The 55706-nt window shown below is 69.3% G+C and carries 51 protein-coding genes and 1 pseudogene (1 of these 52 running past the window's edge); 27 read left to right on the forward strand and 25 right to left on the reverse strand.

The window, feature by feature from the left end; translation table 11 throughout:
• Nucleotides 1-205 (forward strand): annotated as a pseudogene (locus U5798_RS32265) (multidrug transporter); the annotation flags it as partial.
• Nucleotides 206-555: 350 nt separating this feature from the next.
• On the opposite strand, the gene U5798_RS32270 reads toward U5798_RS32265, so the two are convergent.
• Nucleotides 556-1932 (reverse strand): nucleobase:cation symporter-2 family protein, encoded by a 1377-nt coding sequence (locus U5798_RS32270; protein ID WP_021159518.1) that lies wholly within the window; start codon nt 1930-1932, stop codon nt 556-558.
• A gap of 439 nt (nt 1933-2371) precedes the next feature.
• Between U5798_RS32270 and U5798_RS32275 the strand changes: the two genes are divergently transcribed.
• The 3 genes from U5798_RS32275 to fghA all read left to right on the forward strand — a co-directional run bounded on the left by U5798_RS32275 (nt 2372) and on the right by fghA (nt 6005).
• Complete coding sequence (locus tag U5798_RS32275; RefSeq protein WP_322084359.1) at nt 2372-3808, forward strand: xylulokinase; 1437 nt, start codon at nt 2372-2374, stop codon at nt 3806-3808.
• A 225-nt stretch (nt 3809-4033) separates the two neighbouring features.
• Complete coding sequence (locus tag U5798_RS32280; protein ID WP_006483756.1) at nt 4034-5140, forward strand: S-(hydroxymethyl)glutathione dehydrogenase/class III alcohol dehydrogenase; 1107 nt, start codon at nt 4034-4036, stop codon at nt 5138-5140.
• Between the two features lie 16 nt (nt 5141-5156).
• On the forward strand, nt 5157-6005 hold the full coding sequence (gene fghA, locus U5798_RS32285) for an S-formylglutathione hydrolase (protein ID WP_322084360.1): 849 nt from the start codon (nt 5157-5159) through the stop codon (nt 6003-6005).
• Nucleotides 6006-6562: 557 nt separating this feature from the next.
• On the opposite strand, the gene U5798_RS32290 is transcribed toward fghA, so the two are convergent.
• From U5798_RS32290 to U5798_RS32305, 4 genes are read right to left on the reverse strand one after another with little or no spacing between them, the layout of a single operon-like run.
• Nucleotides 6563-7345 (reverse strand): metal ABC transporter permease, encoded by a 783-nt coding sequence (locus U5798_RS32290; RefSeq protein ID WP_124456417.1) that lies wholly within the window; start codon nt 7343-7345, stop codon nt 6563-6565.
• Nucleotides 7338-8225, reverse strand: coding sequence for an ABC transporter ATP-binding protein (locus U5798_RS32295; RefSeq protein WP_322084361.1), 888 nt, complete (start codon nt 8223-8225; stop codon nt 7338-7340). Before U5798_RS32295 ends, U5798_RS32290 begins: the two co-directional genes overlap by 8 nt.
• A gap of 17 nt (nt 8226-8242) precedes the next feature.
• Entirely contained in the window at nt 8243-9154 is a 912-nt protein-coding gene (locus tag U5798_RS32300; protein ID WP_322084362.1) for a metal ABC transporter solute-binding protein, read from the reverse strand.
• 46 nt (nt 9155-9200) lie between these two features.
• Nucleotides 9201-9662, reverse strand: a complete 462-nt coding sequence (locus U5798_RS32305; RefSeq protein WP_124456414.1) for a Fur family transcriptional regulator — start codon at nt 9660-9662, stop codon at nt 9201-9203.
• Between the two features lie 329 nt (nt 9663-9991).
• On the opposite strand from U5798_RS32305, the gene U5798_RS32310 reads away from it, so the two are divergent.
• The 8 genes from U5798_RS32310 (at nt 9992) to U5798_RS32345 (ending at nt 18326) form a co-directional block, all read left to right on the forward strand.
• The gene (locus tag U5798_RS32310) at nt 9992-10768 is read left to right on the forward strand and encodes an L-iditol 2-dehydrogenase (protein WP_322084363.1); all 777 of its coding nucleotides are present in this window, start codon (nt 9992-9994) and stop codon (nt 10766-10768) included.
• A 78-nt stretch (nt 10769-10846) separates the two neighbouring features.
• On the forward strand, nt 10847-11803 hold the full coding sequence (locus U5798_RS32315) for a sugar kinase (RefSeq protein ID WP_124456412.1): 957 nt from the start codon (nt 10847-10849) through the stop codon (nt 11801-11803).
• Nucleotides 11791-13158: a D-tagatose-bisphosphate aldolase, class II, non-catalytic subunit gene (locus U5798_RS32320; RefSeq protein WP_322084364.1), complete on the forward strand. Its 1368-nt coding sequence runs from the start codon at nt 11791-11793 to the stop codon at nt 13156-13158. The genes U5798_RS32315 and U5798_RS32320 overlap by 13 nt, the downstream gene beginning before the upstream one ends.
• 71 nt (nt 13159-13229) lie before the next feature.
• Nucleotides 13230-14555 carry a sugar ABC transporter substrate-binding protein gene (locus U5798_RS32325; RefSeq protein WP_322084365.1) on the forward strand — a complete coding sequence of 442 codons (1326 nt, stop codon included), beginning with the start codon at nt 13230-13232 and terminating at the stop codon, nt 14553-14555.
• A 114-nt stretch (nt 14556-14669) separates the two neighbouring features.
• Nucleotides 14670-15623 carry a carbohydrate ABC transporter permease gene (locus tag U5798_RS32330; protein WP_006496497.1) on the forward strand — a complete coding sequence of 318 codons (954 nt, stop codon included), beginning with the start codon at nt 14670-14672 and terminating at the stop codon, nt 15621-15623.
• Nucleotides 15620-16471 carry a carbohydrate ABC transporter permease gene (locus U5798_RS32335; protein WP_322084366.1) on the forward strand — a complete coding sequence of 284 codons (852 nt, stop codon included), beginning with the start codon at nt 15620-15622 and terminating at the stop codon, nt 16469-16471. The genes U5798_RS32330 and U5798_RS32335 overlap by 4 nt, the downstream gene beginning before the upstream one ends.
• Nucleotides 16468-17154, forward strand: coding sequence for an HAD family phosphatase (locus tag U5798_RS32340; protein ID WP_322084367.1), 687 nt, complete (start codon nt 16468-16470; stop codon nt 17152-17154). Before U5798_RS32335 ends, U5798_RS32340 begins: the two co-directional genes overlap by 4 nt.
• A gap of 62 nt (nt 17155-17216) precedes the next feature.
• Entirely contained in the window at nt 17217-18326 is a 1110-nt protein-coding gene (locus U5798_RS32345) for a sn-glycerol-3-phosphate ABC transporter ATP-binding protein UgpC (protein ID WP_322084368.1), read from the forward strand.
• Nucleotides 18327-18351: 25 nt separating this feature from the next.
• Here the strand turns inward: U5798_RS32345 and U5798_RS32350 are convergent, their stop codons facing one another.
• Entirely contained in the window at nt 18352-19236 is an 885-nt protein-coding gene (locus U5798_RS32350; RefSeq protein WP_124456406.1) for a LysR family transcriptional regulator, read from the reverse strand.
• A 113-nt stretch (nt 19237-19349) separates the two neighbouring features.
• On the opposite strand from U5798_RS32350, the gene U5798_RS32355 reads away from it, so the two are divergent.
• Together U5798_RS32355 and U5798_RS32360 are read left to right on the forward strand one after the other, a co-directional pair.
• Nucleotides 19350-20546, forward strand: coding sequence for a serine hydrolase domain-containing protein (locus tag U5798_RS32355; protein WP_322084369.1), 1197 nt, complete (start codon nt 19350-19352; stop codon nt 20544-20546).
• Entirely contained in the window at nt 20543-21766 is a 1224-nt protein-coding gene (locus tag U5798_RS32360; RefSeq protein ID WP_124456404.1) for an MFS transporter, read from the forward strand. Before U5798_RS32355 ends, U5798_RS32360 begins: the two co-directional genes overlap by 4 nt.
• A gap of 22 nt (nt 21767-21788) precedes the next feature.
• Here U5798_RS32360 and U5798_RS32365 read toward each other — a convergent pair whose 3' ends face one another.
• The 4 genes from U5798_RS32365 to U5798_RS32380 all read right to left on the reverse strand — a co-directional run bounded on the left by U5798_RS32365 (nt 21789) and on the right by U5798_RS32380 (nt 26894).
• On the reverse strand, nt 21789-22745 hold the full coding sequence (locus tag U5798_RS32365) for a sugar-binding transcriptional regulator (protein ID WP_415859527.1): 957 nt from the start codon (nt 22743-22745) through the stop codon (nt 21789-21791).
• A gap of 111 nt (nt 22746-22856) precedes the next feature.
• Nucleotides 22857-24338, reverse strand: a complete 1482-nt coding sequence (xylB, locus tag U5798_RS32370; RefSeq protein ID WP_322084371.1) for a xylulokinase — start codon at nt 24336-24338, stop codon at nt 22857-22859.
• An 83-nt stretch (nt 24339-24421) separates the two neighbouring features.
• Complete coding sequence (gene dalD / locus U5798_RS32375; protein ID WP_322084372.1) at nt 24422-25816, reverse strand: D-arabinitol 4-dehydrogenase; 1395 nt, start codon at nt 25814-25816, stop codon at nt 24422-24424.
• Nucleotides 25817-25982: 166 nt separating this feature from the next.
• Nucleotides 25983-26894, reverse strand: a complete 912-nt coding sequence (locus U5798_RS32380; protein ID WP_322084373.1) for a LysR family transcriptional regulator — start codon at nt 26892-26894, stop codon at nt 25983-25985.
• Nucleotides 26895-26993: 99 nt separating this feature from the next.
• Between U5798_RS32380 and mdlC the strand changes: the two genes are divergently transcribed.
• The 4 genes from mdlC (at nt 26994) to U5798_RS32400 (ending at nt 32694) form a co-directional block, all read left to right on the forward strand.
• Complete coding sequence (mdlC, locus tag U5798_RS32385) at nt 26994-28601, forward strand: benzoylformate decarboxylase (protein ID WP_322084374.1); 1608 nt, start codon at nt 26994-26996, stop codon at nt 28599-28601.
• A gap of 29 nt (nt 28602-28630) precedes the next feature.
• Nucleotides 28631-30082, forward strand: coding sequence for an aldehyde dehydrogenase (locus U5798_RS32390; RefSeq protein ID WP_322084375.1), 1452 nt, complete (start codon nt 28631-28633; stop codon nt 30080-30082).
• 14 nt (nt 30083-30096) lie between these two features.
• The gene (locus U5798_RS32395) at nt 30097-31041 is read left to right on the forward strand and encodes a 2-dehydropantoate 2-reductase (RefSeq protein WP_322084376.1); all 945 of its coding nucleotides are present in this window, start codon (nt 30097-30099) and stop codon (nt 31039-31041) included.
• Between the two features lie 255 nt (nt 31042-31296).
• Nucleotides 31297-32694, forward strand: a complete 1398-nt coding sequence (locus U5798_RS32400) for an MFS transporter (RefSeq protein WP_124456397.1) — start codon at nt 31297-31299, stop codon at nt 32692-32694.
• Between the two features lie 20 nt (nt 32695-32714).
• Here U5798_RS32400 and kynA read toward each other — a convergent pair whose 3' ends face one another.
• From kynA to kynB, 3 genes are all read right to left on the reverse strand, one after another.
• On the reverse strand, nt 32715-33650 hold the full coding sequence (kynA, locus tag U5798_RS32405) for a tryptophan 2,3-dioxygenase (RefSeq protein WP_322084395.1): 936 nt from the start codon (nt 33648-33650) through the stop codon (nt 32715-32717).
• 90 nt (nt 33651-33740) lie between these two features.
• Entirely contained in the window at nt 33741-34994 is a 1254-nt protein-coding gene (gene kynU, locus U5798_RS32410) for a kynureninase (protein WP_415859528.1), read from the reverse strand.
• Nucleotides 34995-35021: 27 nt separating this feature from the next.
• Nucleotides 35022-35663 carry an arylformamidase gene (gene kynB / locus U5798_RS32415; RefSeq protein WP_322084377.1) on the reverse strand — a complete coding sequence of 214 codons (642 nt, stop codon included), beginning with the start codon at nt 35661-35663 and terminating at the stop codon, nt 35022-35024.
• Nucleotides 35664-35793: 130 nt separating this feature from the next.
• Between kynB and U5798_RS32420 the strand changes: the two genes are divergently transcribed.
• Nucleotides 35794-36294, forward strand: coding sequence for an Lrp/AsnC family transcriptional regulator (locus tag U5798_RS32420; protein ID WP_006477992.1), 501 nt, complete (start codon nt 35794-35796; stop codon nt 36292-36294).
• On the opposite strand, the gene U5798_RS32425 is transcribed toward U5798_RS32420, so the two are convergent.
• The 3 genes from U5798_RS32425 to U5798_RS32435 form a co-directional block, all read right to left on the reverse strand.
• The gene (locus tag U5798_RS32425; protein WP_124456395.1) at nt 36281-36790 is read right to left on the reverse strand and encodes a flavin reductase family protein; all 510 of its coding nucleotides are present in this window, start codon (nt 36788-36790) and stop codon (nt 36281-36283) included. The genes U5798_RS32420 and U5798_RS32425 overlap by 14 nt on opposite strands.
• Nucleotides 36791-37091: 301 nt before the next feature.
• Nucleotides 37092-37757: a hypothetical protein gene (locus U5798_RS32430; protein WP_124456394.1), complete on the reverse strand. Its 666-nt coding sequence runs from the start codon at nt 37755-37757 to the stop codon at nt 37092-37094.
• Nucleotides 37754-39160, reverse strand: coding sequence for a selenium-binding protein SBP56-related protein (locus tag U5798_RS32435; RefSeq protein ID WP_124456393.1), 1407 nt, complete (start codon nt 39158-39160; stop codon nt 37754-37756). The genes U5798_RS32430 and U5798_RS32435 overlap by 4 nt, the downstream gene beginning before the upstream one ends.
• A 591-nt stretch (nt 39161-39751) precedes the next feature.
• On the opposite strand from U5798_RS32435, the gene msrA reads away from it, so the two are divergent.
• Nucleotides 39752-40312: a peptide-methionine (S)-S-oxide reductase MsrA gene (gene msrA / locus U5798_RS32440; protein ID WP_322084378.1), complete on the forward strand. Its 561-nt coding sequence runs from the start codon at nt 39752-39754 to the stop codon at nt 40310-40312.
• A 44-nt stretch (nt 40313-40356) separates the two neighbouring features.
• On the opposite strand, the gene U5798_RS32445 is transcribed toward msrA, so the two are convergent.
• The 3 genes from U5798_RS32445 to pdxH all read right to left on the reverse strand — a co-directional run bounded on the left by U5798_RS32445 (nt 40357) and on the right by pdxH (nt 43659).
• Nucleotides 40357-41649, reverse strand: coding sequence for a DUF72 domain-containing protein (locus tag U5798_RS32445; protein ID WP_124456391.1), 1293 nt, complete (start codon nt 41647-41649; stop codon nt 40357-40359).
• A gap of 23 nt (nt 41650-41672) precedes the next feature.
• Nucleotides 41673-42893 carry an SAM-dependent methyltransferase gene (locus U5798_RS32450; RefSeq protein ID WP_124456390.1) on the reverse strand — a complete coding sequence of 407 codons (1221 nt, stop codon included), beginning with the start codon at nt 42891-42893 and terminating at the stop codon, nt 41673-41675.
• A 121-nt stretch (nt 42894-43014) separates the two neighbouring features.
• Nucleotides 43015-43659: a pyridoxamine 5'-phosphate oxidase gene (pdxH, locus tag U5798_RS32455; protein WP_124456389.1), complete on the reverse strand. Its 645-nt coding sequence runs from the start codon at nt 43657-43659 to the stop codon at nt 43015-43017.
• 128 nt (nt 43660-43787) lie between these two features.
• On the opposite strand from pdxH, the gene tcdA reads away from it, so the two are divergent.
• Complete coding sequence (gene tcdA / locus U5798_RS32460; protein ID WP_322084379.1) at nt 43788-44645, forward strand: tRNA cyclic N6-threonylcarbamoyladenosine(37) synthase TcdA; 858 nt, start codon at nt 43788-43790, stop codon at nt 44643-44645.
• Nucleotides 44646-44741: 96 nt separating this feature from the next.
• Here tcdA and trxA read toward each other — a convergent pair whose 3' ends face one another.
• On the reverse strand, nt 44742-45590 hold the full coding sequence (gene trxA / locus U5798_RS32465) for a thioredoxin (protein WP_124456387.1): 849 nt from the start codon (nt 45588-45590) through the stop codon (nt 44742-44744).
• A 52-nt stretch (nt 45591-45642) separates the two neighbouring features.
• Nucleotides 45643-46524, reverse strand: coding sequence for a pirin family protein (locus U5798_RS32470; protein ID WP_322084380.1), 882 nt, complete (start codon nt 46522-46524; stop codon nt 45643-45645).
• Nucleotides 46525-46676: 152 nt separating this feature from the next.
• On the opposite strand from U5798_RS32470, the gene U5798_RS32475 reads away from it, so the two are divergent.
• On the forward strand, nt 46677-47555 hold the full coding sequence (locus tag U5798_RS32475; protein WP_185658275.1) for an EamA family transporter: 879 nt from the start codon (nt 46677-46679) through the stop codon (nt 47553-47555).
• Nucleotides 47556-47600: 45 nt separating this feature from the next.
• On the opposite strand, the gene U5798_RS32480 is transcribed toward U5798_RS32475, so the two are convergent.
• Together U5798_RS32480 and tsaE are read right to left on the reverse strand one after the other, a co-directional pair.
• A complete protein-coding gene (locus U5798_RS32480; protein WP_322084381.1) occupies nt 47601-49127 on the reverse strand; it encodes an N-acetylmuramoyl-L-alanine amidase in 1527 nt (508 codons plus the stop codon).
• The gene (tsaE, locus tag U5798_RS32485) at nt 49109-49663 is read right to left on the reverse strand and encodes a tRNA (adenosine(37)-N6)-threonylcarbamoyltransferase complex ATPase subunit type 1 TsaE (RefSeq protein ID WP_124456383.1); all 555 of its coding nucleotides are present in this window, start codon (nt 49661-49663) and stop codon (nt 49109-49111) included. The genes U5798_RS32480 and tsaE overlap by 19 nt, the downstream gene beginning before the upstream one ends.
• 17 nt (nt 49664-49680) lie before the next feature.
• Here tsaE and queG point away from each other — a divergent pair, with 17 nt between their 5' ends.
• The 3 genes from queG (at nt 49681) to xerD (ending at nt 52385) form a co-directional block, all read left to right on the forward strand.
• Nucleotides 49681-50904, forward strand: coding sequence for a tRNA epoxyqueuosine(34) reductase QueG (queG, locus tag U5798_RS32490; protein WP_322084382.1), 1224 nt, complete (start codon nt 49681-49683; stop codon nt 50902-50904).
• Between the two features lie 63 nt (nt 50905-50967).
• Nucleotides 50968-51435 carry a methylated-DNA--[protein]-cysteine S-methyltransferase gene (locus tag U5798_RS32495; RefSeq protein WP_322084383.1) on the forward strand — a complete coding sequence of 156 codons (468 nt, stop codon included), beginning with the start codon at nt 50968-50970 and terminating at the stop codon, nt 51433-51435.
• The gene (gene xerD / locus U5798_RS32500; protein WP_124456380.1) at nt 51435-52385 is read left to right on the forward strand and encodes a site-specific tyrosine recombinase XerD; all 951 of its coding nucleotides are present in this window, start codon (nt 51435-51437) and stop codon (nt 52383-52385) included. The genes U5798_RS32495 and xerD overlap by 1 nt, the downstream gene beginning before the upstream one ends.
• 73 nt (nt 52386-52458) lie before the next feature.
• Here xerD and U5798_RS32505 read toward each other — a convergent pair whose 3' ends face one another.
• Nucleotides 52459-54021: a class I adenylate-forming enzyme family protein gene (locus U5798_RS32505; RefSeq protein ID WP_322084384.1), complete on the reverse strand. Its 1563-nt coding sequence runs from the start codon at nt 54019-54021 to the stop codon at nt 52459-52461.
• 263 nt (nt 54022-54284) lie between these two features.
• Here U5798_RS32505 and ybaK point away from each other — a divergent pair, with 263 nt between their 5' ends.
• Nucleotides 54285-54776, forward strand: a complete 492-nt coding sequence (ybaK, locus tag U5798_RS32510; protein ID WP_124456378.1) for a Cys-tRNA(Pro) deacylase — start codon at nt 54285-54287, stop codon at nt 54774-54776.
• Nucleotides 54777-54892: 116 nt separating this feature from the next.
• Nucleotides 54893-55531 (forward strand): glycerol-3-phosphate 1-O-acyltransferase PlsY, encoded by a 639-nt coding sequence (gene plsY / locus U5798_RS32515; RefSeq protein ID WP_124456377.1) that lies wholly within the window; start codon nt 54893-54895, stop codon nt 55529-55531.
• Between the two features lie 80 nt (nt 55532-55611).
• On the opposite strand, the gene U5798_RS32520 is transcribed toward plsY, so the two are convergent.
• A protein-coding gene (locus U5798_RS32520; RefSeq protein ID WP_322084385.1) for a YajQ family cyclic di-GMP-binding protein crosses the window boundary here: on the reverse strand, nt 55612-55706 show its end. It continues 391 nt past the right edge of the window; 95 of the gene's 486 nt are visible here — the last part of the coding sequence; its start codon lies off the right edge, out of view; its stop codon occupies nt 55612-55614.

The raw sequence follows: 55706 nt of genomic DNA on the forward strand, positions 1-55706 counted from the left end.
CGCGCAGACGGACCTGTATTCGGCGCAGCAGACGCTGATCAGCGCGCGTCTGGCGCGCTGGACGAATCTGGTCGACCTGTATCGCGCGCTGGGCGGCGGCTGGATCCAGCGTGCCGGCGAAACGCCGCGCGCGCCGGATGCGCCGGCCGACTACGACAAGGCAGCTGCTCCGGCGGCGGCGTCGGCAGCGGCGACGAACGGGTAAGCGCAACGCAGGGCAGGCGCGGCTTCGCGCGCTTGTCCTTCGAACCGGCTGTACGCGGAAACGAAAACGCCACGGACGAAGGTCCGTGGCGTTTTTTTGTGCCGTCGAAGCGTGTGGCGCGAAGCGGGTTGGCGTGACGGCGAATGCATCGGACTTTCATGATGCCGATCACACCGGGCGCGTTGGCCTGCGTGGCCCGCGCTGCACATCGTCTCCGATGGCCCGCCTCTAGACGCGAGGAGTGGCCGCCGTGAACACGCCACCTGCTCCGTCGCCCCCAAAGCAAGACGCCACGGCATGCCGTGGCGTCTTGCGTTTACCGCGTTGCGCCGTCGTCGGGCGCGGGGCGATCAGTGGTGCACGTCGGCGGGACGCCCGTCGAAGTCGTGTCCCGCGCGCCGGATCTCGCAGCGCGCATCCTTTTCGCCTTTCACGCCGTTGAACACGATGTTCAGGATCACGGCCGAGGCCGAGGCCAGCAGGATGCCGCTGTGCAGGATCGGCGCGAGCGCCGGCGGCAGCTTCGAGAAGAAGTGCGGCGACACGACCGGCACGAGGCCCATGCCGACGCTCACGGCGACGATGAACAGGTTGTGCGAGTTGTTCACGAAGTCGACCTTCGACAGCACCTTGATGCCGTTCGCGGCGACCATCCCGAACATCACGATGCCTGCGCCGCCGAGCACGAACGGCGGTACCGACGCGACGACCTGCGCCATCTTCGGGAACAGGCCGAGCAGCACGAGGATCACGCCGCCCGTCGCACACACGAACCGGCTCTTCACGCCCGTCACGCCGATCAGGCCGACGTTCTGCGAGAACGACGTATGCGGGAACGAGTTGAAGATGCCGCCGATCAGCGTGCCGAGGCCGTCGACGCGCAGGCCGCGCACCAGGCGCTCCTGGTTGACCGGACGATCGACCATGTCGCCGACCGCGAGGAACATGCCGGTCGATTCGATGAACGTGACGAACATCACCGTGACCATCGTCACGATCGACAGCGGGTCGAAGTGCGGCATGCCGAAGTGGAACGGCATCACGATGCCGACCCACGGTGCATGCGCGACGCCGTCGGTATTCACGCGGCCGATCGCGAATGCGATCGCGAAGCCGGCGACGATGCCGAGCAGTACCGAGATGTTCGCGATGAAGCCGCGGCCGAACTTGTTGATCAGCAGGATCAGCGTCAGCACGAGCAGCGACAGGCCGAGATAGACGGGGCTGCCGTACTCGGGGTTGCCGACGCCGCCGGCCGCCCAGTTGATGCCGACTTCCATCAGCGACAGCCCGATCACCGCGATCACGGTGCCGACGACCACCGGCGGGAAGAACCGCAACAGCTTGCCGATCATCGGCGCGAGCACGATGCCGATGATGCCCGCCGCGATCGTCGATCCGAAGATGTCGAGAATGCCGAGGCCGGGGTTCGTGCCGATCGCGATCATCGGGCCGACTGCCGCGAACGTGCAGCCCATGATGACGGGCAGGCGGATCCCGAAGATCCACAGGCCCAGCGTCTGGATCAGCGTGGCGATTCCGCACGAAAACAGATCGGCGCTGATCAGGAACGCGATCTGGTCTTTCGGCAGCTTGAGCGCCGCGCCGACGATAAGCGGCACGGCGACGGCGCCGGCGTACATGACGAGGACGTGCTGCAGGCCAAGCGTTACCAGCTTGCCGGTCGGCAGCACCTCATCGCACGGATGGACCGTGTTCGATTGCATCTGTCTCACTCCATGATCTTGTTTTCGGGGTGATACGAAGTTATGCGGAATGAATCCACGCAACAAGAGCGCTGGGTACTATTCCGTTCTTTGCTGGTTCGATATGCCAATTCGGCATGGAGCAGGGTGTCGATCATCGGGAAACAGCCGCAGGAGTGAGGTTCCCCGGTTTTATAGCCCTTCAAAATAGCGCCGGCCCCCATGTCAAATATGGGCCGCTTTATGGTGTGTATCGGGCCGCGCGCATAGTGGCAAAAACGGGTGTCGAAAAATCGTGCCGGGTTAACCCGCGAACGGCCGCTTTTGCACGCAAGGTGCAGCCCGGTGAAACCCCGGTTTCGACCGCGCATCCGGCGCATCGAGCGGGCGGTAAAAACCGGGGCGCGTATCGCGATCCCGTTATCATCGGGATCCGTTCACACGAATTCACCAACCCGTCATGCGCCTGCTCGGAATCGACCTCGGCACCGGCTCCGTCAAACTCGTCACGCTCGATGCCGACGGCGTCGAGCGGGCAGTCGCGAGCGAACCTTACGCGCTGTCGTCGCCGCTGCCCGGTTGGGCCGAGATCGCGCCCGATACGTGGTGGCAGGCGCTCGTGCGCGCGGCCGCGCGGCTGCCGGCCGGCGAGCGCGCGCAGGTCGCCGCGATCGGCTTCTCGGGCCAGATGCACGGCGTCGTGCTGATCGACGCGGCCGGCCGGCCGGTGCGGCCCGCGCTGCTGTGGCCCGACGCGCGCGCCGTGCGCGAAGCGGACGCGGCGGTCTGGCCCGATGCACCGAACCCCGTCGCACCGGGCATGGCCGGCCCGCTGCTGCGCTGGCTGGCCGCGCACGAACCCGATGCGCTGCGCGCCGCGCACCGGGCCGTGCAGCCGAAGGACTGGCTGCGCATTGCGCTCGGCGGAGACGTCGCGGCCGATCCGAGCGACGCGTGCGCGACCGCGTTGGCGACGCCCGACGGCGCGTGGGATGTCACCTTGATCGACGCGCTCGGCCTGCCGGCCGACCGCTTCGCGCCGGTGCGTGCATCGACTGCGCGCTGCGGCACGCTCGGCGCGCAGGCGGCCGCCGCGCTCGGGCTGCCTGCCGGCGTGCCGCTCGCGACGGGCGCAGCCGACACTGCTTGCGCGGCGCTCGGCAGCGGGCTGGTTGCCGCGGGCGACGCGCTGCTGACGACCGGCAGCGGCGGCCAGATCGTCGTGCTCGCGGATGCGCTGCCGCCCGCGCGGCGCGGGCTGCATCGCTATCGCACGGCGGCCGGCGGCGGCTACTACACGATGGCCGCGATGCAGAACGTCGGGCTCGCGCTCGAGGCCGTGCGCGGCTGGCTCGGCTATGCGGGATGGGCCGACGCGTATGACGACGCGTTCGCGCAGCCGGCGTCGGAGCGCCTGTGCTTCCTGCCGTACCTGACGGGCGAGCGTTCGCCGTGGATGAACCCCGATGCGCGCGGCGGCTGGCTCGGCCTCGGGCTCGGCGATACGCGCGGCGCGATGATGCGCGCGGCGTTCGAGGGCGTCGCGTTCGCGTTGCGCGCGGGGCTCGACGCGATCCGCGATGCCGATCGCCGCGACCCGGTGACCACGCTGCGCCTCGCGGGCGGCGGCTCGGTCGATCCGCGCTGGCGCCAGCTGCTCGCCGACGCGCTCGGCGCGTCGCTGCACGCGATCGACTGCCCGAATGCCGCGACGCGCGGCGCCGCGCTGCTCGCGGGCGTCGCGATCGGGCACTGGCGGGAAGACGCATTGCGTGCATTGGCGCCGGCCGCGTCGCCGGTCGCGGCACCGCGCGACGACCGCACGCTGGCCGCGCGTCATGCACGCTTCATCGATCTGTACGCGCGCACGGATGCATGGTTCACGACGGGCGTTTAAACTCGAACACTTGTTCTTTTGCGCCAGCGATGACGCATCGTGGCAAGCCGGCGGCCGTTTCCCGCACGCGGCGCGTGGCGGGACCGGCCATCATGGCGAGCACGGAATGCTTTCTTCGTGTCGCGCGCGATGCCGCGCGGCACGGCTTCGACAACTTTGCATGGAACCCGGCGGGCGCCGATGCGCGCGTGCGGGCCGACCTCACAGACACACAGGAGTGACACGATGAAAACGAAAGCCGCGATTGCCTGGAAGGCGGGTGCGCCGCTGACGATCGAGGAAGTCGATCTCGAAGGGCCGCGCGCAGGCGAAGTGCTGATCGAAGTGAAGGCGACGGGCATCTGCCACACCGACTACTACACGCTGTCGGGCGCCGATCCGGAAGGGATCTTCCCGGCGATCCTCGGCCATGAAGGCGCGGGCGTGGTGGTCGACGTCGGCCCCGGCGTCGGGACCGTGCGCAAGGGCGATCACGTGATTCCGCTCTATACGCCGGAATGCCGCGAGTGCAAGTTCTGCCTGTCGCGCAAGACCAACCTGTGCCAGAAGATCCGCGCGACGCAGGGCAAGGGCCTGATGCCCGACGCGACATCGCGCTTCTCGCTCGACGGCAAGCCGCTGTTCCACTACATGGGGACGTCGACGTTCTCGAACTACATCGTCGTGCCGGAAATCGCCGTCGCGAAAGTGCGCGAGGACGCGCCGTTCGACAAGATCTGCTACATCGGCTGCGGCGTGACGACGGGCGTCGGTGCGGTCGTGTACTCGGCGAAGGTCGAGGCCGGTGCGAACGTGGTCGTGTTCGGCCTCGGCGGGATCGGCCTGAACGTGATCCAGGGCGCGAAGATGGTCGGCGCGGACAAGATCATCGGCGTCGACATCAACCCGAAGCGCGTCGAGCTCGCGAAGAAGTTCGGGATGACGCACTTCATCAACCCGAACGAAGTCGAGAACGTCGTCGACCACATCGTGCAGCTGACCGACGGCGGCGCCGACTACTCGTTCGAGTGCGTCGGCAACGTGAAGCTGATGCGCCAGGCGCTGGAATGCACGCACAAGGGCTGGGGCCAGTCGTTCATCATCGGCGTGGCCGCGGCGGGCGAGGAAATCAGCACGCGCCCGTTCCAGCTGGTCACGGGCCGCGAGTGGAAGGGCTCGGCGTTCGGCGGCGCGCGCGGGCGCACCGACGTGCCGAAGATCGTCGACTGGTACATGGAAGGCAAGATCAACATCGACGACCTGATCACGCACACGCTGCCGCTCGAGCGGATCAACGAAGGCTTCGACCTGATGAAGGCCGGCGAGTCGATCCGCTCGGTCGTGCTGTACTGACCGGGAGCGCACCGTCATGCTCGAACTCGTTTCCTCGCATGCGTGCCACGGCGGCGAGCAGCGCTTCTACCGTCACGATTCGACGGCCATCGGCCTGCCGATGAAGTTCTCGGTGTACCTGCCGCCGCAGGCGGCGCACGGCCGCGTGCCGGCGCTGTTTTATCTCGCGGGGCTCGCGTGCACCGACGAGACGTTCGCGATCAAGGGCGGTGCGCAGCAATACGCGGCGCAGCACGGCATCGCGCTCGTGATGCCCGACACGAGCCCGCGCGGCGCGGGCGTGCCGGGTGAAACCGACGCGTGGGATTTCGGCGTCGGCGCGGGCTTCTACGTCGACGCGACCGTGGCGCCGTGGTCCACGCATTACCGGATGGAGTCGTACGTGACGGGCGAGCTGCGCGAGTTGGTCGCGGCCGAGCTGCCGATCGACGGCGCGCGGCTCGGGATCTTCGGCCACTCGATGGGCGGGCACGGCGCGCTGACGCTCGCGCTGCGCCATCCGGGCCTGTACCGGTCGGTGTCGGCGTTCGCGCCGATCGCCGCGCCGACGCGCTGCCCGTGGGGCGAGAAGGCGTTCTCGGGCTACCTCGGCGACGATCGCGACGCGTGGAAGGCGCACGATGCGAGCGAGCTCGTCGCGCGCGCCGATGCGCCGAAGTTCGCGGACGGCATCCTCGTCGACCAGGGGCTGGCCGATCAGTTCCTCGCGAACCAGCTGAATCCCGACGTGTTCGAAGCCGCGTGCGCGAAGGCCGGCCAGCCGCTGACGCTGCGCCGTCATCCGGGCTACGACCACGGCTACTACTTCATCTCGACGTTCATCGCCGATCACATTGCGCATCATGCGCGGGTGCTGGCTCGGTGAGCCGTCCTTGACGCCACGTCGTTGCGCTTCAACGGGCGACGTGGCTGTCATCCTTCGATATGTACCCGGGGGCACACCCGGAAACATCACCTGCCGCCGCAAATTCGTATTCGTTCTATAGGATATCGAATCGATTCGCCGAATAATGATCGACGATTTAATCGTGGTGAAATTTGTTCGAGCGAGGCTTTGACCTGAATGGGCGACAGGGTTTGCAAGGTGTCAAACGTGTCCCCGAGCCGGGGTCTCCTTCGCTTCGTCATTCACGTCGCATGTATCCTCGGATTGCTCGTCGTTGTCACGATCACCGGAAACAAGTACGCGTGGATGCATGAAATCGATCCATCCGCCGCGGTCGACGCGATCAAGGACGAAGCTTGCGACTACATGCTTGTCAGCTACGCATTGCTCATGGTCGTTGCGATCACACAGGCGTGTTGCTCAAGAGAGCCGGGGCCACAGGTGCCAAACCCTGGATCGGGTTCCTGATCCTCGCGGCAACGGTTGTGTGCGCATGGAGAGCGATCTCGTGACGCCATCCGCACGCATGCAACTCGTCATGCCCGCCGCAACAAGCTCGCGCCGTACACGAGCGCCGACAGCGCGGTGATCCAGAAGCTCGTCGGCCAATCAGTGTGATACGCGAGCACGATGCCGGCCCACGCCTCGAACAGCGCGAACAGCGCGGCGAGCAGCACGCCCGTCGACAGCCGCGTCGACACGTTCTGCGCGGCCGCCGCCGGCCCGACCAGCAACGTGAACACGAGCAGCACGCCGACGATCTGCGTGGCCGCGGCCACCGCGAGCGCGCACACCGCGAGGAACAGCATCGACACCGTGCGCAGCGACACGCCCTTCGCTTCGGCCAGTTCCGGCTGCAGCGACGCGAACAGCAGCGGCCGCGCGATCAGTGCGAGCGCGGCGAGGCTCACCGCGCCGATGCCCGCGAGCACCGCGAGCGTGTCGCGGCTCACCGCGAGCACGTTGCCGAACAGCAGCGCGGTGACCTGCGTCGCGAACGACGTATAGAAATGCAGGAACAGCAGGCCGAAGCCGAGCGCACCCGACAGGATCACGCCGATCGCGACGTCGCGGCCCGCGAGCTTTTCGCCGAGCGCGCCCATCCCGATCCCGGCCGCGAGCGTGAAGCCGACCATCCCCCAGATCGGCGAGATGCCGAGCAGCACCGCGCCCGTCGCGCCGGTGAAGCCGACGTGCGACAGCGCGTGACCGGCGAAGGTCTGCCCGCGCAGCACCAGGAAGTAGCCGACGATGCCCGCGAGCACCGCGACGATCCCCGACGCCGCGAAGGCGTTGATCATGAAGTCGTATTCAAACATCGTGCGAATGCCCGGGATGAGCGTGTCCGTGGTGGTGATGGCCGTGGCCGCCGCCGCCGTGCGAGTGACCGTCGTCGTCCTCGTGTTCGTGGTCGTGTTTCTCGATCTCGACGTCGCCGGACATCACGAAGATCTTGCCGTTCACACGCATCACGTCGATCGGCGACCCGTAGAGCCGCGACAGCACCGGCTTCGTGATCACCTCGTCGACGGTACCGAGCGCCGCGACGCCGTTGCCGAGATACAGCACGCGGTCGAGCGCGTTCAGCAGCGGATTCAGTTCGTGCGCGGAGAACAGCACGGTGATGCCGAGCTCGCGCTGCACGTTGCGCACGAGTTCGACGACGCCGCGCTGGTGGTTCGGGTCGAGGCTGATCAGCGGCTCGTCGAGCAGCAGCAGCTTCGGATTGCCGAGCAGGCACTGCGCGAGCAGCAGGCGCTGGCGTTCGCCGCCCGACAGCTCGGATAGCGGCCGGCGCGCGAGCGTCCGGCCGCCGACGAGATCGAGCACGCGGTCGACGTCGCGGCGCGTGGCCGCGTTCGTGTGCGGCAAGCCCCAGCGGTGGCCGTCGGCGGCCATCGCGACGAAGTCGTAGCCGCGCATCCGGCGGTTCGCGAGGCCGCTCCTGATCTGCGGCATGTAGCCGATCGACGGGTTGCCGCGCACGACCGGCACGCCGCCGACGGACAGCGTGCCGGCCGACACGGGCACGAGGCCGAGCACCGCGCGCATCAGCGTCGTCTTGCCCGCGCCGTTCGGCCCGAGCACGCCGACGAATTCGCCGGGTTCGATCGAGAAGCTGACATCGCGCAGGATCGTGCGCCCGCCCAGTTCGAGCGTGACGCGATCGACGGCGAGTGCGTGGGGAGTGACGGTCATGTCGTTACGGTTAGCTATTACTTGCCGGCTGAAAGCGCGTTGCCGAGCGCGTCGAGCTGGCCGGCCATCCATTGCTGGAAGGTCTTGCCGGCCGGCTGCGTCTCGGTGACGCTGACGGTCGGCACGCCGCCGTCGCGTGCGATCTTCAGCATGCGCTTGGTCATCGGTTCTTCGGCCTGGCTGTTGTAGATCAGTACGTGCACCTGCTTCTTGCGCAGGTCGTTCTCGAACGCGGCGACATCCTGCGCGCTGGCTTCGGTGTTGTTCATCGTCGCGAGCTGGAAGCGCTGGTTGCGCATGTCGAGGCCGATCGCATCGGACATATAGCCGAACACGGGCTCGGTGGCCGTCACGGGCACGCCCTTGTACTTCGCGCGCAGCGCGGCGACCTTGTCGTCGACGGGCTTCAGCGACGCAACGAACTTCTGCAGGTTCGCATCGTAGTCGGCCCTGTTCGCCGGGTCGGCGCGGCCGAACTCGGTCGCGATCGCGCGCGCGGCCGCCGGCATCGTCGCAGGGTCGTACCACAGGTGCGGGTTGTCGCCGGCCTTCTTGCCGACCAGGTCGGCGACGACGATCGTCGCGCGCTTCGCCTGTTTCGATGCGCCGAGCAGCTTGCCCATCCACGGATCGTAGTCGGCGCCGTTGTAGATCACGACCTGCGCGCGCTGGAGCGCGCGGGCCGTCTTCGGGCTCGCTTCGAACAGGTGCGGATCCTGGTCGGGATTGCTGAGGATGCTCGTGACCGCGACATGGCGGCCGCCGATCTGCGACGCGACGTCGCCGTAGAAATTCTCGGCGGCGACGACGTTGACGGTCGCGGCCTGCGCAACCACGGGCGCGGCGAACGACAGCGCGGCGACGGCGGTGGCCAGCCAGCGGACAGGCGACAGGGCGCGCCGCGGCGCGCGCTTCAGGGCAATGGACATGGAACTCCTCGTTGGAAGGGGCGGCGCGTGGCCGCGCGATACGGCGTCAGCGCTGGGCGGGCTTGCGCTTGCAGTGCCCGCACAGGCCGCTCAGCTCGACGACCTGGTGGTGGACTTCGAAACCGTGTGCGGGCTCGCTCGCGGACAGCTGCTTCGCGAGGTCGCCGCCGGGAATCTCGACGGTGTCGCCGCACGAATCGCAGATCAGGAACTGACCTTCGTGCGGCACGCCGATCTCGCAGCACGCGAGGAACGCGTTCTTCGATTCGATCCGGTGGATGAAGCCGTGCTCGACGAGGAAATCCAGCGCGCGATAGACGGTGGTCGGCGGCACGCGGCCGCGCTGCGGTTCGAGTTCGGCGAGCAGGTCGTACGCGCCGATCGGGCGCTGCGCGGCCAGCACGCGTTCGTAGACCTGACGGCGCAGCGGCGTCCACGCGAGCCCGTGCTCGGCGGCGAATGCGTCGGCCCGGGACAGCCGGGCGTCAATGGACGAGGAGGTAGCCATGGCGTGAAGCAGGGCGATGAAACAAAGTATGGCGATGATATAACGTATCGTCGCGCCGTGCAGCGCGAATTCTCCTTTCCGTTCCCGCTCCGTCCCTTTCACCGCCGCTGCCACTGCGCCGCACCGTGCGCCTCTCGCCTTGTCGAGCGGGCGCGGCGGCGCATCGTCATGCGCCGCTGTGCCGCAGCGCGTCATAGAAAGCCGTCACGTCGTCTTGACAGCGCGTATCGCGTATCCGATCATTCGATCACTAACAGAGCAATTGATCGGTCATCGAGCGTTCGCTCACCTCGTGGCCGTCGTACAGCAGAACGAACCGGAGACAGCCAGTGAGACTGGAAGACAAGGTCGCGATCCTGACGGGCGCCGCAAGCGGCATCGGCGAGGCGGTCGCGCAACGCTATCTGGACGAGGGCGCGCGCTGCGTGCTCGTCGACCTGAAGCCCGCCAGCGGCTCGCTCGCGCGGCTGATCGAGGCGAACCCGGGCCGCGCGGTGGCCGTCACCGCGGACGTCACGCGCCGCGGCGACATCGAGCGGATCGTCGCGACGGCGGTCGAGCGCTTCGGCGGCGTCGACATCCTGTTCAACAATGCGGCGCTGTTCGACATGCGTCCGATCCTCGACGAATCGTGGGACGTGTTCGACCGGCTGTTCGCGGTCAACGTGAAAGGGCTGTTCTTCCTGATGCAGGCCGTCGCGCAGCGGATGGTCGAGCAGGGGCGCGGCGGCAAGATCGTCAACATGTCGTCGCAGGCCGGCCGTCGCGGCGAGGCGCTCGTTTCGCACTACTGCGCGACCAAGGCCGCGGTGATCAGCTATACGCAGTCGGCCGCGCTCGCGCTTGCGCCGCACCGGATCAACGTGAACGGGATTGCGCCGGGCGTCGTCGACACGCCGATGTGGGAACAGGTCGACGCGCTGTTCGCGCGCTACGAGAACCGGCCGCTCGGCGAGAAGAAGCGGCTTGTAGGCGAAGCCGTGCCGCTCGGCCGCATGGGCGTGCCGGGCGACCTGACGGGCGCCGCGCTGTTCCTCGCGTCGGCCGACGCCGACTACATCACTGCCCAGACGCTGAACGTCGACGGCGGCAACTGGATGAGCTGACGTGATGCCGCTCGCACGCGCAACCTGCCGGCCGGCCCGCGACGAAGCGGCCGCCGGCGAACGAGGAGGGCACGCCTGATGGCCGAGATCGTCGTCGCCGGCGAACTGCTCGCCGAATTCGTCGCCGCCGAGCGCGGCCAGGGCTTCGAGACGCCGGGCCTGTTCGCCGGACCGTTTCCGAGCGGCGCGCCGGCGATCTTCGCCGACCAGGCCGCGCGGCTCGGCGCGCGTGTCGCGTATGCGGGCTGCGTCGGCCGCGATGCGTTCGGCGACGCGATCGTCGCGCGGCTCGAACGCGACGGCGTCGAGGTCGCGCGCATCCGCCGCGTCGCACGCCCGACCGGCACCGCGTTCGTCGCGTATCGCGAAGACGGTTCGCGCAGCTTCGTGTTTACGCTGGCCACCAGCGCCGCCGCGTGCGTCGATGCATCCGATGTCGATAGCGCGATGTTCGACGGCTGCCGCTACTTTCACGTGATGGGCTCGTCGCTGACGAGCGAATCGGCGATCGCCGCCGTGCAGCGCGGCGTGATCGAGGCCGCGCGCACCGGCGCCAAGGTGTCGTTCGATCCGAACGTGCGCCCCGAGATGCTGGGTTTTCGCCCGATGCGCGCGGCGCTCGACGAGATGCTCGCCGCGTGCCACCTGTTCCTGCCGAGCGAGGCCGACCTGCCGTTCTTCTGCGGGCCGCAGCCGGCCGAGCGCGCGATCGCGGGCCTGCTCGCGACGCATCCGCTGCTCGAGCGCGTCGTGCTGAAGCGCGGCGCAGAGGGCAGCGTCGCGTTCGACCGTGCGAGCCGCGTCGACGCACCGGCCTTTCCGGTCGACGAAGTCGACCCGACCGGTGCCGGCGACTGCTTCGGCGGCACGCTGGTCGCGAGCCTCGTCGCGGGCGTGCCGATCGATGCCGCACTGCGCCGCGCGAACGCGGCCGGCGCGATCGCGGTCACGCGGCGCGGTCCGATGGAAGGCAACAGCAGCGCGGCCGAGATCGACCGCTTCCTGACCGAACGAGGTATCGCATGTCCGGCCTGACGTCCTTCGCCGAGCGCCCACGCACGCGCACCGCGCATGCGGACGCGGTGCTGCGGATGATCTTCGACGCGAACCGCGCCGACGCGCAGCGCGGCATCTATTCGATCTGCAGTGCGCACCGGCTCGTGCTGGAGGCCGCGTGCGAAGCTGCGCGCGCGGACGGTTCTCCGCTGCTGATCGAGGCAACCTGCAACCAGGTGAACCATCTCGGCGGCTATACGGGCATGACGCCTGCCGATTTCCGCCGCGACGTCGATGCGATCGCCGCGCGTTGCGGGCTCGCGCCGTCGGCGCTCGTGCTCGGCGGCGATCACCTCGGCCCGAATCCGTGGCGGCATCGCCGCGCGGCCGACGCGATGCGCGAGGCCGTCGCGATGGTCGCCGCCTATGTCGAGGCCGGCTTCGAGAAGATCCACCTCGATGCGAGCATGGCGTGCGCGGACGATCCGGTGCGGCTCGACGACCGCACGATCGCCGCACGCGCGGCCGAGCTGTGCCGCGCGGCGGAAGACGCGGCGCAGCGCGCTGGGATCGCGCCCGTCTATGTGATCGGCACCGAGGTGCCGACGCCGGGCGGCGAAGTGAGCGGCAGTGCGAACGACGGGGACGATGCGGTGATCGCGCGGATCGCGGTCACGCGCAGCGACAGCATCGCGGCGACGCTCGACGCGCACCGCCGCGCGTTCGCGGCAGCCGGGCTCGACGATGCGTGGACGCGCGTCGTCGCGATCGTCGCGCAGCCGGGTGTCGACTTCGACGATCGCCACGTGCTCGACTACGACAGTGCGAAGGCGGCGTCGCTCGGCGCGAGTATCCTGCAGACACCTCGCCTCGTATTCGAGGCGCATTCGACCGATTACCAGACCGAAGGCGCGCTCGCCGCGCTCGTGCGCGACCACTTCGCGGTGCTGAAGGTCGGCCCCGCGCTGACGTTCGCGCTGCGCGAGGCGCTGTTCGCGCTGACGTTCATCGAGGATGCGCTGATCGACGACGTCGCGCAGCGCTCGCGGCTGCGCGACGTCGTCGACACCGCGATGCGCGCGCAGCCCGAGCACTGGGCGCCGTACTACCGCGGCGACGAGACCGAGCAGCGGCTCGCACGCCAGTTCAGCTACAGCGACCGCATCCGCTATTACTGGCTGCAGCCGGCCGTCGCGGCCGCGGTCGAGCAGCTGTTCGGCAACCTCGCGCGGCAGCCGGTGCCGGAGACGCTCGTCGCGCAGTGGCTGCCGGATGTCTACGCGGCGTGCCGCGCGGGCGGCCTCGCGAAAGAGCCGCGCGCGTGGGTGCGCCACCGGATACGCGACGTGATCGCGCACTATGCGCGCGCGTGCGGAATGCAGCGGCCGGCGTGACGGGCCGCGAAGGAAACGACGCAACACCACGCAAGACCGACGACACTTCGAACAAACACAGGAGACATGCCATGCAACGAAAGATGCTCGACGCCGCCGCACGCTGCTTCGCCGGAGCCGCGCTCGCGACGGCGGCCTGCGCGGCGTCCGCCGGCACGCTGACGATCGCGACGCTGAACAACCCCGACATGATCGAGCTGAAGAAGCTGTCGCCGGCGTTCGAGAAGGCGAACCCCGACATCAAGCTGAACTGGGTGATCCTCGAGGAGAACGTGCTGCGCCAGCGCGCGACGACCGACATCACGACCGGCAGCGGCCAGTTCGACGTGATGGCGATCGGCACCTACGAGACGCCGCAGTGGGGCAAGCGCGGCTGGCTCGCGCCGATGACGGGCCTGCCGGCCGACTACGACCTGAACGACATCGTGAAGACCGCGCGCGACAGCCTGTCGTACAACGGCCAGCTCTATGCGCTGCCGTTCTACGTCGAAAGCTCGATGACGTTCTACCGCAAGGACCTGTTCGCGGCGAAGGGGCTGAAGATGCCCGACCAGCCGACCTACGACCAGATCGCGGATTTCGCGGACAAGCTCACCGACAAGTCGAAGGGCACCTACGGGATCTGCCTGCGCGGCAAGGCCGGCTGGGGCGAGAACATGGCGTTCGTGTCGACGGTCGTGAACACGTACGGCGGGCGCTGGTTCGACGAGAACTGGAACGCGCAGCTCACGTCGCCCGAATGGAAGAAGGCGATCAATTTCTACGTGAACCTGCTGAAGAAGAACGGGCCGCCGGGCGCGAGCTCGAACGGCTTCAACGAGAACCTGACGCTGACCGCATCGGGCAAGTGCGCGATGTGGATCGACGCGACGGTCGCGGCCGGGATGCTCTACAACAAGCAGCAGTCGCAGGTGGCCGACAAGATCGGCTTCGCGGCCGCGCCGGTCGCCGCCACGCCGAAGGGCTCGCACTGGCTGTGGGCGTGGGCGCTCGCGGTGCCGAAGACGTCGAAGCAGCAGGATGCCGCGCGCAAGTTCATCGCGTGGGCGACGTCGAAGCAGTACATCGAGATGGTCGGCAAGGACGAGGGTTGGGCGTCGGTGCCGCCGGGCACGCGCACGTCGACGTATCAGCGGCCCGAGTACAAGGCGGCCGCGCCGTTCTCGGACTTCGTGCTGAAGGCGATCGAGACGGCCGACCCGAACGACCCGTCGCTGAAGAAGGTGCCGTACACGGGCGTGCAGTACGTCGGGATTCCTGAATTCCAGTCGTTCGGCACGGTGGTCGGCCAGTCGATCGCGGGTGCGGTCGCGGGCCAGATGTCGGTCGACCAGGCGCTCGCCGCCGGGCAGGCCGCCGCCGACCGTGCGGTGCGGCAGGCAGGCTACAAGAAGTAACGCGTCAGCCGTCGTGCGGCCCGCGGCGTGCGCCGTTGCACACGCCGCGGGCCGGCGAAGCTGAAACGCGGGCAGGTCGTTCGCGCCCGCGCATCAACCGGAGGGACTCCGATCATGCGTCACCTGCGTCTTCCCCTGAGTCACGCTCATGCGCCGTCGGTCGGCGATGCGTCGTCGCCGCCGGGCGCGCCGCGCCGCGCGCGCGGCGGTGCGAGCTGGCTCGTGTCGCCGTCCGTCGCGGTGCTGCTGCTGTGGATGTCGATTCCGCTCGCGATGACGATCTGGTATTCGTTCTCGCGCTACAACCTGCTGAACCCCGACGTGAAGGGTTTCGCAGGGTTCGACAACTACCGCTTCCTCGCGACCGATCCGTCGTTCCTGCCCGCGATCTGGCACACGCTCGTGCTGATCGGCGCGGTGCTCGCGATCACGGTGGTCGGCGGCGTGCTGATGGCCGTGCTGTTCGACCGCAAGTTCTACGGGCAGGGCGTCGCGCGCCTGCTCGCGATCGCACCGTTCTTCGTGATGCCGACCGTCTCCGCGCTGATCTGGAAGAACATGATCCTGCATCCGGTGTACGGGCTCGTCGCGAACGCGATGCGCGCGCTCGGGATGACGCCGATCGACTGGTTCGCCGATTACCCGCTCACCGCGGTGATCATCATCGTCGCGTGGCAGTGGCTGCCGTTCGCGTTCCTGATCCTGTTCACCGCGATCCAGTCGCTCGACCAGGAGCAGAAGGAAGCCGCGCGCATCGACGGCGCGGGCCCGATCGCGATGTTCTTCTACATCACGCTGCCGCACTTGAAGCGTGCGATCGCCGTGGTCGTGATGATGGAAACGATCTTCCTGCTGTCGATCTTCGCGGAGATCTACACGACGACCGGCGGCGGCCCCGGCGACGCGACGACCAACCTGTCGTACCTGATCTATGCGCTCGGCCTGCAGCAGTTCGACGTCGGCCTCGCGTCCGCGGGCGGCATCATCGCCGTGGTGGTCGCGAACGTCGTGTCGTTCTTCCTCGTGCGGATGCTCGCGCGCAACCTGAAGGGGGAGTACGAAAAATGAGCGACCTGACTATCGCAGGCCGGCGCGCGCCGGCTGCATTCGACCTCGCGCGGCGCGCGCTGCCCGGCACGCTCGCGTGGCTGATCGCGCTGCTGCTGTTCTTCCCGATCTTCTGGATGGCGATCACCGCATTCAAGACCGAGCAGCAGGCATACGCGTCGTCGCTGTTCTTCATGCCGACGCTCGACAGCTTCCGCGAGGTGTTCGCGCGCAGCAACTACTTCTCGTTCGCGTGGAATTCGGTGCTGATCTCGGCCGGCGTCACGGTGATCTCGCTGCTGTTTGCGGTGCCGGCCGCGTACGCGATGGCATTCTTCCCGAACCACCGCACGCAGAAGGTGCTGCTGTGGATGCTGTCGACGAAGATGATGCCGTCGGTCGGCGTGCTGGTGCCGATCTACCTGCTGTGGAAGAACGCGGGGCTGCTCGATACCGTGTCGGGCCTCGTGATCGTCTACACGCTGATCAACCTGCCGATCGCGGTGTGGATGACCTTCACGTACTTCAACGAAATCCCGAAGGACATCCTCGAAGCCGGGCGCATCGACGGCGCATCGACGTGGCAGGAGATCGTCTACCTGCTGATGCCGATGGCGCTGCCGGGGCTCGCATCGACCGCGCTGCTGCTCGTGATCCTGTCGTGGAACGAGGCGTTCTGGAGCATCAACCTGTCGAGCTCGAACGCCGCGCCGCTGACCGTGTTCATCGCGTCGTACTCGAGCCCCGAAGGGTTGTTCTGGGCGAAGCTGTCCGCGGCGTCGCTGCTGGCGGTCGCGCCGATCCTGATCGTCGGCTGGCTGTCGCAGAAGCAACTCGTGCGCGGGCTCACGTTCGGGGCCGTCAAATGAGCGCGACGAACGTCCTGATCTGCGATTGCGACGGCGTGCTGATCGACAGCGAGGCAGTGGCAGCCGATGTGCTCGTGCACGAACTCGATGCGCGCTGGCCGGGCGTCGATGCGCGGCCGGCCGTGATGCCGCTGCTCGGACTGCGCATCGAGCGCGTGCTGGCTGGCGCTTCCGAGGCGGTGGGGCGGACGCTGTCGAACGACGACGTCGTCGAAATCCGCGCCGCGGTCGAGGCGGCGGCCGTCAATGCGCCGATGGTCGACGGCATCGATACGGCGCTCGCCGCGATCCCGTTAACGACTGCGTGCGCGAGCAACAGCTACCGCGCATACGTCGAGGCGGCGCTCGCGCGCACGGGCCTCGCACGCTTCTTCGGCAACCGCCTGTTCTGCGCGGATACGGTCGCGCGGCCGAAGCCCGCGCCCGACGTGTACCTCGCGGCCGCGCGCACGCTCGGCGTCGCGCCCGTGCAGTGCCTCGTGGTCGAGGACAGCGTGACGGGCATCACCGCGGCCGCCGCGGCCGGCATGACCGTGCTCGGCTTCGTCGGCGGCGGGCATGCGTCCGCGGCCCAGATCGACGCGCTGCGCGGGATCGGCGCGCGTCACGTATTCGACGACATGCACGAGCTGCCCGGCTACGTCGCGCGCTGGCAGGCGACGGGCGCGGTGCTGCCGAACTAGCAATCAGGAACGAAGGCGCGCCGCTTTCAACGCGGCGCATCACGAACGAACGGAGACAGATCATGGCAAGCGTGCTCCTGCGCAATATCGCGAAGCGCTACGACGACACCGAAGTGCTGCGCAACGTGAACCTCGACATCGCCGACGGCGAATTCGTCGTGTTCGTCGGGCCGAGCGGCTGCGGCAAATCCACGCTGATGCGGATGATCGCGGGCCTCGAGGATATTTCGAACGGCGACCTGCTGATCGACGGTGCGAAGGTCAACGACGTGCCGAGCGCGAAGCGCGGCATCGCGATGGTGTTCCAGTCGTATGCGCTGTACCCGCACATGACGCTGTACGACAACATGGCGTTCGGCCTGAAGCTCGCGGGCGCGAAGAAGCCCGAGATCGACCAGGCCGTGAAGCAGGCCGCGAAGATCCTGCATATCGATCACCTGCTCGACCGCAAGCCGAAGCAGCTGTCGGGCGGCCAGCGGCAGCGCGTCGCGATCGGCCGCGCGATCACGCGCAAGCCGAAGGTGTTCCTGTTCGACGAACCGCTGTCGAACCTCGACGCCGCGCTGCGCGTGAAGATGCGGCTGGAATTCGCGCGGCTGCACGACGAACTGAAGACGACGATGATCTACGTGACGCACGACCAGGTCGAGGCGATGACGCTCGCCGACAAGATCGTCGTGCTGTCGGGCGGCGCGGTGCAGCAGGTCGGCACGCCGAACGCGCTGTATCACGCACCGGCGAACCAGTTCGTCGCGGGCTTCATCGGCTCGCCGAAGATGAACTTCCTGAAGGGCACGGTCGAATCGGTCGATGCGGGCGGCGTGCTCGTGCGCTTCGACAGCGGCGAGACGCAGCGCGTCGCGGTGGAAGCGACCGGGCTGCAGCGCGGTGCCGCGGTGACCGTCGGCGTGCGGCCCGAGCACCTGCTGGTCGATGCGGCGGCGGCAGGCGTCGCCGCGCGGACGATGGCCGTCGAGTCGCTCGGCGATGCCGCATATCTGTATGCGGAGTCGGCCGTCGCGCCGGACGGGTTGATCGCGCGGATTCCGCCGCTCGACACGTACCGCACCGGCGAGACGCTGCGCGTGCATGCGCAGGCCGAGCACTGCCATCTGTTCGACGAAAACGGGCAGGCGTTCCGGCGGCTCAGCGTGCACGCGAAGGCGGCGTGACGCACGGCACGTGCGCCTGCGGTGCTCAGAGCCGCAGGTGCTCGGCCATGTAGTCGACAAATGCGCGTAGCTTGGGCATCGGATGGCGGCCCGACGGCCACAGCACGTAGAACGGCGTGCGGCTCGCGACGTGGTCGTCGAGCACGGCGCGCAGCCTGCCGTCGTCGAGCGCGTCGCGCACGAAGAACTCGGGCAGGCATGCGATGCCGAGCCCGCGCAGCGCGAAGCACAGGCGCGTCTCGGCGTTGTTGCTGACCATCGAGACGGGTACCTCCGGCGGCGTGCCGTCACGCGGCGCGCGCAGCGGCCAGATCTCGAGCCTGCCGCTGCTCGGGAAGCGGTAGTGCAGGCAGCGATGCCGCGCGAGATCGGCCGGCGTGCGCGGCGTGCCGTGCCGGTCGAGGTAGCCGGGCGACGCGACGAGGTGCTGGCGGAAATGGCCGAGCAGTCGCGACGACAGTCGCGAATCCGACGGCTGGCCCGTGCGCAGCACCACGTCGAAGCCTTCATCGACGACGTCGACGAGCCGGTCGCTGAAATCGATGTCGAGTTCGATCTCCGGATACGCGGCGATGAAATCGGCGAGCACCGGCAGCAGCAGCGTGCCGATCGTCGGCAGGCTCACGCGCAGGCGCCCGCGCGGCGCTTCGGCACTGTGCGTGAGTTCCTGCTCGGCCGCGTCGATTTCGGCGATCACGCGCCGGCACCGTTCGAGAAAGCGCGCGCCCTCGGCCGTCAGCGTGATGCTGCGCGTGCTGCGGTGAAAGAGCCGCACGTTCAGGCGCGCCTCGAGCCGCGCGATACGCTTGCCGATCGCCGATGCCGACAGTCCGAGCGCGCGGCCGGCCGCGACGAAGCTGCGCGTTTCCGCGACCTGGACGAACACGACGAAACCGCCAAGATTTTCCATGCTGGGCCCCAATTACGGACATCGATGTCCGGAGTGTCCGGAACTCTACCCCGGTTTTTCTTCCCGCGCCGGCTCCCTACGATGGGCGTTCCTTCATCGTTCGAGGTCACGCCATGTCATCCCTGTCTGTCCCCACCCACCGCAGAGAGCCGGACGCCGCGCTGCGCGCGCGGCTCGACGCCGTGCTCGATCGTGCGATGGCCGACGCGCGCGCGGTCGGCGCGGTCGTGCTGGTCGCGCGCGACGGCGAGTTGCGTTATGCACGCGCGGCCGGGCTGGCCGATCGCGAAGCCGGCACGCCGATGCGCGAGGACACGGTGTTCCGGCTCGCGTCGGTGTCGAAGCCGATCGTGACGGCGGCCGCGATGCGGCTGGTCGCGACAGGGCGCATCGGGCTCGACGAGCCGGTCGCGCGCTGGCTGCCGGCGTTCCAGCCGACGCTGCCCGACGGCACGCGTGCCGATATCACGCTGCGGCATCTGCTGTCGCATACGGCCGGGCTCGGCTACCGCTTTCTCGAAGCCGATGGCGACGGCCCGTATGCGCGCGCCGGCGTGTCCGACGGGATGGATCGCGCGGGCCTGTCGCTGGCGGAGAACGTCCGGCGCATCGCTCGTGTGCCGCTGCGGTTCGCGCCCGGCACATCGTGGGACTATTCGCTCGCGACCGACGTGGTCGGCGCGCTGATCGAAGCGGTCGACGGCCGGCCGCTCGCCGATGCCGTGGCCGCGCTCGTCACGACGCCGCTGGGGATGGCCGATACCGGATTCGTCGCGCATGACGCCGCGCGCGTCGCGACACCCTACGTGAGCACGCCGGGCGCGCCGCGCCGGATGGCCGACGACGATCTCGTGCCGGTGTTCGACGGCACGGTCGGCATCCGTTTCGAGCCGGCGCGCGCGTTCGATGCGACCGCGTGGCCGTCGGGCGGCGCGGGCATGGTCGGCACCGTGCACGATTGCCTGACGCTGCTCGATACGCTGCGCACGGGCCTCGACGGCTGGCTCGCACCGCGCTGGATCGACGAGATGTCACGCATCCAGCCGGGCGCGCACGACCTGCCGGACGCGCCGGGGTTCGGCTTCGGGCTCGGCTTTTCCGTGCTGCATGACCCGGTGGCCGCGCAATCGCCGGAATCGGTCGGCACCTGGCGCTGGGGCGGCGCCTACGGGCATGCGTGGTTCGTCGACCGGGCGGCAGGGCTGACGGTGGTGGCACTGACCAATACGTTGTACGAAGGGATGCACGGGCGCATCGTCACCGATGTGCGCGATGCGGTGTATGGCGTCGACGATCGGAGTGCGCAATGAGCGAGTGCGTATCCGTTTCCGAGCGCGCTGCCGATCGTCCGGCAGATTCGGCCACGCTGGCCGGTGCGCGCCTGCCCGTCGCGAACCTGCTCGCGCTGGCCACCGCCGGCTTCATCACGGTGCTCACCGAAGCGCTGCCGGCCGGCCTGCTGCCGCTGATGAGCGCCGACCTGCGCGTGACCGAGGCGCTGATCGGCCAACTGGTGACCGTCTACGCGCTCGGCTCGATCGTCGCGGCGATTCCGCTCGTTGCCGCGACGCGCGCGATGCGCCGGCGCCGCCTGTTGCTCGCGGCGCTGGCCGGCTTCGTCGTATCGAACGCGCTGACGGCCGTGTCGCCGTACTACGCGCTCACGCTGGCCGCGCGGTTCGTCGCGGGGATGTCGGCCGGCCTGCTGTGGGCGCTGCTGGCCGGCTATGCGAGCCGGATGGTCGACCCATCGCTGCGCGGCCGCGCGATCGCGGTCGCGATGCTCGGCATACCGGCGGCGATGTCGATCGGCATTCCGGCCGGCACCGCGCTCGGCGCGCTGTTCGGCTGGCGTGTCGCGTTCGCGTTGATCACGCTGGCCGCGCTCGCGCTGATCGGCTGGATCCGCCTGCGCGTGCCCGACTATCCAGGGCAGCCCGCCGGCGCACGCGAGCCGGTGCTCGGCGTGATGACGCTGCCCGGCGTGCGGCCGGTGCTGACCGTGATGTTCGCGTACGTGCTCGCACACAACATGCTGTACACGTATGTCGCGCCGTTCCTGGCAGGCGTGCGGATGGGCGCGCAGGTCGACGTGGTGCTGTTCGTGTTCGGAATCGCGTCGCTGGCCGGCATCGCGCTGACGGGCGCCTGGATCGGCGCGGCGCAACGACAGCTGACGCTCGCCAGCATCGCGCTGTTCGCGCTCGCGGCGCTGATGCTCGGCGCCGGTTCCGGGATCGCGATCGTCTACGCGGGTGTCGCGCTGTGGGGACTCGCGTTCGGCGGCGCACCGACGCTGTTCCAGACCGCTGCCGCGAACGCGGCGGGCGAGTCGGCTGACGTCGCGCAGTCGATGCTCGTGACGGTGTGGAATCTCGCGATCGCCGGTGGCGGCATCGCGGGCGGGATGCTGCTCGGCGCGACGGGCGCCGGCGCGATCCCGTGGGTACTCGTCGCGCTGCTGGCGGCCGCGTGGATCGGCGCATGGCGCGCACGCCGCCATGCGTTTCCGGCGCCGCGCGCGGCGTGAGCGGCTAGCGCCGGCGGCGGTGTCAGGCCGCCTTCGCGGCGAGCGCGGCGCGTGCGCAGGCTTCGTCGGTGACGAGCCCCGACAGCCAGCCGCCGCGCAGCGCGGCGATCACGGCGTCGTGCTTCTTCGGGCCGCCGGCGAACGCGATCGTCGGCAGCTTGGGCGGCGTCGCGAGCGCCACGCTCGTCACGCGCGCGCTGGTCGACACGGTGATCTGCGTGCCTTGCGCGTCGATCGGCACGCCGAGCAGTTCGGCCACCGCGCCGAGCGCGGTCATCTCGTCGCGTTCCTGTTCGGTGATGAAGCCGTCTTCGTAGAGCGGGCAGTGCGGGCCGATGTTGCCGATCCCGACGAACGCGACGTCGGCTTCCCCGGACAGCGCCTCGACGATCCGGTACAGCCGGTGGTTGCACCACTGCGCGCGCTCGGCGTCGCTGTCGGCGAACAGCGGCGCGGGCAGCAGGAAGTGCTTGCTGCCGGTCTTCTCGGAGATGTACTGCGCGACGTCGTAGCGGTTCGACGAGCCGTCGGCCGCGATCGCGCCGACCATCGACACGAGCCGGTGCTGCGGGCGGTCGATCTGCGCGATCTGCGCGACCGCAGCCTTCAGCGTCCGGCCGCTGCTGACCGCGATCACCATCGGCCGCATTTCGTTCAGGTAGCGCTCCATCACCTGCGCGCCGGCGACCGCGAGCTTGCGGTCGATCGCGTCGGGCGCATCGGCGTCGACGGGCACGACTTCGCACATCGCGAGGCCGTAGCGTTTCGACAACTGCGCGCCGAGGTCGAGACAGTCGGCGAGCCGATGGTCGACGCGCACGCGGATCAGGTTCTTCTCGACCGCGAACGCGACGAGGCGCTGCGCGACGGGGCGCGAGACCTGCAGCTTCTCGGCGATTTCGTTCTGCGTGTCGCCCGCGACGTAGTAGAGCCACGCGGCGCGTGTGGCGAGATCGAGTTTTTCTGAGGACTTGGACACGATAGCGATTCGGTTCGGATCAGGGGGCCCGCCCCACGGGCCGGCCGGCAGGCAGGCCGCACGACGGCGTCCACTGTAACGCATGTCGTGCGTGCGGCCCCGCAGTCACGCCTACGCGAGCCGCGCGCGTGACGGTTCGTACAGCGGCTGCACGTGACGGTACAGCGAGCGGAACGCGTCGAGGCGTTCGCGCAGCCGCGCATGGCGGGCGGCGTCCGGTGCGTATTCGGCGCGTACCGGCGGCTTGGTCAGCACCGCGTGCGGATCGCCGCCGACGGCCAGCCAGCCGAGCCGTGCGGCACCAAGCGCCGCACCCGTTTCGCCGCCGCCGATCTGGCGCGTGCGCACGTTCAGCGCGTCGGCGATCAGTTGCGCCCAGAATGCGCTGCGCGCGCCGCCGCCGATCAGCGACAGCTGGTCGGTTTCGACGCCGGCCGCATGCAGCGCGTCGAGGCCGTCCGCGAGACCGAGCGTCACGCCTTCGAGCACCGCGTAGCCGAGATGCGCGCGCTCGGTCGCATGCGTCATCCCGAAGAACACGCCCTGCGCGTACGGGTCGTTGTGCGGCGTGCGTTCCCCCGACAGGTAGGGCAGGAACAGCGGCGCGGTGGCGAGTGCGTCGACGTCGAGCGCCTCGACTTCGGCGAGCAGCGCGGGCTCGTCGGTGCCCGTCAGCTTGCAGACCCAGCGCAGGCAGCTCGCGGCCGACAGCACGACGCTCATCAGTTGCCAGCGATCGGGAATCGCGTGGCAGAACGCATGCACGGCCGACGCGGGGTTCGGCATGAAGCGGTCGCCGACCACGCTCAGCACGCCCGACGTGCCGAGCGACACGAAGCCGTCGCCCGGGTGGATCGCGCCGATGCCGAGCGCGCTCGTCGCGTTGTCGCCGCCGCCGCCCGCGACCACGACGGCCTCCGACAGCCCGAGCTCGCGCGCGACGTCCGCACGCAGCGCGCCGGACGGTGCATTGCCCTCGACGATGCGGGGCATCTGGTCGCGCGTCATGTCGCACGCGGCGAGCAGTGCGTCGGACCAGTCGCGGCGCGCGACGTCGAGCCACAGCGTGCCGGCCGCGTCCGACGGATCGGACACTTTCGCGCCGGTCATCCGGAACCGCAGGTAGTCCTTCGGCATCAGCACGCAGGCGGTGGCCGCGAACACGTCGGGTTCGTGCTTCGCGACCCACAGCAGTTTCGGCGCGGTGAAGCCCGGCATCGCGAGATTGCCGGCCAGTGCGTGCAGATCGGGCGCGCGTTCGGTGAGCAGTGCGCATTCGTCGGCGCTGCGCATGTCGTTCCACAGGATCGCGGGGCGCAGCACGCGGTCGTCGCGGCCGAGCAGCACGGCGCCGTGCATCTGCCCCGACAGGCCGATGCCGCGCACTTGCGCGAACGCGTCGCGATGCCGTTCGCGCAACGTGGCGAGCGCGGCGAGCGTGCCTTGCCACCAGCCGTCCGGATGCTGTTCGGCCCAGCGCGGATGCGGCCGCGACACGGTGAACGGCGTGCCGGCCGTGCCGACGACCGTGCCGTCGGGGGCCAGCAGCAATACCTTCACTTCCGAGGTGCCGAGGTCGATGCCGAGATACATGAGCGGTTCGTTCCGTCAGTGGGGAATCGCTACTTTAGCCGCGCGGCAGCGCACGTGCCAAGGCTGGTTCGCCCGGATGCGCGTCAGCGCTGCGCCAGCCATGCATCGACCCGCGCGAGGCCTGCGCGCAGCGCCTCGAACAGCGCCGCGTTGCCGGCGAGCGAACCCCACAGCGCGCGGCTCGCGCACAGCGCGACGACCGGATCGTCGGCCTCGACGATCGCCCGCGCGGTGCTTTCATCCATCACGCCGTCCTGGTACGCATACGGCAGCAGGCCGCGTGCCCGGCGTTCGAGAAAGCGCAGGAACAGCGCGGGCAGCACGGCGGTGGCGACCGGCGCCGCACCGCGCGCGAACGATTCGACGAGCGTCGGCGCGATGAAGCCGGGGATCTTCGAGAAGCCGTCGGCCGCGACGCGCTGGTTCGTGTCGAGCACGTACGGGTTGCCGAAGCGCTCCAGCACGACGTCGCGGTAACGCGCGAGATCGAGCGGGCTCGGCGTGAGGCACGGGATCACGTCCTGCGTCACGTAGTCGTGCGCGAAGCGGCGGATCGCCGCGTCGTGCGTGCCTTCGTGGATGTACGTATGGCCCGCGAGCGTGCCGGCCCACGCGATGCAGCTGTGCGTCGCGTTGAGGATGCGGATCTTCGCTTCCTCGTACGGGTGCACGTCGTCGACGAGTTCGGCGCCGGCCAGCTCCCAGCGCGGCCGGCCGGCGGCGAAGCGGTCCTCGATCACCCACTGGATGAACGATTCGCCCATCACCGGGCACGCGTCGTCGAAGCCGGTGGCCGCGAGTACGCGCTCGCGCACGTCGGCGGTCGGGCGCGGCGTGATGCGGTCGACCATCGCGCTCGGCGTCGCGACGTTCGCATCGAACCACGCGAGCAGGGCGGTTTCACCGCGCCGTTCGAGGAATTCGCGCATCCCGGCGCGAAAGCGCGCGCCGTTGTTGCGCAGGTTGTCGCAGCTCTGCAGCGTGAGCGGGCCCGCGCCGCGCTTCATGCGTTCGGCGAGCAGCGCCGCGAGCGCGCCGTACAGCGTCGTGCGCGCGCCCTGCAGGTCGGCCGCCAGATCGGCGTTCGCGATGTCGAGCCGGTTGTGCTCGTCGAGGTAGTAGCCGCCTTCGGTGACGGTGAACGACACGATCCGGCACGCCGGATCGGCGCCGGCATCGACCAGCGCGGCGAGATCGATCGACCACGGCAGCACGCGCGTGATCGCGCGGATCGTCTCGTATGCGCGCTCGCCTTGCGGCGTGACGGTTTCGAGGGTGTATTCACCGTGCTGCGCGGCGAGCGCGTCCATCGTCGCGCGCATGTCGTCGCGGATGTTGCCGACGGTCAGCGACCAGCGTTCGCCGGCCGGCACGGCCGCGTTCACGCGATGCAGATACCACGCCTGGTGCGCGCGGTGAAACGAGCCGGCGCCGATGTGCAGCAGCACGGGCGCGCGGGCGGAGGGCGATTCGCTCATGCGGTGTCTCCTGTTCGTGCCTGTCTTTCCAGTCGAATACGATCATTTGCTCTTTATGTGAGCGAATGATCGTATTCGGGCGAGCGAAAGTCAAGGCGGGGAAACGGCATTTCGATGGTGCGCTGCGGCGGCAGCGCGGGTGCGGCGGTGCGGAAGGAACAGGGCGTCAGCACCCTTCGCGGGTGAGCGCGACGAGTTCGTCGAGCAGCTTGCCCGCTGGCCCCGGCAGGATCCCGTGGCGGCGCCGGAACGCGGTGAGCGTGCGTACCGCGACGACCTCGCGCACGGGCAGCGTGTCGATCGTGCCGGCGCGCTGCTCGGCGCCGTACATCGGCTCGGCCATCCAGCTCAGGAAGCCGGCATGCGCGACGAGGCTTTTCAGCGTCGTCACCGAGCGCGTCTCGACCGCGATGTCGGGCAGCGCGAGCCCGTGCGCGTCGAAGGTCGCCCGCATGTGGTCGAACGGCGCGGTGCCGCGCGGCGGAATCGCCCAGCGCGCGTGCAGCGTGTCGGCGAGCGTCGGCGCGCGGCCGAGCGTGCGCAGCGGATGGTGCGGCGCCGCAACGATATGGCTGCGATCCTCCCAGCGGCACTCGGGAATCGCGACGATCTCGTCGGTGTCGGGCCCGTGCGCGGACAGCGCGAGATCGATCTCGTGCTTGTTCAGCCCTTCCGCGAGCCGGTCCCACACGCCTTCGATGATCTCGACGCGCAGGTTCGGCCAGCGGTCGAGCACGCGGCCGACCGCGACCGGCAGCACGAGGCTCGCGATGCTGCCCACCGCGCCGACCTTGATCGTGCCCTTCGCGAACCCGCGCATCGCGTCGAGCTCCTCGCGCGCGTGCTCGGCCTCGTGCTGCAGCAGCGTCGCATGCGGCAGCAGCGCCTCGCCGAACGCGGTGAGCTGCACGCCCTTCGAGTGGCGCTCGAACAGCGGCGCGCCGACCTGATCCTCGAGCCGCTTCAGGATCCGGCTCAGTGCCGGTTGCGTCACATGCAGCGCGTCGGCCGCGCGGCCGAGGCTGCCGCACGCGACGATCGTCGTGAAGGCGCGCAATTGCCGGAGATCGAAACTCATGCCGTTGTGTAATGACTTATCGCAAAAAATACAGTATCCGAGAATGGCTTGCACTTCGATACTGTGGAAACCGCCAAGCCATCGAGGAGACACCCGAGCATGTCCGGCCATCCGCCCCCTTCCGCCGCATCGGTCACCGTTCGCGATGCGGTGATCGACCTGCTTCGCCAGTTCGGTATCGACCGCGTGTTCGGCAATCCCGGCTCGACCGAGCTGCCGATGTTCCGCGACTTCCCGGACGATTTTCGCTACGTGCTCGGTCTGCATGAAGCCGTCGTGGTCGGGATGGCCGACGGCCATGCGCAGGCCACCGGCAATGCGGCGGTCGTCAACCTGCATTCGGCGGCGGGCGTCGGCAATGCGATGGGCAATCTCTTCACCGCATTCAAGAACCGCACGCCGCTGATCGTGACCGCGGGCCAGCAGGCGCGCGCGATCCTGCCGTTCGACCCGTTCCTCGGCGCGACGCAGGCCGCCGAACTGCCGAAGCCGTACGTGAAGTGGAGCATCGAGCCCGCGCGCGCGCAGGACGTGCCGGCTGCCATTGCTCGCGCGTACCGCATCGCGATGCAGGAACCGCGCGGCCCGGTGTTCGTGTCGATCCCGGTCGACGACTGGGATCAGCCGGCCGACCTGCTGCCGCGCCGCGACGTCAGCAGCGTCGTGCGGCCCGATCCGGACGCGCTTGCGCGTCTCGGCGACACGCTCGACGCCGCGCGGCGTCCCGCATTCGTGGTCGGTGCGGCCGTCGATCGCGCCGGTGCGTGGGACGACGTCGTGCGGCTCGCCGAGCGGCACCGTGCGCGCGTGTTCGTCGCGCCGATGTCGGGGCGCTGCAGTTTCCCCGAGGACCATCCGCTGTTCGCCGGCTTCCTGCCCGCGATCCGCGAGAAGATCGTCGCGCGGCTCGACGGGCACGACCTCGTGTTCGCGTTCGGCGCACCCGCGTTCACCTATCACATCGAAGGCTTCGGCCCGCACGTGCCGCCGGGCGCGACGCTCGTGCAGCTCGTCGACGATCCGGGCGTCGCCGCGTGGACACCGTCTGGCGACGCGGTCGTCGGCAACCTGCGGCTCGCCGCGCGCGACCTGCTGGCGCGCCCGGCGCCGCCCGAGCGGCCGATGCCCGCGCCGCGTGCGCCGCGAGTGCGCGTCGACGCGCCCGCCGCGGGCGAGCGCATGTCGGTCGCATTCGCGCTGCAGACGCTTGCCGACGTGCGCGATGCGCACGATATCGTCGTCGAGGAGGCGCCGAGCGCGCGGCCGGTGATGCAGGAGCACTTGCCGTTCACGCGCAGCGGCACGTTCTACACGATGGACAGCGGCGGGCTCGGCTACGGCATGCCGGCCGCCGTCGGCGTCGCGCTCGCGCACCCGGAGCGGCGCGTGATCGGGCTGATCGGCGACGGCTCGAGCCTGTATTCGATCCAGGCGTTGTGGAGCGCCGCGCAGCTGAAGCTGCCGATCACGTTCGTGATCCTGAACAATCGCCGCTATGCGGCGCTGCAGGATTTCGCGCCCGTGTTCGGCTTCGGTCCGGACGATGCCGTGCAGGGCACCGATCTGCCGGACCTGGATTTCGTCGCGCTTGCGCAAGGGATGGGCTGCCGCGGCGTGCGCGTCGCCGATGCGGCGCAGTTGCGCGATACGCTGACCGACGCGCTGCGTGCGGCGACGCCGGTCGTCGTCGACGTCGAGATTGCCTGACGCGCCGCGCGCGTCTTTCCGGAGAATTCATGCAAACCGTATCGATGCTGATCGGCGGCGAACGCCGACATTCTTCCAGCGGCGCGACCTTCGTGCGCCGCAACCCGCTCGACGGCGAAGTCGCGTCCGAAGCGCCCGCGTGTACCGTCGACGATGCGCGTGCGGCGGCCGATGCGGCCGCCCGCGCGTTTCCCGAGTGGGCCGCGCTCGGCCCCGGTGCGCGTCGCGCGTTGCTGCTGAAGGCGGCCGCGGCGCTCGAAGCGAAGCATGAGCAGTTCGTCGCCGCGATGGCGGTCGAGACGGGCGCGTCAGCGCTGTGGGCCGGTTTCAACGTGCAGCTTGCCGCGAGCGGGCTCGTCGAGGCCGCGTCGCTCACCACGCAGGTCGGCGGCGAGCTGATTCCGTCCGACGTGCCGGGCTCGCTCGCGATGGGCGTGCGGCAGCCGGCCGGCGTCGTGCTCGGCATCGCGCCGTGGAATGCGCCGGTGATCCTCGCGACCCGCGCGCTCGCGCTGCCGCTCGCGTGCGGCAACACGGTCGTGCTGAAGGGCTCGGAGCTGTGTCCCGTCACGCACGGGCTGATCGTCGAGGCATTGCAGGAAGCCGGGCTGCCGCCGGGTGTCGTCAACTTCGTGACGAACGCGCCGGAGGAGGCGAGCGCCGTCGTCGATGCGCTGATCGCGCATCCGGCCGTGCGCCGCGTGAATTTCACGGGCTCGACGCGCGTCGGCCGGATCGTCGCGGAAGCCTGCGCGCGCCACCTGAAACCGTCGGTGCTGGAGCTCGGCGGCAAGGCGCCGTTCGTCGTGCTCGACGATGCCGATCTCGACGCGGCGGTCGCGGCGGCCGCGTTCGGCGCATTCGCGAATTCCGGGCAGATCTGCATGTCGACCGAGCGCATCGTCGTCGACGCGTCGATCGCCGATGCGTTCGTCGCGAAGCTCGCTGACAAGGCTGCGTCGCTGCCGCTCGGCGACCCGCGCAACGGGCCTGTCGTGCTCGGCTCGCTGATCGACACGAAGGCCGTCGAGCGCTGCAACGCGCTGATCGACGATGCGCTCGCGCACGGCGCGACGCTGCTGTGCGGCGGCAAGGCCGATACGACGCTGTTTCCCGCGACGCTGCTCGACCATGTGACGCCGGCGATGCGCATCTATGCGGAAGAATCGTTCGGCCCGGTGAAGGGTATCGTGCGCGTCGATGGCGAAGCAGCCGCGATCCGCTGCGCAAACGACAACGCGTTCGGGTTGTCGTCGGCCGTGTTCAGCCGCGACGTAGCCCGGGCGCTGCGCGTCGCCGCACGTATCGAATCGGGCATCTGCCACGTGAACGGCCCGACCGTGCACGACGAGGCGCAGATGCCGTTCGGCGGCGTGAAGGACAGCGGCTTCGGCCACTTCGGCGGCAAGGCCGGCATTGCGGCATTCACGGACCTGCGCTGGATCACCGTGCAGACCGCGCCGCGCCACTACCCGTTCTGACGAGGGCATCGACGATGAGGATCGCGATTCTGGGAGCGGGCGCGATGGGCTCGCTGTTCGGCGGGCGGCTCGCCGAAAGCGGCGAAGCCGTCACGCTGATCGACGTGAACGACGCGCATCTCGACGCGATCCGCCGCGACGGGCTGCGTATCGACGACGCGCGCGGCGAGCGGCGCATCCGCGCATTGCAGGCCGTGCGGCCGGAAGCGGCCAATGCGGATGCGCTGGCCTCGCCCGACACCACGTTCGACCTGCTGATCGTTTTCACGAAGTCGCTGCACACGCGTGCCGCGCTCGACGGCGTGCGTGCGCTGCTGTCACGGCACACCTGCGTGCTGACGCTGCAGAACGGACTCGGCAACGTCGAGACGCTCAATGCGTTCGTGCCGCTCGAGCGCATCCTGGTCGGCGTGACGACGTGGCCGGCCGATGCGGCCGGGCCCGCACACGTGCGCTCGCACGGCGCGGGCACGATCCGCATGATGACGGCCGACGGCGCGGCGCGCCCGTTCGCCTCGGCCGTCGCCGATGCGCTGTCGCGCGCGGGGCTTGCGTGCACGCTCGACGCCGACGTCTGGGCCGCGGTCTGGGAGAAGGTCGCGTTCAACGCGGCACTCAACACGCTGTGCGCGGCGACGGGCTGCACGGTCGACCAGCTCGGCCATCATCACGACGGGCCGCGGCTTGCGCTCGCGATTGCTGCCGAGACGGCCGCCGTCGCCCGCGCGAAGGGTATCGCGGTCGACGGCGAACGCATCGCCCGCAACGTCGAGCATGCGATCCGCGAGCATCGCGGCCATCGCCCGTCGATGCTGCAGGACGTGCTGGCGGGCCGCCGCACCGAAATCGACGCGATCAGCGGCAAGGTCGTCGCGGCCGCGCACGAAGCGGGTGTCGCGGTGCCGCATGCGGAGACGCTGCTCGCACTCGTCCGGCTGATCGAAGCAAGGGTGAACTGAGCGGCAAGCCGGCGGCCGGCTGGCGCCGCACGACGAGACGCGCGCACGACGGGTAGCCGATGGCGCCGGATCGTCACGGATGGGACATCGTGCGGGCACCGGCGCATCGACGCTGGCCGCGCAGCGAGAGATCCGGGCACGCGCATGCGCGCCAGCCCGGGCAACTGGAGACGCCATGAAAGCCATCGAATGCCGTTGTCTTGCCGCGCGCCGGTCGCGCACGTTGCCGCCGGCGCGCGGCGCACGGGAGGCCGCATGAGCACGCGCGACGGATTGCCGACGCCGTCGGTCGACATCGGCACGACGCTGGACGACGGGCCGTTCACGACGATGCAGCGCTGCGTGGTGCTGCTTGCCGCGCTTGCGATCGTGCTCGACGGCTTCGACGGCCAGCTGATCGGTTTCGCGATTCCCGTGCTGATCCGCGAGTGGGGCATCACGCGCGGCGCGTTCGCGCCGGCCGTCGCGGCCGGGCTGATCGGGATGGGCATCGGCAGCGCGTGCGCGGGGATCGTCGCGGATCGTTTCGGCCGCCGCCAGGCCGTGATCGGCAGCGTGTTCCTGTTCGGGATCGCGACCTGCGCGATCGGCTTCGCACCCGACGTCGCGGCGATCGCGACATTGCGCTTCTTCGCGGGGCTTGGGATCGGCGGCGCGCTGCCGACGGCCACGACGATGACGGCTGAATACACGCCCGCGCGGCGCCGCACGATGATGGTGACCGCGACGATCGTCTGCGTGCCGCTCGGCGGGATGCTGGCCGGCCTGTTCGCGCACGAGGTACTGCCGCGCTACGGCTGGCGCGGGCTGTTCTTCGCGGGCGGCGCGCTGCCGCTCGTGCTCGGCTTCGTGCTCGTGCGCGCGTTGCCCGAATCGCCGCGTTATCTCGCGCGCCGCCCCGCACGCTGGCCGGAACTCGGCGCGCTGCTCGCGCGGATGCAACGGCCGGTCGCGCCGGGCACCGTGTTCACCGACATCAAGGACGCACGCGCGGCCGGCGGGCGCGGCGGCTTCGGCGCGCTGTTCGCGAGCGGCCAGGCGCGCGACACGATCGCGTTGTGGTGCGCGTTCTTCATGTGCCTGCTCGCCGTGTATGCGGCGTTCAGCTGGCTGCCGACGATGCTCGCGGCGAGCGGGTTGAGCGTGTCGGTCGCGGGCGCGGGGCTCACCGCGTACAACCTTGGCGGCGTGATCGGCGCGCTGCTGTGCGCATGGGCGATCGCGCATGCGGGGTCGCGCTGGCCGCTCGCGCTGTGCAGCATCGGCGGCGCGGCGAGCGCGGTATGGCTGATGGGGGTCGATGCCGGCCGCCATACGAGCTGGCTGATCGTCGGCCTCGGCCTGCACGGGCTGTTCGTCAACGCGGTGCAGTCGACGATGTATGCGCTCTGCGCGTACATCTACCCGACGGCCGTGCGCGCGACGGGCACCGCGAGTGCGCTCGCGTTCGGCAGGCTCGGCGCGATCCTCAGCGCGTTCGCGGGCGCGATCGTGATCACGACGGGCGGCGCCGGTGCGTACCTGACAATGCTGGCCGTCGCGATGGGTGTCGTATGCGTCGCGCTGCTTGGGGTGCGGCGGCACATTCCGAGGCTGTCGCGCGTGCCGGCGGCGCCGCGCGAAGGGGAGGAACTGGCCCGCACGTCGTCGTGACGGCGGGCGCGTGGCGTGCGTTACAGCGTGGTGCGCACGTGCCAGAGCTCGGGGAACAGCACGACGTCGAGCATCTTGCGCAGGTACGGCGCGCCGCTCGTGCCGCCGGTGCCCTGCTTGAAGCCGATGATGCGCTCGACGGTCGTCACGTGGCGGAAGCGCCACTGGCGGAACGCATCCTCGAGATCGACGAGTTCCTCGGCCATCTCGTACAGCTCCCAGTGCTGCTGCGGGTGGCGATACACCTCGAGCCACGCGGCTTCGACCGTCTCGTCGTGCCGCGTCGGCTGCGTCCAGTCGCGATCGAGCCGCTCCGGCGCGATCGGGAACCCGCGTCGCGCGAGCAGGCGCACGACTTCGTCGTAGAACGACGGCGCTTCGAGCGTCGCGCGCACCTGTTCGAGGATGTCGGGCCGATGCGCATGCGGCTGCAGCATCTGGACGTTCTTGTTGCCCAGCAGGAATTCGAGCTGGCGATACTGGTACGACTGGAAGCCCGACGACTGGCCGAGATACGGCCGCATTGCCGAGTATTCGGACGGCGTCATCGTCGACAGCACGTTCCACGCCTGCACCAGCTGCTCGAGGATGCGCGACACGCGCGCGAGCATCTTGAACGCGGGCGGCAGCGCGTCGGTGCGCACCGCGTCGAGCGCGCCGCGCAGTTCGAACAGCGCGAGCTTCATCCACAGCTCGCTCGTCTGATGCTGGATGATGAACAGCATCTCGTTGTGATCGGGCGACAGCGGATGCTGTGCGTCGAGGATCGAATTCAGCGACAGGTAGTCGCCATAGCTCATCGACTTCGAGAAATCGAGCTGCGCGTTGTGCCAGCCGGCTTGCGTGTCGGCATCGCCCGGCACGTGCGGCGCTTCATGCGCGGCTTGCGCCGGTTGTGCGGCGCGTGCGCTCGAGAACGGGCAGCCCGCCGGCGCGTCGCCGCCGGGTGGCTGCATATGACCTGAATTCACGACTTTCTCCAGATTTGAATGACGAACGCGTGGCGCGCGATCCGCATGCAACGGCGGCGCGCCGCGCAAAACCGGTCAGGTCACCGCGCCGCGTTCGGCGAATTCGGGTGCCTTCCACGCACCGGTGGCGAGGATGTCGCGCAGCGTCTCGACGGCATCCCACACGTCGGCGAAGCGCGTATAGAGCGGCGTGAAGCCGAAGCGCAGCACGTACGGCTCGCGGTAGTCGCCGATCACGCCGCGCGCGATCAGCGCCTGCATCACTTCGTAGCCGTGCGGATGCTCGAAGCTCGCCTGCGAGCCGCGCTGGTGATGCGCGCGCGGCGTGACGAGCTTCAGCGACAAGCCTGCGCAGCGTGCTTCGACGAGCGCGATGAACGCGTCGGTCAGCGCGAGCGACTTGCGGCGGATCGCGTGCATGTCGGTCTGCAGGAACACGTCGAGCCCGCATTCGACCATCGACATCGACACGATCGGCTGCGTGCCGCACAGGAAGCGCGCGATGCCCGGATCGGGCGCGAAGGCCGGCTGCATCGCGAACGGTGCGCGGTGGCCCCACCAGCCGGACAGCGGCTGCGAGAAGTGCGCGAGATGGCGCTGCGGCACCCACACGAATGCGGGCGAGCCGGGGCCGCCGTTCAGGTACTTGTACGTGCAGCCGACCGCGCCGTCCGCGCGCGCGCCGTTCAGGTCGACCGGCACCGCGCCGGCCGAGTGCGCGAGATCCCACAGCATCAGCGCGCCCGCGTCGTGCACGAGCTGCGTGACGGCCGGCATGTCGTGCATGTAGCCGGTGCGGTAGTTCACGTGCGTGATCATCGCGACGGCCGTGTCCGCGCCGAGCGCGGCCGGCAGGTCGGCCGGATCGTCGATCAGGCGCAGCTCGTAGCCGCCGCCGAGCTGTTCGATCAGCCCCTGCGCGATATACAGGTCGGTCGGGAAGTTCGAGCGTTCCGACACGATCACGCGGCGCTCCGGCGCGCGCTCGGCCTGGTGGCGCAGCATCGCCGACAGCAGCTTGAACAGGTTGATCGAGATCGTGTCGGTGACGACCGTCTCGCCGGGCGCGCCGCCGATCAGGGTCGCGAGCTTGTCGCCGAGCCGGCGCGGCAGCGCGAACCAGCCGGCCGTATTCCAGCTGCGGATCAGGCCTTCGCCCCATTCGGCGCCGATCACCTGCTGCGCGCGCGCGGCCGATGCGCTCGGTTGTGCGCCGAGCGAGTTGCCGTCGAGGTAGATCACGCCGTCGGGCAGCGAGAACTGGCCGCGCAGCGGGGCAAGCGGGTCGTCGCGGTCGAGCGCGAGCGCGTCTTCACGGGTCTTGATCATCATGATGTGGGGTCGTAGGTTGGGTAATCAGGAAGCCTGCGCGGGCAGCGCGCGCAGCACCGCGCGCACGGGGCTCGCGTCGAGCGTCGCGAATTTCAGCGGCAGTGCGATCAGTTCGTAGTCGCCGGGCGGCACGTCGTCGAGCACGATGCCTTCGAGGATCGCCATCCGGTGCGCACGCACGCGGTGATGCGCATCCATCGTCTTCGATTCCTGCGGGTCGAGCGACGGCGTATCGATGCCGATCAGCTTCACGCCATGCGCGGCGAGCAGGTCGACGGTCTCGGGCGCGACCGCGCAGAAAGCGCTGTCCCATTGTTCGACCGCGGCGCGCGCATACGTGCGCAGCAGCACGCGCGGCGGCACGCCGTCGAGCGCGGCTTCCACATCGGCCGGTCGCACGACGGGCGACGCGCCGATGCAATGGATCACGCGGCACGGGCCGAGATAGGTGTCGAGCGGCACGGCGCCGATCGGTGCGCCGTCGGCGTCGTAGTGCAGCGGCGCGTCGCAGTGCGCGCCGGTGTGCGGCGACAGCGTCAGGCGCGCGACGTTGACCGGCGAGCCGGCCTCCATCCGCCACACGCGTTCGACGGAAACCGGCGTATCGCCCGGCCACACGGGGGTGGCGGGGCTGACCGGCGGGGAGATGTCCCAGAGTGTGTCCATGGCATGACGTTTCGATGAGTCGATCCTTCGAATGATAGGTGGACGCTCGCAGAAAGTGCTTGCGAAATAAACATGGACAATCCGCCGGATTGGCAGATAATTCGACTCAGAGGGAAAACGGGGACCAAAAATGCACGCGATCACGCTCGATGCCACCGACTGCCGGATTCTGGCGGTATTGCAGGAGGAGGGCAGAATCAGCAATCTCGACCTGGCGGAACGTATCTCGCTTTCGCCATCCGCCTGCCTGCGCCGCATGCGCCTGCTCGAGGAGCAGGGCGTGATCGAGCACTATCGCGCGTGCCTGAGCCGCGAGAAGCTCGGCTTCGAGCTCGAGGCATTCGTGCAGGTGTCGATGCGCAACGAAGAGAATCAATGGCACGAGCGCTTCGCGGAAGCGCTGCGCGAATGGCCGGAGGTGGTCGGCGCGTTCGTCGTGACGGGCGAGAGCCACTATCTGCTGCGCGTGCTCGCGCACAACCTCAAGCACTATTCGGATTTCGTGCTGAACCGGCTCTACAAGGCGCCGGGCGTGATGGACATCCGGTCGAACATCGTGCTGCAGACGCTGAAGGATGAAGCCGGCGCGCCGGTCGGGCTGGCGCGCACGGGCGCGATCAAAGCGGTGTGAGGCCGTGGAAGCCGCCGCCGTGGAACACGAGCGGCGGCGCCGTGTCCGATACCGCGCGCACGCCGCAGCGTTCGACTTCGCCGACGAAGATCACGTGGTCGCCTTCATCGTAGCGGCTGCGGTTGTGGCATTCGAACCACGCGAGCGCGCCGTCGAGCACGGGCATGCCCGAGTTGCCGGCCGCATGCGCAATCCCTTCGAAGCGGTCGCCCTTGTAGGTCGAGAAGCGCTTGCACAGGTCGAGCTGCGAGGCCGCGAGCACGTTCACCACGTAATGGCTGTTGCCGCGGAACACGGGCGTCGACGCCGATTTGTGCGCGAGGCTCCACAGCACGAGCGGCGGATCGAGCGAGACCGAGTTGAACGAGCTGGCGGTGATGCCGATCAGCTGGCCGGACGGCGCGCGCGTCGTGATCACCGTCACGCCCGTCGCGAACTGGCCGAGTGCCTGCCGGAAGGCCGTCGCGTCGAAATCCGGCGGGTTGGCGCGGCTCATCGGGCCGCCATCCGGAACGAGACGGGCAGGCGCGGCGCGACGCGGGTGGGGCGGGCACGGCGGACGAAAGGCGACAAGGCGGTCGATTGGGAAGGGGTGCGCATGGCCCGATTTTAGCGGAATCGGGGCCGTCGAGCCCGGCCGGACGGCGCATTGCGGAGGCAGGGTGGCGTAGCGAACACTGCGGCGCGTTGCTCGATGTGCCGCTGCAGGTAGCCGGCGTGGCCGTTCCGTCGTGTTTTCGTGCGGCGCCGCCGTTCGGACTGGCGCCGCCGCATCCCACCGGCCGTCGACCACCGCACTATTGCGACGCCGCCAGTCCGAGCGACAGCGCGCCCGTCACGATCAGGCTCGATGCCCACACCGCGTCGAGATTGAACCAGCTCCGCGACACGAACTTCAGCCCGAGATAGCGGTACACGAGCCATGCGAGCCCGCCGCCGGCGGCGATCATCGCGGCCGCGTGCACGGCCGCGACGACGAGCGCCATCCCGAGATGCGCATCGACGAGCATGGCGGCCGCACGGTGGCCGGCATCGCGGTCGAGCCCGCACAGCCCGAGGTAGATCGGCACCAGCATCAGCCCCGCGCCGTGCGCGATCGCGATCGCGAACGACCACAGGCCGAGCCGTGCCGGCGGGATCCGCGCGAGCGCACGCGGATGCCGGCGCCGGATCAGCAGCACGGCGCCGAAGCCGATCACGAGCGCGCTCGCGCCGATCCGGATCGCCGACTGCCACGCGAGCAGCGCGGCGAGCAGCCCGAACGGCAGCATCACCGCGAACACCGCGAGCGCGTGGCCGAGCGCGAGATAGCCGAGCGCCGCGACGAGCGCGGTGCCGCGGCGCGTCATCAGCGCGTTCGACACCGCGAGCGGCCAGCCCATCGCGGGATTGAGCCCGTGGTAGACGCCGCTCGCGAGCACGGCCGCCCACAGGGCGGCCTGCGCGTGCAGGCCGGCGCTCAACGCTTGACCGACGGATAGCAGAACGAGTCGGTCGAGCAGTCGCCGCCTTCGAGCCGGATCTGGTGCGCGCGGTAGCCGTCGGGGAATTCGACCCAGTAGTCGTCGGCGAGCGTCAGCCCGCCGTCCGGCCCCGCATGCGCGAGCACCTGCGCGCCCGGCACGCCGTCCGGATAGAACTGGTCGTCCCACGTCGAATACAGCGAGTTGGTCCAGTACACGCGCCGGCCGTCGCGGCTGATCTCGACCATCTGCGGGCCGCCCGCGAACGTGCGGCCGTTCGAGTGCGGCGCACGGCGCGCGATGCCGCCGATGCGGACCGACCCCGCGAGCACCGGATTGTGCGGATCCGACACGTCGTACTGGCGCATCTCGCCGGTGCCCCAGCACGACACGTACAGGAAGCGGTCGTCGAGCGACAGGTCGATGTCGGTCACGAGCGGCGGCACCGCGCCGAATCCTTGCAGCAGCGGCGGCAGTTCGTCGGCCGCGGCCGGCTCGGCCGGGATCGTCGCCGTCTTCTTCACATGGAACTGGCCGCCTTCGCGCCACCAGGTCCAGATCGAGCCTTCGAGATTCGTCGTATCGACGACGACGCCGACGAACCCGTATTCGCGCGCGGGGTCATGCGCGGGCCGGACCTCGAGTGCCATCTGGTGCTGCGCGCCGAGATCGATCGTCTGCACGTTGCGCCGCGCGCGCAGGTCCCAGAAATGCAGCCGGTGCCCGTACTTGTTCGCGAGCAGGTCCTCGGGGACGATCCCGTTCTCGAATTGCGGCGGCAGCGCCCATTCGCTCGACACCATGTAGTCGCGCGGCAGGTTCCACCAGAAGTCGTAGTGCTTGTCCTGCGAGCCGCGATCGATCTCCCAGCGGCCGAGTACGTCGAACGTCTCGCAATCCATGATGAAGATGCCGGGCGCGCCGTCGGTGCCGTCCTTGCCCGCGCCGCCGAGCGTGCTCACGTAGATGCCTTCGGGGCCGCAGTGCACGGTGTGCGGGCGCGAATAGCCGGTCTTCGCGAAGACCTCGTCGGGCTCGATGATCTTGTGGATGCGCGCTTGCGTCGGATGCGGCTTCGTGTCGATCACGTAGATGCGCGACGAGCGCAGGCCGGGGATGATCAGGAAGCGGCGCTCGAGGAACGCATGGCCGGTCAGCGGCGACAGCGACGACGAGCACGCATTCCAGCCGAAATGGTGAAACTCGTCGCCGGTGTTCGGCATCGTCACCGTGTGCACGATTTTCCCGTAGGTCGGCGAACCGGGCTTCACGTCGATCACGGCGAGCGCGTCGGGTCTGGAAAAATCGGGGCTCAGCAACAACGTATAGGCGAATTCTTCCGCCGGCGCCTGCATTGCAAGCTCGGGAGAAGCGTGAAACGTCGGGTCAGGCCGCATGCTCATGGTGATGCCTCCTCGATGGGTTCGGATCGTGAACGCACGGCCGTTCGTTGCGGGCGTGCGGGTCGGGATGGCCGCGCGGCGTGCAGCGTGCCGGCGGGTGCGATCGACGCACGGACGCACGTGTCGGTGCCACGCGCGGCGCCGTGCATCAGATCGTGAAAGCGGGGAACTCGGGTAACGGCGACAGGCCGGATCGCCGCGCGGGGAGCGGGACGGATGCACGGCAACGTGATGAAGCAGTCGAAGCGGCGCCCCGCGACGCGGCAGCGGCCGGGCGGGTGATGCGGGCGAATTCTGTCAAGGCATGCATAGCGATGTTCCGGCAGATGATGTTTGCATCAGGGTCGGGCATGCATCGGACGCTGCGCGCGTGACGGCGGGTTTGCCACCGCGCTGGCGCGTGCCTAAGTGTAGACGAGAATCGCGCAGGGAAGTCGGGCGCGGCACCTGCGTAATCTGCCAGGTTCGCGCGCGAGTGAGATACTTGCCGGAGTGCCGCGGTGTCCCGTATCACGGGCGCGCAGCGGCGGGATGGAACGGCGGCAGCCGGCACGGGCGTGCCGCTGCCGTCATCAACGAGGGTCTGAATTCATGGGGAACGAGATGCTTGAAACCGCGACTTTGGGAGGCGGGTGTTTCTGGTGCACGGAGGCCGTGTTTCTCGATGTCGACGGCGTGACGGCCGTCCAGTCGGGTTATGCGGGCGGCCATACGCGCAATCCCGGCTACCGCGACATTTGCGAAGGCGACACCGGCCACGCGGAAGTCGTCAACGTGACGTTCGATCCGGCGCGCATCGGCTATCGCGAGATCCTCGAGATCTTCTTCGCGACGCACGATCCGACCACGCTGAACCGGCAGGGCAACGACGTCGGCACGCAGTACCGGTCGGTCGTGTTCACGCATTCGGATGCGCAGCGCGACACGGCGCTCGACGTGATCCGCGAGCTGGAGCGCGAGCAGGTGTTCGGCCAGCCGATCGTCACGCAGGTCGTGCCGCTCGACGGCAACTACAGGCCGGCCGAGGACTATCACCAGAACTATTACGCGCGGAACCCCGGGCAGGGCTACTGCTCGGTCGTGATCGGGCCGAAGCTCGCGAAATTCCGGCAGAAGTTCTCGCACCGGCTGAAGTCGCTGCGCGGCGCGTAGGCGTGCAACCGGCGGAAGCCGGCGAAGACAGGCGAGAACAGGTGTTACGCCGCCTCGTTGCGCCACTGCGCGCACGCGGCGGCGATTTCGCGTGCGAGCGCGATGCACGACAGCGGCGCGGAGCCTTCCGCCTTGTTGTTGATCGTGATGATCACCGGCTGCCCGGCCAGCGCGTAGCGCGCGGCCAGTTCGGCGAGCGCCGAGCGCGTGGCCGGATCCTCGTCGACGAGCTTGTCGAACGGCTCGTATTTCGCTTTCGCCTGTTCGTACTTGAAGCCGCCGTGCAGGCTCCAGCGCACGATCAGCGGGCCCGGTGCGTCGCCGTCGAGCAGCGCGAGCGCGGCGGCCTGGCGCAGCGGGTCGGGCATCCGCGCGTGCAGGCCGACGCAGTAGCGCACGCCGAGCGACGCGAGCGCGCGGATGAAGCGCGGCGTAAGCAGGCTCGCGTCGCGGATCTCGATCGCGTAGCGCGTGCCGTCGGCTTCCGGCGCCAGCGGCGGGAGCGCCGCGAAGAACGCGGTCAGCCGGTCGATCAGTGCGGCCGGCTCGGCAAGCAGCGGGTCGGGCAGCGGCGAGAACTGGAACACGAGCACGCCTGCTTTGCGACCGAGCCCTTCGAGGCACGGCTGCACGAATTCTCGGGTCGCGAGCTGCGCGTCGAGGAAGGTCGGGTTCGGCCCCGACGGCTCGCCGCGGCGGCCGCGGATCACCGCATCGGTCACCGATGCCGGCGCCTTCACGACGAAACGGAAGTCGTCGGGCACCTGCTGCGCATAGCGCAGGTAGTCGGCCACCGACAGCGGGCCGTAGAACGACCGGTCGAGGCTCACGCTCTTCAGCAGCGGATGCGCACCGTACGCTTCGAGCCCTTCGCGCGACAGCTTCGTCTGCGCGAAATCGCCGTCGTAGACGATGCCGTTCCAGCCGGGGAAATACCACGACGACGTGCCGAGCCGGACGTTCGGCGGCAGGCCGGCCGCGGCGTCGGCGACGTCAGCGGCAATCGGCGCAGGCAGCACGCCGCGCTTGCGCCGGCCTTTCTTCGGCGGCGTGGCGGGCGGCGACGGTTCGTCCCACAGCAGGCCCGAAGAAGGTGCCGGTTCGTCGTCGGCGGCGCGGGAAGGCGCAGGTGCGGGCGGCGCTGCGTCCTGCGCGTGCGGCGTCACGCGTTCATCGGGGCGGGCGGGGCGGCCGTCGTCCGCCGGCGCTGGCGACACGCGTGCAGCGTCCGCCGGCACGCCGAACAGGTCGAACTGGCCGTCGGCGTGCGGCGCGTCCAGGTTGTCGCGCTGCTGTCGTTCCTGCGGCGCCTTGCGCCGCGTCCTGCCGTCACCCATGCATGCCCAGCGTGAGGCGCCGCCTAGCGCGGCAGCGCGTGTTCGTACATGTAGCGCCGCGACCACGGCAGCGTTTTCGCGCTGCGGCCGGCCTTGCGGCACACGATCTGGAAGATCGACACGTCGTCGTGCTCGAATGCATACGCGCAGCCGGCAAGATACACGCGCCAGATGCGGAATTTCTCGTCGTCGACGAGCGCTTTCGCCTGGTCGGCCTTCGCCTCGAAGTTCTCCGTCCAGATCTCGAGCGTGCGCGCATAGTGCCGCCGCAGGCTTTCGACGTCAACCGCCTCGAGTCCGCCGCGCTGCGCCGCTTCGAGCGCGAGGCTGATGTGCGGCAGTTCACCATCCGGGAACACGTAACGGTCGATGAATTCGCCGCCGCCGAGCGCCGTCTCGCCGCTTTCCGCGTCGGTCGACGTGATCCCGTGGTTCATCGCGATGCCGTCGTCGGTCAGCAGCTCGCGGATGCGCGAGAAATAGAGCGGCAGGTTCTTGCGGCCGACGTGCTCGAACATCCCGACGCTCGTGATGCGGTCGAACTGGCCGTCGATCTCGCGGTAATCCTGCAGGCGGATCTCGATCTTGTCCTCGAGCCCCGCGGCCTTCACGCGCGCGGTCGCGAGGTCGAACTGGTTCTGCGACAGCGTCACGCCGAGACACGTCGCGCCGAACTTCTGCGCGGCGCGCAGCACGAGCGCGCCCCAGCCGCAGCCGATGTCGAGCAGGCGCTGGCCGGGCTGGAGCTGGATCTTCGTCAGGATGTGATCGATCTTCTTGATCTGCGCGGTGGCGAGATCCTCGTCGCCGTTCTCGAAGTACGCGCACGAGTACACCATGTTCTCGTCGAGCCACAGCTGGTAGAACGCGTTCGAGACGTCGTAGTGATACTGGATCGCCTTCTTGTCGGTGCTCTTCGAGTGATTGAAGTAGCGCTTCACGCGTGCGAGCTTGCTCGCGTTCGTCACCGTGCTGCGCGCGAGCGAGTAGCTGACGTTGATGATGTCCGACAGCCGGCCTTCGATGTCGATCTTGCCCTTCACGTACGCCTCGCCGAGATTGTCGAGGCTCGGATCGAGCAGCAGCGGCAACGCCGACGCGCTGTTGACCTTCAGCGTGACCTGCGGTGCGCTGAAGGTGCCGAAATCGAGTTGATCGCCGTTCCACAGCACGAGGCGCGCCGGTATGTCCGCTTTCGCCCGTACCTCGTCCGCCCACTGTGCCAGCTTCTTTTCCCAGAACATTTGGATTCTCCGTTTGTTCGTTGAATCGAATACAGCCAAGTATCTTGACCAGCGCCCGCCGCTTGCGAAGCGGGCGCCCGGATGCAACACGAGACACGACCGGCGCACGCCGGTGCCGCGCTTACGGCGACAGGCGCGAGATCGTCCAGCCCGACGCCGCCGCGGCGTCGCGCGTGTAGAGCAGGCGGTCGTGCAGCCGCGACGGGCGGCCTTGCCAGAACTCGATCGAGTCGGGCACGAGACGGTAGCCGCCCCAGTGCGGCGGCCGCGGCGGGTTGTCGCCGTAGCGTTCGCTGACGGCCTTTTCGCGCGCTTCGAGCGTCGCGCGGCTGTCGATCACCGCGCTCTGCTCCGATGCCCACGCACCGATGCGCGAGCCGAGCGGGCGCGACGCGAAATAGCGGTCGCTTTCTTCCGCGCTGGTTTTCTCGATCCGGCCTTCGATGCGCACCTGGCGCTCGAGCTCGATCCAGTAGAACAGCAGCGCGGCTTGCGGATGCGCGGCGAGATCGCGCCCCTTGCGGCTTTCGTAATTGGTGAAGAAGACGAACCCGCGTTCGTCGACGCCCTTGATGAGCACGATCCGGGCCGACGGCCGGCCGTCGTCGCCGACGGTCGCGAGCGTCATCGTGTTCGGCTCGGGCAGCTTGGCGGCGAGCGCCTCCTTGAACCAGCGATCGAACTGGGCGAGGGGGTCGGGGGCGGCATCGGCTTCGTCGAGCGAAGCACGTGAATAGTTGATGCGGAGATCGGCGAGAGTCGTCATGTTATGCAAACGCTTCAATCTGGGGCCAGTATAGCGAACGCGCAAGAATCGTGCGTGCACAGTGGCGCGTGCGAGCGGGGAGTTCAGGCAAAATAGAGGGCTGCACGACTTACGTTTTCCTTGCTGCCATGTCCGTTGCCGACGCTGCCCCGCCCAGTTCTTCTGATCTTACCCCGACCCCGGAAATCCAGCTTGACGTGGATCGCGCCCGGCGCTTCGGCGGCGTCGCGCGCCTGTACGGCGCGCCGGCCGCCGCCGCGTTCGAGCGGGCGCACGTCGCGGTGATCGGGATCGGCGGCGTCGGGTCGTGGGTGGCCGAGGCGCTCGCGCGCAATGCGATCGGCACGCTGACGCTGATCGATCTCGACAACGTCGCGGAAAGCAATACGAACCGGCAGGTCCACGCACTCGACGGCAATTACGGCAAGCCGAAGGTCGACGCGATGGCCGAGCGGATCGCGCTGATCGATCCCGCGTGCCGGGTGAACCGGATCGAGGATTTCGTCGAGCCCGACAACTTCGACGCGCTGCTCGGCGGCGGTTTCGACTACGTGATCGACGCGATCGACAGCGTGCGCACGAAGGTCGCGCTGATCGCGTGGTGCGTCGCGAAGCGGCAGCCGCTCGTCGTCGTCGGCGGCGCGGGCGGGCAGCTCGACCCCACACGAATCCGTATCGACGATCTTGCGCTGACGATCCAGGATCCGCTGCTGTCGAAGGTGCGCGCGCAGTTGCGCAAGCAGCACGGCTTTCCGCGCGGGCCGAAGGCGCGTTTCAAGGTCAGCGCCGTGTATTCGGACGAGCCGCTGATCTATCCGGAAGCGGCCGCGTGCGATATGGAGGACGGTGCCGAGCCGTCCGCGGCCGCGCATGTCGCGGGGCTCAACTGTGCGGGATTCGGTTCGAGCGTGTGCGTGACCGCGAGCTTCGGGTTCGCGGCCGCCGCGCATGCGCTGCGCGCGATCGCGGCGCAGGCTGCCGGCTGAGCGAGGGAGAGGAGGCTGCGGCGCCGGTCGTGCGCCGCAAGCAAGACGGCGATCCGGCCGGGCCGTTGCGGCCCGGCGCGTTCGTTGCGTCGCGCGTCAGTTGAGCGCCATGCTCAGCTTGCGTCGCCATCCGGCGACGAGGTCCGGGCGATCGCCGGCCAGCTCGAACACCGAGATCAACGTGCGGCGGCCGAGATCGTCGCCGTACGCGCGGTCGCGCTGGACGATTTCCAGCAACTGCTCCACTGCACCTTCGTATGCGCGCCGCGCGATCAGGCTCTGCGCGAGGTCGAAGCGCGCGTCGAGATCGGCCGGGTTCGCCGCGATGCGTGCTTCGAGCGCGTCGGTCGGCGGCAGGTCGGCCGTGGCGTCGAGCGCGTCGAATCGCGTCTTGATCGCCTGGTAGCGCGGATCGCCGTTCTGGACGGTCTGCGGCGACAGGCGCTCGGTCTCGGCGCGCGCGGCGTCGACCTCGTTGCTCGCGAGCAGCAGCTCGATCAGGTCGAGGCGCGCGTCGTCGAAGCCGGGGTTCAGCGCGAGCGCCGCTTCGAGGTGCGTGAGCGCGTCGTCGTAGCGCTGTTCGGCCATCGCGTATTGCGCGGCGCGGCGCTCGGCTTCCTCGGGGGCGGGCAGCAGCCGGTCGAGGAATGCACGCAACTGGCCTTCGGGCAGCACGCCGACGAACTGGTCGACCGGGCGGCCGTCGGCGAAGGCGATCACGTGCGGGATGCTGCGCGTCTGGAAGTGCGCGGCGAGTTCCTGGTTCTCGTCGACGTTGACCTTCACGAGCTTCCAGCGGCCTTCGTAGTCGGCCTCGAGCTTTTCCAGCAGCGGGCCGAGCGTCTTGCAGGGGCCGCACCACGGCGCCCAGAAGTCGACCAGCACGGGCGTGTCCAGCGACGCCTCGATGACGTCTTTCTCGAAAGTGGCAAGCGTGGTGTCCATGTCGTTCTCTTCGGTTCGAATATCGTCAGGATGAGGGCGGCGCGCCTCTTTTTCAACGCGGCTTCGACTCGGGCAGCGGAATCCACTCGGTCTCGCCCGGCACCTTGCCCATTTCCTGGCGCGTCCAGGCCGCTTTCGCGCGCTCGATCGCGTCGCGGCTGCTGGCGACGAAATTCCATTCGATGAAGCGTTCGCCGTCGATCCTGTCGCCGCCGAGCAGCATCGCGCGCGCGCCGCTGTCGCTCGTCAGCGTGACCGCCGCGCCCGGCGCGAGCACGGCCATCTGTTCGGCCGGCACCGGCGTGCCGTCGATCGCGAGCGTGCCGTCGACCACGTAGACCGCGCGCTCCTCGTGCGACGCGTCGAGTTCGAGCCGGCCGCCGGCCGCGAATTCGGCCGCGACGTACAGCGTGCGCGAGAACGTCGTGACGGGCGAGCGCAGCCCGAACGCGTCGCCTGCGATCACCGTCAGCGCGACGCCGTCTTCGTTGCGCTTCGGCAGCGTGTCGGCCGGATGGTGCTCGAACGACGGCTCGGTCGTCTCGTGCGCCTGCGGCAGCGCGACCCAGGTCTGGATCCCGTGCACGGTGTGACCGCTGGCGCGCTGCGCGTCGGGCGTGCGCTCGGAGTGGACGATCCCTCGGCCGGCCGTCATCCAGTTCACGTCGCCCGGCACGATGGCCTGCAGCGAGCCGAGGCTGTCGCGGTGCAGGATCGCGCCGTCGAACAGGTAGGTGACGGTCGCGAGCCCGATGTGCGGATGCGGGCGCACGTCGAGCCCCGTGCCGGCCGGCAGCGTGGCGGGGCCCATGTGATCGAAGAAGATGAATGGGCCGACGAGGCGCGCGGCGAGCGCCGGCAGCGTGCGGCGCACCTGCAGGTTGCCGATGTCGCGCACGTGCGGCTTCAGCAGGGCTTTGATCGAGTCGGTCATGGCGGCTCCAGTGGGGCGGCGGGGGATGCCGGTCATTGTACTGGCCGCCCGCCGCCGATTCCATGCGCGCCGCGCGGGTATCGGGCCGACCGGCGAAACCCGCTAGACTGACGCGCTTCAGAACAACGATTCGAATCGAGGAGACACCGATGATGGCCCCGAAGGACTTGCTGCTCGCGCTGGTCGTGATCCTGGCGTGGGGCGTGAACTTCGTCGTGATCAAGGTCGGCCTGCACGGCATGCCGCCGATGCTGCTCGGCGCGCTGCGCTTCACGCTCGCGGCCGTACCCGCGGTGTTCTTCGTGCGCCGGCCGCAGATTCCGTGGCGCCTGCTGGTGCTGTACGGCGCGACGATCCAGCTCGGCCAGTTCGTGTTCCTGTTCACCGGCATGTACGTCGGCATGCCGGCCGGCCTCGCGTCGCTCGTACTGCAGTCGCAGGCGTTCTTCACGCTCGTGTTCGCGATGCTGTTCCTCGGCGAACGGCTGCGCGTGCAGAACCTGGTCGGGCTCGCGATCGCCGCGGGCGGGCTCGTCGTGATCGCCGCGCAGGGCGGCCGCGCGATGACGCTCGCGGGCTTCCTGCTGACGATCGGCTCGGCCGCGATGTGGGCGTTCGGCAATATCGTCACGAAGAAGGTCGGGAAGGCGAACCTCGTGTCGCTCGTCGTGTGGGCGAGCCTCGTGCCGCCCGTGCCGTTCTTCCTGCTGTCGCTGTGGTTCGAAGGGCCGCAGCGCATCGCGACCGCGCTCGCGGGGCTCGACGGCGCGTCGATCTTCGCGGTCGTCTATCTCGCGTTCGTCGCGACGCTGCTCGGCTACGGGCTGTGGAGCCGCCTGCTGTCGCGCTACCCGGCCGCGCAGGTCGCGCAGTTCTCGCTGCTGGTGCCGGTCGTCGGGCTCGCGTCGTCGGCGCTGCTGCTCGACGAGCACCTGACGCAAGCGCAGCTGATCGGCGCGGCGCTCGTGATGGGCGGGCTCGCGGTGAACGTGTTCGGCGGGAAACTGATGCGCCGCTTCTCGGCGTCGTGACGCGCCGGCACGCGATGCGTGCCGGCGGCAGGGGACGGACGGCCGTCAGGCCATCCGGTTCTTCGCGAGCGGCGGATTCGCGGCGAAATAGCGCTTGATGCCGCGGAAGATCGCGTCGGCCATCTGGTCGCGATAGCTGTCGTCGTTCAGCCGGCTTTCCTCTTCCGGGTTGCTGATGAACGCGGTCTCGACGAGGATCGACGGAATGTCGGGCGCCTTCAGCACCGCGAACCCGGCCTGCTCGACCGACCCCTTGTGCAGCTTGTTGATGCCGCCGACTTCCTTCAGCACGTAGTTGCCGTAGCGCAGCGAGTCGCGGATCTGGGCCGTTGTCGACATGTCGAACAGCGCGCGGTTCACGGCCGCGTCCGCCGTCTTGATGTTGATCCCGCCGATCAGGTCGGACGAATTCTCCTTGTTCGCCATCCAGCGCGCCGCGGCGCTCGTCGCGCCGTGATCGGACAGCGCGAACACCGACGAGCCGCGCGCGGACGGCGTCGTGAATGCATCCGCGTGGATCGACACGAACAGGTCGGCGCCGACGCGGCGCGCTTTCTGCACGCGCACGTTCAGCGGCACGAAGAAGTCGGCGTCGCGCGTCATCATCGCGCGCATGTTCGGTGCGCCGTCGATCTTCGCGCGCAGCTTCTTCGCGATGTCGAGCGCGATGTGCTTCTCGTACGTGCCGCCGCCGCCGATCGCGCCCGGATCCTCGCCGCCGTGGCCCGGATCGATCGCGACCGTCAGCAGGCGTACGGTGCCGCCCTTGCCGGATTTCGGCGCGGTGAACTTGTAGGTGTCGCCGTCGTCGTCGCTGTCGTCGCGGCGCGCGATGACGGGCGGCGGCTTGACGGCCGGCTTCGGCGGCGTCGACGGCGTGCCGGCCGCCGGCGGCGTGTGCGGCGTGGCCGGCGTGTTCTGCGCGAAGCGCTGGAAGAACGCGTCGCTGTTGTCGCCCGCGCCGGGCGGCGGCGTACCGGGGCCGGCCAGCGTGGACGGCGGCTGCATCTGCTGCGCGCGCGCGTTGTCGTTGAGCGCCTGTTCCTTGCGTTCCGTCTGCGCGATCAGGTCGGACAGCGGATCGGGCGCGACGGCCGGATACAGGTCGAACACGAGCCGGTACTTGTAGGTGCCGACGGGCGGCAGCGTGAATACCTGCGGCTTCACCGAGCCTTTCAGGTCGAACACCATCCGCACCACGTGCGGCTGGTACTGGCCGACGCGCACCGACTGGATCTGCGGATCGTTCGGCGCGATCTTCGACACGAGGTCGCGCAGCGCCTGGTCGAGATCGAGGCCGGTCAGGTCGACGACGAGACGGTCGGGACCCTGCAGCAGCTGTTGGCTATTCTGCAGCGGCTGGTCGGATTCGATCGTGACGCGCGTGTAATCGCGCGCGGGCCACACGCGCACGCCGAGCACCGACGACGCGTGCGCGAGCCGCGGCGCGACGAGGCCGAGCACCAGCGTGGACGCCCCCGCGCGCAGGATCTGGCGGCGCCGCCAGTTGTGCGTCGCGGTGGCCGCCGATTCGATCGAGCGGAACGGTTTGATCAACATCTTTCGAGACATGCCTTTCCTGAAGCGCTGTACGCCCGGACGGTGAGGGCGCGGCCGTCGCCATCCACGTCGAGCGAGAAAACCAGATCGGGCACGCCGAGCAGGGCGCCCGCCTGTTGCGGCCATTCGACGAGGCAGATCGCGCTGGAATTGAAATATTCGCGAAAGCCTGCATCGGACCATTCGGCCGGATCGTTGAATCGATACAGATCGAAGTGATAGACCTCGAGTTCCCCATCGCTGCGTTCGAGCGCGTAAGGCTCGACGAGCGTGTAGGTCGGGCTGCGCACGCGGCCCTGGTGGCCGAGGCCGCGCAGGATCGCGCGCACGAGGGTCGTCTTGCCCGCGCCGAGATCGCCGACCAGCTGGATCTGCAGCCCGTCGAACGCATGGGCGCGGTCGAGTTCGAGGCGTGCCGCGTCGAGCGCGTGCGCGAAGCGCGTGCCGAATGCGTCGGTCGCCGCTTCGTCGGCGAGCGCGATCACGCGCTCCGCGAGCGGGGCGGGCAGCATGGCGTCGTGAGGCGATTGGCTGGACGTGGCTGGCATTCTCGTAAAATAGTGCGATGAACCGATTACCGGAACTCGCCGCATCCGACAGGCCTTCGACTCATGCCGAAGGCGCGGCGCCGTGCGCGCTCGATGATGCGGCGTTGACTGCGCTCGCCGCTCGCATCAGGGCGTGGGGGCGCGAATTGGGTTTCGGGGCGATCGGCATCAGCGATACCGATCTCTCGGATGCCGAAGCAGGCCTCGCCGCCTGGCTGGAAGCCGGATACCACGGCGAAATGGATTATATGGCGAAACATGGGATGAAACGCGCGCGCCCGGCCGAACTTGTGGCCGGTACGCGACGCGTGATTTCCGTGCGGCTCGCCTATTTGCCGGCAGAAACGCTCGCGGGCGGCGAGCCCGGCGCGCTCGTGCCGCACGACTGGCGTGCCCGCGAACGCGCGCGGCTCGACGATCCTCAGGCCGCCGTCGTGTCGATCTATGCGCGCGGTCGCGATTATCACAAGGTGCTGCGCAACCGGCTGCAGACGCTCGCGGAGCGCATCGAGCATGAGATCGGCGCATTCGGCTACCGCGTGTTCACCGATTCGGCGCCCGTGCTCGAGGTCGAGCTCGCGCAGAAGGCCGGCGTCGGCTGGCGCGGCAAGCACACGCTGCTGCTGCAGCGTGACGCCGGCTCGCTGTTCTTCCTCGGCGAGATCTACGTCGACCTGCCGCTGCCGACCGACGCGCACACGTCGCCGGATGCCGCGCCCGAGACGCCGGGTGCGCACTGCGGCAGCTGCACGCGCTGCATCGATGCGTGTCCGACCGGTGCGATCGTCGAGCCGTACCGCGTCGACGCGCGCCGCTGCATCTCGTACCTGACGATCGAGCTGAAAGGCAGCATCCCCGAAGCGCTGCGGCCGATGATCGGCAATCGCGTGTACGGCTGCGACGACTGCCAGCTCGTGTGCCCGTGGAACAAGTTCGCGCAGGCCGCGCCCGTCGCCGATTTCGACGTGCGGCACGGCCTCGACCGCGCGACGCTCGTCGAGTTGTTCGCGTGGGACGCGGAGACATTCGACACGCGGATGCAGGGCAGCGCGATCCGGCGCATCGGTTATGAAAGCTGGCTGCGCAATCTCGCGGTCGGGCTCGGCAACGCGCTGCGCGCGGACGCGGAGCGGCTCGCGCCGCCGGCGCGCGACGCGATCGTCGCCGCGTTGCGCGCGCGGGCCGACGATCCGTCGCCGGTCGTGCGCGAGCATGTCGAATGGGCGCTGCGCGCCGCGTGAAGGCGGCGTAAAGTGTCGTCGGCGCGCGGCACCGGGCGCGCATTCATCGGTCAGGAGAAGGCAATGTTCAACGCAGTGATCGACGCGCCGTTCGGCAAGGTCGGCATCCGCACGGACGCCGCGGTGGTGCGCGAGATCGTCTATCTGCCCGAATCGGTGAAGTCGGTCGATCCGGATTCGCCGCTCGCGAAGCGCGCGGTCACGCAGATCGAACGTTATTTCGGGCGTGCGTCCGCGCGCTTCGACCTGCCGCTCGCCGAAGTCGGCAGTGCATTCCAGCACCGCGTGTGGGACGTGATCAGCGATATCCCGCCCGGCACGGTGCTGACCTACGGGCAGGTCGCGAAGCGGATCGGCAGCGCACCGCGCGCGGTCGGCCAGGCGTGCGGCGCGAACTATTTCCCGCTCGTGATTCCGTGCCATCGCGTCGTCGCGGCGGGCGGCCTCGGCGGCTTCGCGAACCACGACGACAACGGCTATTACCAGAAAGTGAAGCGCTGGCTGCTGGCGCACGAAGGCGTGCCGTACTGATGAGTGAACCACTGACGACTCCCGAAGCCGACGGCGATGCTGCCGCGGCCTCGCCCGCGCTGCTCGCGAGCCGCGCGTCGATCGACGTCTTCTGCGATGCGCTGTGGCTCGAGCACGGGCTCGCGCGCAACACGCTCGATGCCTATCGGCGCGATCTGGTGCTGTTTTGCCAGTGGCTGGCCGAGACGCACGATACACAGCTCGATCTGGCCGACGAGGCGATGGTGACGGGCTACATCGCCGCACGCAGCGACGGCAAGGCTACGTCGTCGAACCGGCGGCTGTCGGTGTTCCGTCGCTATTACGGCTGGGCCGTGCGCGAGCATCGCGCGAGCGCCGACCCGACGCTGCGGATCACGTCCGCGAAACAGGCGGCGCGGTTTCCGTCGACGCTGTCGGAGGCGCAGGTCGAGGCACTGCTCGGCGCACCCGACGTCGGCACGCCGCTCGGCCTGCGCGATCGCACGATGCTCGAGCTGATGTACGCGAGCGGGCTGCGCGTGAGCGAGCTCGTGACGCTGAAGACGGTCGAGGTCGGCCTGAACGAAGGCGTCGTGCGCGTGATGGGCAAGGGTTCGAAGGAGCGGCTCGTGCCGTTCGGCGAAGTCGCGCACGGCTGGATCGAGCGCTACCTGCGCGAGGCGCGGCCCGCACTGCTCGGCGCGCGCGCGGCCGACGCGCTGTTCGTGACCGCGCGCGGCGACGGGATGACGCGCCAGCAGTTCTGGAACATCATCAAGCGCCACGCGCAGCAGGCCGACGTGCGTGCGCACCTGTCGCCGCACACGCTGCGGCATGCGTTCGCGACACACCTGCTGAACCACGGCGCCGACCTGCGCGTCGTGCAGATGCTGCTCGGCCACAGCGACATCTCGACCACCCAGATCTACACGCACGTCGCGCGCGAGCGGCTGAAGACGCTGCACGCGCAGCACCACCCGCGCGGTTAGTGCGCGGGGCGCGCGTATCCGGCACCGCGCGGGCGCCGGTGTGCGCTCGATGTGCGCGCAGCCGCCGCCGGCGTCAGACCAGCTCGCGCAGCTTGTGCTTCAGCACCTTGCCGGTGGAGGCGGCCGGCAGCGCGTCGAGCACGCGGATGTGCGCCGGACGCTTGTAAGGCGTGAGCCGCTCCGCGCACCACGCGTGCAGCGCGGCTTCGTCCGCGGTCGCGCCCGGCACCAGCTCGACGAACGCGAGCACTTCCTCGTTGCCGTCGACCGAGCGGCCGATCACGGCCGCCTGCACGACGTCCGGATGCGCGTTCAGCACCTGCTCGACTTCCACCGGGTACACGTTGAAGCCCGAGCGGATGATCAGCTCCTTGCTGCGGCCCGCGATCGTCACCGCGCCGTCGGCTTCCTGCCGCGCGAGATCGCCGGTACTCAGCCAGCCGTCCGGCGACACGGCCGCACGCGTCGCGTCGGCGTTGCGGTAATAGCCGAGCATCACGTTCGGCCCGCGCACGCGGATCTCGCCGACTTCACCCGGCGGCACGTCGGTGCCGTCCGGCGCGACGATCCGCATCTCGACACCCGGAATCGGCACGCCGACCGAGCTGTCGGCGCGCGGCGCGTCGAGCGGCGTCTGCGTGATCGTCGGGCTGCTTTCGGTCATCCCGTAGCCGTTGTGCAGCGGCACGCCGTACTGGCGCTCGACGCGCGCCTTCAGGTTCGCGTCGAGCGGCGAGCCGCCCGAATACGCGAAGCGCAGGCGCGGCGCGTGCCACGCGTGGCCGTGCGTGTGCAGGTGTTCGAGCAGCTTCGCGTGCATCGCGGGCACGCCCTGGAAGATCGTCACGCCTTCTTCGGCGAGCGCGATGCGCACGGCTTCCGGCGAGAAGCGCGGCGCAAGCCGCAGCGTCGCGCCCGCGTACAGGCTGCCGAGGCAGACCGACGCGAGCCCGTACACGTGCGACACGGGCAGCACCGTGTAGACGACGTCGTCGGGCGACACGCGGCGCAGCGTGCTCGACGTGGCCGCGATGAACAGCAGGTTGCGGTGCGACAGCATCACGCCTTTCGGCGCACCCGTCGTGCCGGTCGTGTAGATCAGCGCCGCACATTGCGCGGCGCCGTCGGCGGCGACCGGTTCGGTGGGCGCGTTCGCGTCGACGCGATACGACCACGCGCCGATGTCGACCGGCAGCGCGCCGGCGGGCGTCGCGCCGAGCCGCGCGGCATGCGCGCGCGCGTCGGGCGATGCGTCGATCGTGAACACGACCAGCTTCGGGCGCGCGTGCGCGGCGATCGCATCGAGTTCGCCGGCCGACAGCCGCGCGTTCGACACGAGCGCCCACGCGTCGACGCGGGCGACCGCGAACAGCAGCACGATCTGCGCGACACAGTTTTCGGCGACGATCATCACGCGGTCGCCGCCCTGCACGCCGAGGCTCGCGAGCCGCGCGGCCGCCGCATCGACGGCCTGCGCCAGCTCGCCGTACGACAGGCGGCGCGCATCTTCGATCAGCGCCGGATGCGCGGGCGCCTGCGCGGCCCAGCGCGCGGGCACGTCGGCGATGCGGCGCGGCAGCGCGGCGAGCAGGGCGTCGACGTCGAGCGACTCGGAAGAATGGATGGGCGAGGGCATGGCGTCTCCAGAAAAGGTGGCCGGGCGGCGGCTTCACGATGTTTGCGAACGATCGTGCCATGCCGGCGCACACGCCACAATCGGCCAATCGGGCAATAGCACTTCGCGATGTCCGCAATGATGACGGGCGGAATCGTGGCGGTGGTGGCGGCGGCCCGGGCGGCCATCCGGCGGAAAACGGGCCGCGAGTATACCGCCGGCCCACCCGCCGGCCCGCGCACGTGGCCGCCCGCCTGCCGGTCGTTCGCCATTAAAATGCCGCCATGAGCAAATCCAGACACGTGTCCGAAACCCCCGCGACCCAGCTGTTGCGCCGCCATGGCGTGACGTTCGGCGAGCACCCGTACGACTACGTCGAGCACGGCGGCACCGGCGAATCGGCGCGCCAGCTCGGCGCGGACGAGCACTGCGTCGTGAAGACGCTCGTGATGGAAGACGAGCACGCGAAGCCGCTGATCGTGCTGATGCACGGCGATCGCACCGTATCGACGAAGAACCTCGCGCGGCAGATCGGCGCGAAGCGCGTCGAGCCGTGCAAGCCCGAGGTCGCGAACCGCCATTCGGGCTATCTCGTCGGCGGCACGTCGCCGTTCGGCACGCGCAAGACGATGCCCGTCTACGTCGAGGCGACGATCCTCGAATTGCCGACGATCTACCTGAACGGCGGCCGCCGCGGCTACCTCGTCAGCCTCGCGCCGGCGGTGCTCGTGTCGCTGCTCGGCGCGCAGCCCGTGCAGTGCGCGAGCGTCGACTGAGGGTTTCACCTTCGTGGCACCCCGCGCCCGTTCGGTAGAATGGGCGCCGTTTCGGCCTGCCGGCTTGCCGCGCACGGCCGTCCCTTCACCGATACGTTGAAAGAAGAGTCCTCCGCATGCAGATCCTGCTCGCCGCCCTCGTTGCCTACCTGATCGGTTCGGTGTCGTTCGCCGTCGTCGTCAGTTCCGCGATGGGCCTGGCCGACCCGCGTTCGTACGGGTCGAAGAATCCCGGCGCGACCAACGTGCTGCGCAGCGGCAACAAGAAGGCCGCGATCCTGACGCTCGTCGGCGATGCATTCAAGGGCTGGATTGCCGTCTGGCTTGCGCGGCGCCTGGGCCTGCCCGACGTCGCGGTCGCGTGGGTCGCGATCGCCGTGTTCCTCGGCCACCTGTATCCGGTGTTCTTCCGCTTCCAGGGCGGCAAGGGCGTCGCGACGGCCGCCGGCGTGCTGCTCGCCGTGCACCCGGTGCTCGGGCTCGCGACGGCGCTGACCTGGCTGATCGTCGCGTTCTTCTTCCGCTACTCGTCGCTCGCGGCGCTGGTGGCGGCCGTGTTCGCGCCGGTGTTCGACGTGTTCCTGTTCGGCACGGGCCACAATCCGGTCGCGTGGGCCGTGCTCGCGATGAGCGTGCTGCTCGTGTGGCGTCACCGCGGCAACATTTCGAAGCTGCTTGCGGGGCAGGAAAGCCGGATTGGCGACAAGAAGAAGGCGGCTGCAGACAGCAGCGCGCAGGACGGCGGGAAAGCCTGAGAAAGCGCGGCGCCTGGCCGCGCGCCGGGCGCGCCGCGTGTGCGGGGCCCGGCGGGATGACGCGACGGATCGGCTGGCGATCAGTCGCGGAAGTTGTTGAAGTCGAGCGGCGTGTCGGTCACGTCCTTGCGCAGCATCGCGATCGTGCTCTGCAGGTCGTCGCGCTTCGTGCCCG

The sequence above is a fragment of the Burkholderia sp. BCC1972 genome (assembly GCF_905339605.1).
Lineage (GTDB): Bacteria > Pseudomonadota > Gammaproteobacteria > Burkholderiales > Burkholderiaceae > Burkholderia.

Bases quoted from the DNA above. Each gene is read 5' to 3' on its own strand.
- U5798_RS32270 (WP_021159518.1), bottom strand. From the start codon at position 1,932: ATGCAATCGAACACGGTCCATCCGTGCGATGAGGTGCTGCCGACCGGC.
- U5798_RS32275 (WP_322084359.1), top strand. From the start codon at position 2,372: ATGCGCCTGCTCGGAATCGACCTCGGCACCGGCTCCGTCAAACTCGTC.
- U5798_RS32280 (WP_006483756.1), top strand. From the start codon at position 4,034: ATGAAAACGAAAGCCGCGATTGCCTGGAAGGCGGGTGCGCCGCTGACG.
- fghA (WP_322084360.1), top strand. From the start codon at position 5,157: ATGCTCGAACTCGTTTCCTCGCATGCGTGCCACGGCGGCGAGCAGCGC.
- U5798_RS32290 (WP_124456417.1), bottom strand. From the start codon at position 7,345: ATGTTTGAATACGACTTCATGATCAACGCCTTCGCGGCGTCGGGGATC.
- U5798_RS32295 (WP_322084361.1), bottom strand. From the start codon at position 8,225: ATGACCGTCACTCCCCACGCACTCGCCGTCGATCGCGTCACGCTCGAA.
- U5798_RS32300 (WP_322084362.1), bottom strand. From the start codon at position 9,154: ATGTCCATTGCCCTGAAGCGCGCGCCGCGGCGCGCCCTGTCGCCTGTC.
- U5798_RS32305 (WP_124456414.1), bottom strand. From the start codon at position 9,662: ATGGCTACCTCCTCGTCCATTGACGCCCGGCTGTCCCGGGCCGACGCA.
- U5798_RS32315 (WP_124456412.1), top strand. From the start codon at position 10,847: ATGGCCGAGATCGTCGTCGCCGGCGAACTGCTCGCCGAATTCGTCGCC.
- U5798_RS32320 (WP_322084364.1), top strand. From the start codon at position 11,791: ATGTCCGGCCTGACGTCCTTCGCCGAGCGCCCACGCACGCGCACCGCG.
- U5798_RS32325 (WP_322084365.1), top strand. From the start codon at position 13,230: ATGCAACGAAAGATGCTCGACGCCGCCGCACGCTGCTTCGCCGGAGCC.
- U5798_RS32330 (WP_006496497.1), top strand. From the start codon at position 14,670: ATGCGTCACCTGCGTCTTCCCCTGAGTCACGCTCATGCGCCGTCGGTC.
- U5798_RS32335 (WP_322084366.1), top strand. From the start codon at position 15,620: ATGAGCGACCTGACTATCGCAGGCCGGCGCGCGCCGGCTGCATTCGAC.
- U5798_RS32340 (WP_322084367.1), top strand. From the start codon at position 16,468: ATGAGCGCGACGAACGTCCTGATCTGCGATTGCGACGGCGTGCTGATC.
- U5798_RS32345 (WP_322084368.1), top strand. From the start codon at position 17,217: ATGGCAAGCGTGCTCCTGCGCAATATCGCGAAGCGCTACGACGACACC.
- U5798_RS32350 (WP_124456406.1), bottom strand. From the start codon at position 19,236: ATGGAAAATCTTGGCGGTTTCGTCGTGTTCGTCCAGGTCGCGGAAACG.
- U5798_RS32355 (WP_322084369.1), top strand. From the start codon at position 19,350: ATGTCATCCCTGTCTGTCCCCACCCACCGCAGAGAGCCGGACGCCGCG.
- U5798_RS32360 (WP_124456404.1), top strand. From the start codon at position 20,543: ATGAGCGAGTGCGTATCCGTTTCCGAGCGCGCTGCCGATCGTCCGGCA.
- xylB (WP_322084371.1), bottom strand. From the start codon at position 24,338: ATGTATCTCGGCATCGACCTCGGCACCTCGGAAGTGAAGGTATTGCTG.
- dalD (WP_322084372.1), bottom strand. From the start codon at position 25,816: ATGAGCGAATCGCCCTCCGCCCGCGCGCCCGTGCTGCTGCACATCGGC.
- U5798_RS32380 (WP_322084373.1), bottom strand. From the start codon at position 26,894: ATGAGTTTCGATCTCCGGCAATTGCGCGCCTTCACGACGATCGTCGCG.
- mdlC (WP_322084374.1), top strand. From the start codon at position 26,994: ATGTCCGGCCATCCGCCCCCTTCCGCCGCATCGGTCACCGTTCGCGAT.
- U5798_RS32390 (WP_322084375.1), top strand. From the start codon at position 28,631: ATGCAAACCGTATCGATGCTGATCGGCGGCGAACGCCGACATTCTTCC.
- U5798_RS32395 (WP_322084376.1), top strand. From the start codon at position 30,097: ATGAGGATCGCGATTCTGGGAGCGGGCGCGATGGGCTCGCTGTTCGGC.
- U5798_RS32400 (WP_124456397.1), top strand. From the start codon at position 31,297: ATGAGCACGCGCGACGGATTGCCGACGCCGTCGGTCGACATCGGCACG.
- kynA (WP_322084395.1), bottom strand. From the start codon at position 33,650: ATGCAGCCACCCGGCGGCGACGCGCCGGCGGGCTGCCCGTTCTCGAGC.
- kynU (WP_415859528.1), bottom strand. From the start codon at position 34,994: ATGATCAAGACCCGTGAAGACGCGCTCGCGCTCGACCGCGACGACCCG.
- kynB (WP_322084377.1), bottom strand. From the start codon at position 35,663: ATGGACACACTCTGGGACATCTCCCCGCCGGTCAGCCCCGCCACCCCC.
- U5798_RS32420 (WP_006477992.1), top strand. From the start codon at position 35,794: ATGCACGCGATCACGCTCGATGCCACCGACTGCCGGATTCTGGCGGTA.
- U5798_RS32425 (WP_124456395.1), bottom strand. From the start codon at position 36,790: ATGAGCCGCGCCAACCCGCCGGATTTCGACGCGACGGCCTTCCGGCAG.
- U5798_RS32435 (WP_124456393.1), bottom strand. From the start codon at position 39,160: ATGAGCATGCGGCCTGACCCGACGTTTCACGCTTCTCCCGAGCTTGCA.
- msrA (WP_322084378.1), top strand. From the start codon at position 39,752: ATGGGGAACGAGATGCTTGAAACCGCGACTTTGGGAGGCGGGTGTTTC.
- U5798_RS32445 (WP_124456391.1), bottom strand. From the start codon at position 41,649: ATGGGTGACGGCAGGACGCGGCGCAAGGCGCCGCAGGAACGACAGCAG.
- U5798_RS32450 (WP_124456390.1), bottom strand. From the start codon at position 42,893: ATGTTCTGGGAAAAGAAGCTGGCACAGTGGGCGGACGAGGTACGGGCG.
- pdxH (WP_124456389.1), bottom strand. From the start codon at position 43,659: ATGACGACTCTCGCCGATCTCCGCATCAACTATTCACGTGCTTCGCTC.
- tcdA (WP_322084379.1), top strand. From the start codon at position 43,788: ATGTCCGTTGCCGACGCTGCCCCGCCCAGTTCTTCTGATCTTACCCCG.
- trxA (WP_124456387.1), bottom strand. From the start codon at position 45,590: ATGGACACCACGCTTGCCACTTTCGAGAAAGACGTCATCGAGGCGTCG.
- U5798_RS32470 (WP_322084380.1), bottom strand. From the start codon at position 46,524: ATGACCGACTCGATCAAAGCCCTGCTGAAGCCGCACGTGCGCGACATC.
- U5798_RS32475 (WP_185658275.1), top strand. From the start codon at position 46,677: ATGGCCCCGAAGGACTTGCTGCTCGCGCTGGTCGTGATCCTGGCGTGG.
- U5798_RS32480 (WP_322084381.1), bottom strand. From the start codon at position 49,127: ATGTCTCGAAAGATGTTGATCAAACCGTTCCGCTCGATCGAATCGGCG.
- tsaE (WP_124456383.1), bottom strand. From the start codon at position 49,663: ATGCCAGCCACGTCCAGCCAATCGCCTCACGACGCCATGCTGCCCGCC.
- queG (WP_322084382.1), top strand. From the start codon at position 49,681: ATGAACCGATTACCGGAACTCGCCGCATCCGACAGGCCTTCGACTCAT.
- U5798_RS32495 (WP_322084383.1), top strand. From the start codon at position 50,968: ATGTTCAACGCAGTGATCGACGCGCCGTTCGGCAAGGTCGGCATCCGC.
- xerD (WP_124456380.1), top strand. From the start codon at position 51,435: ATGAGTGAACCACTGACGACTCCCGAAGCCGACGGCGATGCTGCCGCG.
- U5798_RS32505 (WP_322084384.1), bottom strand. From the start codon at position 54,021: ATGCCCTCGCCCATCCATTCTTCCGAGTCGCTCGACGTCGACGCCCTG.
- ybaK (WP_124456378.1), top strand. From the start codon at position 54,285: ATGAGCAAATCCAGACACGTGTCCGAAACCCCCGCGACCCAGCTGTTG.
- plsY (WP_124456377.1), top strand. From the start codon at position 54,893: ATGCAGATCCTGCTCGCCGCCCTCGTTGCCTACCTGATCGGTTCGGTG.